General features: G+C 68.7%; 52 protein-coding genes and 1 tRNA gene (1 of these 53 only partly in view). 29 read left to right on the top strand and 24 right to left on the bottom strand.

Translation table 11 applies throughout. From position 1 onward, the window contains the following. The 6 genes from BM070_RS22100 to BM070_RS22075 all read left to right on the top strand — a co-directional run. Positions 1-218 carry the 3' portion of a branched-chain amino acid ABC transporter permease gene (locus BM070_RS22100; protein ID WP_092941974.1) on the top strand. 712 nt of this gene lie to the left of the window's left edge, so only the last 218 of its 930 coding nucleotides appear in the window; its start codon lies beyond the left edge, outside the window; the stop codon is at positions 216-218. 16 nt (positions 219-234) lie between these two features. After that, positions 235-1,311: an ABC transporter permease subunit gene (locus tag BM070_RS22095; protein ID WP_092941972.1), complete on the top strand. Its 1,077-nt coding sequence runs from the start codon at positions 235-237 to the stop codon at positions 1,309-1,311. Positions 1,312-1,335: 24 nt separating this feature from the next. Next, the gene (locus BM070_RS22090; RefSeq protein WP_092941970.1) at positions 1,336-2,118 is read left to right on the top strand and encodes an ABC transporter ATP-binding protein; all 783 of its coding nucleotides are present in this window, start codon (positions 1,336-1,338) and stop codon (positions 2,116-2,118) included. A 1-nt stretch (position 2,119) separates the two neighbouring features. Then, positions 2,120-2,848, top strand: coding sequence for an ABC transporter ATP-binding protein (locus tag BM070_RS22085; protein ID WP_092941968.1), 729 nt, complete (start codon positions 2,120-2,122; stop codon positions 2,846-2,848). Between the two features lie 242 nt (positions 2,849-3,090). After that, a complete protein-coding gene (locus tag BM070_RS22080) occupies positions 3,091-3,738 on the top strand; it encodes a DUF47 domain-containing protein (RefSeq protein WP_092941966.1) in 648 nt (215 codons plus the stop codon). 39 nt (positions 3,739-3,777) lie between these two features. Next, positions 3,778-4,788: an inorganic phosphate transporter gene (locus BM070_RS22075; protein WP_092941964.1), complete on the top strand. Its 1,011-nt coding sequence runs from the start codon at positions 3,778-3,780 to the stop codon at positions 4,786-4,788. A 120-nt stretch (positions 4,789-4,908) separates the two neighbouring features. On the opposite strand, the gene BM070_RS22070 is transcribed toward BM070_RS22075, so the two are convergent. Continuing rightward, on the bottom strand, positions 4,909-5,355 hold the full coding sequence (locus BM070_RS22070; RefSeq protein WP_092941962.1) for a TM2 domain-containing protein: 447 nt from the start codon (positions 5,353-5,355) through the stop codon (positions 4,909-4,911). A gap of 34 nt (positions 5,356-5,389) precedes the next feature. After that, positions 5,390-5,935 (bottom strand): GNAT family N-acetyltransferase, encoded by a 546-nt coding sequence (locus tag BM070_RS22065; RefSeq protein ID WP_092941960.1) that lies wholly within the window; start codon positions 5,933-5,935, stop codon positions 5,390-5,392. Positions 5,936-6,062: 127 nt separating this feature from the next. Here BM070_RS22065 and rpsP point away from each other — a divergent pair, with 127 nt between their 5' ends. From rpsP to BM070_RS22035, 6 genes are all read left to right on the top strand, one after another. Next, positions 6,063-6,317, top strand: a complete 255-nt coding sequence (gene rpsP, locus BM070_RS22060) for a 30S ribosomal protein S16 (RefSeq protein ID WP_056666976.1) — start codon at positions 6,063-6,065, stop codon at positions 6,315-6,317. Positions 6,318-6,430: 113 nt separating this feature from the next. Beyond that, on the top strand, positions 6,431-7,003 hold the full coding sequence (rimM, locus tag BM070_RS22055) for a ribosome maturation factor RimM (protein ID WP_092941958.1): 573 nt from the start codon (positions 6,431-6,433) through the stop codon (positions 7,001-7,003). A 32-nt stretch (positions 7,004-7,035) separates the two neighbouring features. After that, entirely contained in the window at positions 7,036-7,809 is a 774-nt protein-coding gene (gene trmD, locus BM070_RS22050) for a tRNA (guanosine(37)-N1)-methyltransferase TrmD (protein WP_092941956.1), read from the top strand. Positions 7,810-7,929: 120 nt separating this feature from the next. Continuing rightward, entirely contained in the window at positions 7,930-8,313 is a 384-nt protein-coding gene (gene rplS / locus BM070_RS22045; protein ID WP_092941954.1) for a 50S ribosomal protein L19, read from the top strand. Positions 8,314-8,416: 103 nt separating this feature from the next. Further along, positions 8,417-9,238: a CoA pyrophosphatase gene (locus BM070_RS22040; protein ID WP_175518581.1), complete on the top strand. Its 822-nt coding sequence runs from the start codon at positions 8,417-8,419 to the stop codon at positions 9,236-9,238. Positions 9,239-9,330: 92 nt separating this feature from the next. After that, positions 9,331-10,332 carry a CobD/CbiB family protein gene (locus BM070_RS22035; RefSeq protein WP_092941952.1) on the top strand — a complete coding sequence of 334 codons (1,002 nt, stop codon included), beginning with the start codon at positions 9,331-9,333 and terminating at the stop codon, positions 10,330-10,332. A gap of 77 nt (positions 10,333-10,409) precedes the next feature. Here BM070_RS22035 and rsgA read toward each other — a convergent pair whose 3' ends face one another. From rsgA to BM070_RS22020, 3 genes are read right to left on the bottom strand one after another with little or no spacing between them, the layout of a single operon-like run. Further along, positions 10,410-11,402 (bottom strand): ribosome small subunit-dependent GTPase A, encoded by a 993-nt coding sequence (gene rsgA, locus BM070_RS22030; RefSeq protein WP_092941950.1) that lies wholly within the window; start codon positions 11,400-11,402, stop codon positions 10,410-10,412. 30 nt (positions 11,403-11,432) lie between these two features. Continuing rightward, positions 11,433-11,777: a 4a-hydroxytetrahydrobiopterin dehydratase gene (locus tag BM070_RS22025; RefSeq protein WP_092941948.1), complete on the bottom strand. Its 345-nt coding sequence runs from the start codon at positions 11,775-11,777 to the stop codon at positions 11,433-11,435. Then, the gene (locus tag BM070_RS22020) at positions 11,774-13,099 is read right to left on the bottom strand and encodes a M48 family metallopeptidase (protein WP_092941946.1); all 1,326 of its coding nucleotides are present in this window, start codon (positions 13,097-13,099) and stop codon (positions 11,774-11,776) included. Before BM070_RS22020 ends, BM070_RS22025 begins: the two co-directional genes overlap by 4 nt. 98 nt (positions 13,100-13,197) lie before the next feature. On the opposite strand from BM070_RS22020, the gene orn reads away from it, so the two are divergent. The 3 genes from orn (at position 13,198) to BM070_RS22005 (ending at position 17,632) form a co-directional block, all read left to right on the top strand. Continuing rightward, positions 13,198-13,776 carry an oligoribonuclease gene (gene orn / locus BM070_RS22015; protein WP_092941944.1) on the top strand — a complete coding sequence of 193 codons (579 nt, stop codon included), beginning with the start codon at positions 13,198-13,200 and terminating at the stop codon, positions 13,774-13,776. A 311-nt stretch (positions 13,777-14,087) separates the two neighbouring features. Next, entirely contained in the window at positions 14,088-15,986 is a 1,899-nt protein-coding gene (locus tag BM070_RS22010; RefSeq protein WP_092941942.1) for a DEAD/DEAH box helicase, read from the top strand. Between the two features lie 182 nt (positions 15,987-16,168). Next, positions 16,169-17,632, top strand: a complete 1,464-nt coding sequence (locus tag BM070_RS22005) for a sensor domain-containing diguanylate cyclase (protein WP_092941940.1) — start codon at positions 16,169-16,171, stop codon at positions 17,630-17,632. 61 nt (positions 17,633-17,693) lie between these two features. Here BM070_RS22005 and BM070_RS22000 read toward each other — a convergent pair whose 3' ends face one another. From BM070_RS22000 to BM070_RS21960, 9 genes are all read right to left on the bottom strand, one after another. Next, a complete protein-coding gene (locus BM070_RS22000) occupies positions 17,694-18,926 on the bottom strand; it encodes a multidrug effflux MFS transporter (RefSeq protein ID WP_092941938.1) in 1,233 nt (410 codons plus the stop codon). Positions 18,927-19,013: 87 nt separating this feature from the next. Beyond that, a complete protein-coding gene (locus BM070_RS21995; protein WP_092941936.1) occupies positions 19,014-19,526 on the bottom strand; it encodes a copper chaperone PCu(A)C in 513 nt (170 codons plus the stop codon). 181 nt (positions 19,527-19,707) lie between these two features. Next, complete coding sequence (locus tag BM070_RS21990; RefSeq protein ID WP_092941934.1) at positions 19,708-19,929, bottom strand: DUF3606 domain-containing protein; 222 nt, start codon at positions 19,927-19,929, stop codon at positions 19,708-19,710. A 151-nt stretch (positions 19,930-20,080) separates the two neighbouring features. After that, entirely contained in the window at positions 20,081-21,712 is a 1,632-nt protein-coding gene (locus BM070_RS21985) for a methyl-accepting chemotaxis protein (protein WP_092941932.1), read from the bottom strand. Between the two features lie 670 nt (positions 21,713-22,382). Then, a tRNA-Lys gene (locus BM070_RS21980) sits at positions 22,383-22,458 on the bottom strand. Positions 22,459-22,577: 119 nt separating this feature from the next. Continuing rightward, a complete protein-coding gene (locus BM070_RS21975) occupies positions 22,578-23,555 on the bottom strand; it encodes a GMP reductase (RefSeq protein WP_092941930.1) in 978 nt (325 codons plus the stop codon). A gap of 213 nt (positions 23,556-23,768) precedes the next feature. Beyond that, a complete protein-coding gene (locus tag BM070_RS21970) occupies positions 23,769-24,497 on the bottom strand; it encodes a hypothetical protein (protein WP_092941928.1) in 729 nt (242 codons plus the stop codon). A gap of 112 nt (positions 24,498-24,609) precedes the next feature. Continuing rightward, positions 24,610-25,623 (bottom strand): tripartite tricarboxylate transporter substrate binding protein BugE, encoded by a 1,014-nt coding sequence (locus BM070_RS21965; RefSeq protein ID WP_092941926.1) that lies wholly within the window; start codon positions 25,621-25,623, stop codon positions 24,610-24,612. Positions 25,624-25,700: 77 nt separating this feature from the next. Next, the gene (locus BM070_RS21960; RefSeq protein WP_092941924.1) at positions 25,701-26,885 is read right to left on the bottom strand and encodes a M20 family metallopeptidase; all 1,185 of its coding nucleotides are present in this window, start codon (positions 26,883-26,885) and stop codon (positions 25,701-25,703) included. Between the two features lie 158 nt (positions 26,886-27,043). Here BM070_RS21960 and BM070_RS21955 point away from each other — a divergent pair, with 158 nt between their 5' ends. The 3 genes from BM070_RS21955 to BM070_RS21945 all read left to right on the top strand — a co-directional run bounded on the left by BM070_RS21955 (position 27,044) and on the right by BM070_RS21945 (position 31,269). After that, positions 27,044-27,913 carry a MurR/RpiR family transcriptional regulator gene (locus BM070_RS21955; protein ID WP_092941922.1) on the top strand — a complete coding sequence of 290 codons (870 nt, stop codon included), beginning with the start codon at positions 27,044-27,046 and terminating at the stop codon, positions 27,911-27,913. 120 nt (positions 27,914-28,033) lie between these two features. Beyond that, positions 28,034-30,511: a UvrD-helicase domain-containing protein gene (locus BM070_RS21950; RefSeq protein ID WP_092941920.1), complete on the top strand. Its 2,478-nt coding sequence runs from the start codon at positions 28,034-28,036 to the stop codon at positions 30,509-30,511. 158 nt (positions 30,512-30,669) lie between these two features. Then, positions 30,670-31,269: an NUDIX domain-containing protein gene (locus BM070_RS21945; RefSeq protein ID WP_092941918.1), complete on the top strand. Its 600-nt coding sequence runs from the start codon at positions 30,670-30,672 to the stop codon at positions 31,267-31,269. Positions 31,270-31,403: 134 nt separating this feature from the next. Here the strand turns inward: BM070_RS21945 and BM070_RS21940 are convergent, their stop codons facing one another. The 4 genes from BM070_RS21940 to BM070_RS21925 form a co-directional block, all read right to left on the bottom strand. Then, positions 31,404-33,365, bottom strand: coding sequence for a PhoX family protein (locus BM070_RS21940; RefSeq protein ID WP_434803209.1), 1,962 nt, complete (start codon positions 33,363-33,365; stop codon positions 31,404-31,406). A gap of 170 nt (positions 33,366-33,535) precedes the next feature. After that, positions 33,536-34,366: a BPSS1780 family membrane protein gene (locus tag BM070_RS21935; RefSeq protein WP_092941916.1), complete on the bottom strand. Its 831-nt coding sequence runs from the start codon at positions 34,364-34,366 to the stop codon at positions 33,536-33,538. A 267-nt stretch (positions 34,367-34,633) separates the two neighbouring features. Then, positions 34,634-35,593: a homoserine kinase gene (locus BM070_RS21930; protein ID WP_092941914.1), complete on the bottom strand. Its 960-nt coding sequence runs from the start codon at positions 35,591-35,593 to the stop codon at positions 34,634-34,636. A 110-nt stretch (positions 35,594-35,703) separates the two neighbouring features. Then, positions 35,704-36,078 (bottom strand): hypothetical protein, encoded by a 375-nt coding sequence (locus BM070_RS21925; protein ID WP_092941912.1) that lies wholly within the window; start codon positions 36,076-36,078, stop codon positions 35,704-35,706. A gap of 59 nt (positions 36,079-36,137) precedes the next feature. On the opposite strand from BM070_RS21925, the gene polA reads away from it, so the two are divergent. Continuing rightward, positions 36,138-38,927: a DNA polymerase I gene (gene polA / locus BM070_RS21920; RefSeq protein ID WP_092941910.1), complete on the top strand. Its 2,790-nt coding sequence runs from the start codon at positions 36,138-36,140 to the stop codon at positions 38,925-38,927. A gap of 116 nt (positions 38,928-39,043) precedes the next feature. After that, positions 39,044-39,937, top strand: coding sequence for a glutathione-dependent disulfide-bond oxidoreductase (gene yghU, locus BM070_RS21915; RefSeq protein WP_092941908.1), 894 nt, complete (start codon positions 39,044-39,046; stop codon positions 39,935-39,937). Positions 39,938-39,944: 7 nt separating this feature from the next. Here yghU and BM070_RS21910 read toward each other — a convergent pair whose 3' ends face one another. Beyond that, a complete protein-coding gene (locus tag BM070_RS21910; protein ID WP_092941906.1) occupies positions 39,945-40,898 on the bottom strand; it encodes a LysR family transcriptional regulator in 954 nt (317 codons plus the stop codon). Positions 40,899-41,030: 132 nt separating this feature from the next. Between BM070_RS21910 and BM070_RS21905 the strand changes: the two genes are divergently transcribed. From BM070_RS21905 to BM070_RS21895, 3 genes are all read left to right on the top strand, one after another. After that, a complete protein-coding gene (locus BM070_RS21905; protein WP_092941904.1) occupies positions 41,031-41,591 on the top strand; it encodes a carboxymuconolactone decarboxylase family protein in 561 nt (186 codons plus the stop codon). 91 nt (positions 41,592-41,682) lie between these two features. Then, on the top strand, positions 41,683-42,657 hold the full coding sequence (locus BM070_RS21900) for a Bug family tripartite tricarboxylate transporter substrate binding protein (RefSeq protein ID WP_092941902.1): 975 nt from the start codon (positions 41,683-41,685) through the stop codon (positions 42,655-42,657). Between the two features lie 97 nt (positions 42,658-42,754). Beyond that, complete coding sequence (locus tag BM070_RS21895; RefSeq protein ID WP_092941900.1) at positions 42,755-43,660, top strand: LysR family transcriptional regulator; 906 nt, start codon at positions 42,755-42,757, stop codon at positions 43,658-43,660. 303 nt (positions 43,661-43,963) lie between these two features. On the opposite strand, the gene BM070_RS21885 is transcribed toward BM070_RS21895, so the two are convergent. Further along, a complete protein-coding gene (locus BM070_RS21885; protein WP_245785332.1) occupies positions 43,964-45,229 on the bottom strand; it encodes an FAD-dependent oxidoreductase in 1,266 nt (421 codons plus the stop codon). Between the two features lie 318 nt (positions 45,230-45,547). Here BM070_RS21885 and BM070_RS21880 point away from each other — a divergent pair, with 318 nt between their 5' ends. Next, positions 45,548-46,435 carry an amino acid ABC transporter substrate-binding protein gene (locus BM070_RS21880; RefSeq protein ID WP_092941894.1) on the top strand — a complete coding sequence of 296 codons (888 nt, stop codon included), beginning with the start codon at positions 45,548-45,550 and terminating at the stop codon, positions 46,433-46,435. Next, positions 46,432-47,214 carry an aspartate/glutamate racemase family protein gene (locus BM070_RS21875; RefSeq protein ID WP_175518580.1) on the top strand — a complete coding sequence of 261 codons (783 nt, stop codon included), beginning with the start codon at positions 46,432-46,434 and terminating at the stop codon, positions 47,212-47,214. Before BM070_RS21880 ends, BM070_RS21875 begins: the two co-directional genes overlap by 4 nt. 43 nt (positions 47,215-47,257) lie before the next feature. On the opposite strand, the gene BM070_RS21870 is transcribed toward BM070_RS21875, so the two are convergent. Then, the gene (locus tag BM070_RS21870; RefSeq protein ID WP_092942008.1) at positions 47,258-48,172 is read right to left on the bottom strand and encodes an NAD-dependent epimerase/dehydratase family protein; all 915 of its coding nucleotides are present in this window, start codon (positions 48,170-48,172) and stop codon (positions 47,258-47,260) included. A gap of 311 nt (positions 48,173-48,483) precedes the next feature. Here BM070_RS21870 and BM070_RS21865 point away from each other — a divergent pair, with 311 nt between their 5' ends. Further along, complete coding sequence (locus BM070_RS21865) at positions 48,484-49,392, top strand: dienelactone hydrolase family protein (protein WP_092941892.1); 909 nt, start codon at positions 48,484-48,486, stop codon at positions 49,390-49,392. A gap of 119 nt (positions 49,393-49,511) precedes the next feature. After that, positions 49,512-50,300 carry a ZIP family metal transporter gene (locus tag BM070_RS21860; protein WP_092941890.1) on the top strand — a complete coding sequence of 263 codons (789 nt, stop codon included), beginning with the start codon at positions 49,512-49,514 and terminating at the stop codon, positions 50,298-50,300. Between the two features lie 137 nt (positions 50,301-50,437). On the opposite strand, the gene BM070_RS21855 is transcribed toward BM070_RS21860, so the two are convergent. Beyond that, positions 50,438-51,181: a LytR/AlgR family response regulator transcription factor gene (locus BM070_RS21855; RefSeq protein ID WP_092942006.1), complete on the bottom strand. Its 744-nt coding sequence runs from the start codon at positions 51,179-51,181 to the stop codon at positions 50,438-50,440. 83 nt (positions 51,182-51,264) lie between these two features. Continuing rightward, positions 51,265-52,335 carry a sensor histidine kinase gene (locus BM070_RS21850; RefSeq protein WP_092941888.1) on the bottom strand — a complete coding sequence of 357 codons (1,071 nt, stop codon included), beginning with the start codon at positions 52,333-52,335 and terminating at the stop codon, positions 51,265-51,267. Between the two features lie 50 nt (positions 52,336-52,385). On the opposite strand from BM070_RS21850, the gene argH reads away from it, so the two are divergent. Both argH and BM070_RS21840 read left to right on the top strand, forming a co-directional pair. Next, positions 52,386-53,855: an argininosuccinate lyase gene (argH, locus tag BM070_RS21845; RefSeq protein WP_092941886.1), complete on the top strand. Its 1,470-nt coding sequence runs from the start codon at positions 52,386-52,388 to the stop codon at positions 53,853-53,855. Positions 53,856-54,030: 175 nt separating this feature from the next. Continuing rightward, entirely contained in the window at positions 54,031-54,843 is an 813-nt protein-coding gene (locus BM070_RS21840) for an SGNH/GDSL hydrolase family protein (RefSeq protein WP_092941884.1), read from the top strand. On the opposite strand, the gene BM070_RS21835 is transcribed toward BM070_RS21840, so the two are convergent. Continuing rightward, positions 54,840-55,173 (bottom strand): integrase core domain-containing protein (locus BM070_RS21835; RefSeq protein ID WP_139222908.1); only part of this gene is annotated, 334 nt, incomplete at its 5' end. The two genes, BM070_RS21840 and BM070_RS21835, sit on opposite strands and share 4 nt — an antisense overlap.

Here is a 55,173-nt window from a genome sequence, read left to right as displayed (position 1 = left end):
CGGCTGTGTTCGGCGGCATCGGCAACCTGGCCGGCGCGGTGGTCGGCGGCATCCTGCTGGGGCTCATCGAGGCCATCGGCTCGGGCTATATCGGCACCCTGACGGGCGGCATCCTGGGCAGCAACTACGCCGACATCTTCGCCTTCATCGTGCTCATCATCATCCTCACGCTGCGCCCCTCGGGCCTGCTGGGCGAACGTGTGGCCGATCGCGCCTGACCGAGAGGGACACACCATGAAAAACACCAAAGTCCAATGGATCCTGGGCGGCATCGCACTGCTGGTGCTGCCGCTGCTGCTGCAGTTCTTCGGCAACGCTTGGGTGCGTATCGCCGATCTGGCGCTGCTCTACGTGATGCTGGCCCTGGGCCTGAACATCGTGGTCGGCTACGCCGGCCTGCTCGACCTCGGCTACGTGGCCTTCTACGCCGTGGGCGCCTATCTGTTCGCGCTGATGGCCTCGCCCCAGCTGTCCGACAACTTCGCCGGCTTCGCCGCGATGTTCCCGAACGGCCTGCACACCTCGCTCTGGATCGTCATACCGCTCGCGGCGCTCGTCGCGGCGATATGCGGGGCGATGCTCGGGGCGCCTACGCTCAAGCTGCGGGGCGACTACCTGGCCATCGTGACGCTGGGCTTCGGCGAGATCATCCGCATCTTCCTGAACAACCTGGACCACCCCATCAACCTGACCAACGGCCCCAAGGGCATCGGCCAGATCGATTCGGTCAAGATCTTCGGGCTCGACCTGGGGCGGCGGCTGGAGCTGTTCGGCTACGACATCAACTCCGTCACGCTCTACTACTACCTCTTCCTGGTGCTGGTCGTCGCGAGCGTGGTGATCTGCTATCGCCTGCAGGATTCGCGCATCGGCCGCGCCTGGATGGCCATCCGCGAAGACGAGATCGCCGCCAAGGCCATGGGCATCAACACCCGCAACATGAAGCTGCTGGCCTTCGGCATGGGCGCTTCGTTCGGCGGCGTGGCGGGCAGCATGTTCGGCGCGTTCCAGGGCTTCGTCTCGCCCGAGTCCTTCAGCCTGATGGAGTCGGTGATGATCGTCGCCATGGTGGTGCTGGGCGGCATCGGCCACATTCCCGGCGTGATCCTGGGTGCCGTGCTGCTGTCGGCGCTGCCTGAAGTGCTGCGCTACGTGGCCGGCCCGCTGCAGTCCATGACCGACGGCCGCCTCGACGCGTCCATCCTGCGCCAGCTGCTGATCGCGCTGGCCATGATCGTCATCATGCTGCTGCGTCCGCGCGGCCTCTGGCCCGCGCCCGAGCACGGCAAGAGCCTCACGCAGAAGAACTGACAACAACACCGCGGAAAGTTAGCAATGGCAGAAAATTCCAAAGATGTGGTGCTGCAGGTCTCCGGCATTTCCAAGCGCTTCGGCGGGCTGCAGGCCCTGTCCGACGTGGGCATCACCATCCAGCGTGGCCAGGTCTATGGCCTGATCGGCCCCAACGGCGCCGGCAAGACCACCTTCTTCAACGTCATCACCGGGCTCTACACGCCCGACAGCGGCAGCTTCGCGCTGGCCGGCAGGCCCTATGAACCCACGGCGGTGCATGAGGTGGCCAAGGCGGGCATCGCCCGCACGTTCCAGAACATCCGCCTCTTCGCCGACATGACGGCGCTGGAGAACGTGATGGTCGGCCGCCACATCCGCACCCGTTCGGGCCTGCTGGGCGCGGTCTTCCGCACCAAGGCCTTCAAGCGGGAAGAGCAGGCCATCCGTGCCCGTGCCCAGGCACTGCTGGACTACGTGGGCATCGGCCGCTTCGCCGACTACAAGGCGCGCACGCTGAGCTACGGCGACCAGCGCCGCCTGGAGATCGCCCGCGCCCTGGCCACCGATCCGCAGCTGATCGCGCTGGACGAACCCGCCGCCGGCATGAACGCGACCGAGAAGGTGCAGCTGCGCGAGCTGATCGACCGCATCCGCAACGACAACCGCACCATCCTGCTCATCGAGCACGACGTGAAGCTGGTGATGGGGCTGTGCGACCGCGTGACCGTGCTCGACTACGGCAAGCAGATCGCCGAAGGCCATCCCGCCGACGTGCAGAAGAACGAAAAAGTGATTGAGGCCTATCTGGGCACCGGAGGACACTGAGATGGCCGAGAAATCGAACAAAGTTTTGCTGGCCGTCAAGGGACTGAAAGTGGCCTACGGCGGCATCCAGGCCGTCAAGGGCGTGGACTTCGAGGTGCGCGAGGGCGAACTGGTCTCGCTGATCGGCTCCAACGGCGCCGGCAAGACCACCACCATGAAGGCGATCACGGGCACGCTGCCCTTCGTCGATGGCGACATCCAGTACCTGGGCGAGAGCATCAAGGGCAAGGGCGCGTGGGACCTCGTCAAGAAGGGCCTGGTCATGGTGCCGGAAGGCCGCGGCGTGTTCGCCCGCATGACCATCACCGAGAACCTGCTGATGGGCGCCTACATCCGCAACGACAAGGCCGGCATCCAGGCCGACATCGAGAAGATGTTCACCATCTTCCCGCGTCTGCGCGAACGCAAGGACCAGCTGGCCGGCACCATGTCCGGCGGCGAGCAGCAGATGCTGGCCATGGGCCGCGCGCTGATGAGCCAGCCCAAGGTGCTGCTGCTCGACGAGCCCTCCATGGGCCTGTCGCCCATCATGGTGGACAAGATCTTCGAGGTGGTGCGCGATGTGTACGCCTTGGGCGTGACCATCCTGCTGGTCGAGCAGAACGCCAGCCGCGCGCTGGCCATCGCCGACCGCGGCTACGTGATGGAGTCCGGCCAGATCGGCATGACCGGCGCCGGCCAGGACCTGCTGAGCGATCCGCGCGTGCGCGCCGCCTACCTGGGCGAGTGATCCCCTTGGCCGAGGCATCGCCCCGGCAAGCGTCTGCAAAGGGCACCTTCGGGTGCCCTTTCCATTTATGCGCCGGCCGTCGCCGCGTTGCGCCCGCGGCAAGACATGGGGTGCCGGGCGGCCTTTTGTAGGACCCTGCCGACGCCATGGGAGCCCGGTTACACTCGCGCCTTTCGCCGGATCGTCACAAAAAGTTCACGGCGACGTCATCATTTCTTGTACAGGTCTGCTCAGGAGTTCGCATGTTGTTTGGAAAGCTGTTGCCGCGCGAAGGCAATTTCTTCGAGATGTTCAATCAGCATGCGGACCGCATCGTGGAGGCAGCGCGTGCCTTTTCCCAGCTGGTCGCCAACTACAACGACCCGCACCTGCGCGACAAGTACAACCAGGACGTGGACAACGCCGAGCGCGCGGCCGACCGCGTGACGCATGAAGTCAACCGCACGCTGCACAAGACCTTCATCACGCCCATCGACCGCGAGCAGATCCACTCGCTCATCAACACGATGGACGACGTGGTCGACCTGATCCAGGATTCGGCCGAGACCATGGCGCTCTACGACGTGCGCCACATGACCGAAGAGATCACCCGCCTGACCGACCTCAGCGTCAAGTGCTGCGAGCGCCTGCGCGATGCCGTCAAGCTGCTCGAGAAGATCGCCGATCCGGCCGTGGCTGAAGCCGCGCTCAAGACCTGCGAGGAGATCGACCGCCTCGAAAGCGATGCCGACCGCGTGATGCGCAGCGCCATGAGCAAGCTCTTCCGCGAAGAGCCCGACGTGCGCGAGGTCATCAAGCTCAAGGCCATCTACGAGTTGCTGGAAACCATCACCGACAAGTGCGAAGACGTGGCCAATCTGATCGAGGGCATCATCCTCGAGAACTCCTGACGCGCAGCGGTCGTCCCCTCTAGCTCCCAACAGCTTTCCATGGCAACCGTACAAACCGCCCTCTGGGTCGTGGTCCTGCTCGTCGCGCTGGCCATCCTGTTCGACTTCATGAACGGGTTCCACGACGCGGCCAACTCCATCGCCACCGTCGTCTCCACCGGCGTGCTCAAGCCCGGCCAGGCCGTGGTCTTCGCCGCCTTCTTCAACTTCGTCGCCATCTTCATCTTCCACCTGAGCGTGGCGGCGACCATCGGCAAGGGCATCGTGCATCCGGGCGTGGTCGATACGCACGTGGTGTTCGGCGCGCTGGTCGGCGCCATCAGCTGGAACCTCATCACCTGGTACTACGGCATTCCCAGCAGCTCGTCGCACGCGCTGATCGGCGGCATCGTGGGCGCCGTGATGGCCAAGGCCGGCGCAGGCGCGCTGGTGTCCTCCGGCATCCTGAAGACGGTGGCCTTCATCTTCGTGTCGCCGCTGCTGGGCTTCCTGCTGGGCTCGCTCATGATGGTGGCCGTGGCCTGGATCTGCCGCCGCGCCCGTCCGGGCAAGGTGGACAAGTGGTTCCGCCGGCTGCAGCTGCTCTCGGCCGGCGCCTACAGCCTGGGCCATGGCGGCAACGATGCGCAGAAGACCATCGGCATCATCTGGCTGCTGCTGATCGCCACCGGCTACGCATCGGCTTCGGACACCTCGCCGCCCACCTGGGCCATCATCGCCTGCTATGCGGCCATCGGCCTGGGCACCATGTTCGGCGGCTGGCGCATCGTCAAGACCATGGGCCAGAAGATCACCAAGCTCAAGCCCGTGGGCGGCTTCTGCGCCGAGACCGGCGGGGCGATGACGCTCTTCCTGGCCACGGCACTGGGCATTCCGGTGTCCACCACCCACACCATCACCGGCGCCATCGTCGGCGTGGGCTCCACGCAGCGCGCCAGCGCCGTGCGCTGGGGCGTGGCGGGCAACATCATCTGGGCGTGGATCCTGACGATTCCGGCCAGCGCCTTCGTGGCGGCCATCGCCTACTGGGTCAGCCTGCAGCTCTATTGAGGGGGCTGATCGCCGGGCGGGGCGGGGCGGGGCGGCTGCCCCGGGTTGCTCCGTTTTTCATAGCGGCCTGCGCCCGGCCTGCAAGCGCCCGCCGCCTGAAAGCCTTGAACCCGGCTGCGGCTACTGCGAAATCTTGCGGGCTTCCTCGACCTGGTATTCGAAGTAGCGCTGGAAGCTGAACGCCAGGCTGGCCATCAGCACGGCCGTGCCCACGAGCAGCGCCAGCGCGACGGCGAAGATGGTGAACCACTGCGTGCGCCCGGGCGCCGCATCGGCCGCCGATGTGGGGTTGTGGCGGGCGTTCCACTTCTCCGGCGACATCAGCCCATAGACGATGGCGCAGAGCGCGCAGCCCGCGATGGTGAAGCCCAGCAGCGGGATCAGCACCCAGCTCAGGTGATCGTCCTGGCCCAGCGCCTGCACCCGCTGGATGCCGTACACGCCGAGAGCCGTGGGGATCGGCAGCAGCCAGCCCAGCCAGTCGCCCAGGCCGTGCAGATAGAAGCGGTGCAGCCCGAGCGGCCCGCCCGCGAAGGCCAGCCAGGCGGCGACGGTCTTGCTTTTCATGGTGCGGGGGCGGCCGGGTAGTTGGGCTTGCCGGTCAGACGGCGGCTTCGCTGCCGACGGGCTCGGGCGGGGTGGCGTCGCCATCGCCCAGCGGCTTTTCCATCAGCACCACGTCGCGCCAGGCGCCGAACTTCCAGCCCACCGAACGCATCACGCCGATCTGCGTGAAACCCGCCGAGCGGTGCACGCCGATCGAGCCCTGGTTGGCCGAATCGCCGATCACCGCCAGCAGCTTGCGCACGCCGGCGCTTTCGGCGGCGTCGCAGAGCGCGCCCAGCAGCTGGCTACCCAGGCCCATGCCGCGTGCCGCGTCGGCCACGTAGATGGAGTCCTCGGCCGAGAAGCGGTAGGCCGGGCGCGGCTTGAACCAGTTGCAGTAGGCGAAGCCCAGCACCTGGCCGTCCTGCTCCGCCACCAGGTAGGGCAGGCCGCGGCCCAGCACGTCGGCACGGCGCGCAGCCATGTCGGCTTCGGTCGGCGGGGTGGTCTCGAAGGTGCCCGTGCCGTGCAGGACGTGGTGGGCGTAGATGGCGGCAATGGCGGCGATGTCTTCGTCGCGGCTCGGGCGGATGAGGGGCATTGGCAAGATGTGGATATAATCGCGGACTTTGCAGCGTGTCGCTGGCCGGGTGGCCATGTCGCGTGTCTCAAACGCAGCAAAACTTTCTGCAGCCCTCGTAGGGGCTGCACCACCCGAAGGATTCATTATGGTCGTGATTCGGCTCTCCCGCGGCGGTTCCAAAGGCCGTCCGTTCTTCAACATCGTCGTTGCCGACAAGCGCGTTCGTCGCGACGGCCGCTTCATCGAACGCCTGGGTTTCTACAACCCCACGGCCAAGGAAAGCGAAGAAGGCCTGCGCATTGCGCAAGACCGTCTGACGTACTGGAAGAGCGTGGGCGCCCAGGCATCTCCCACCGTGGACCGCCTGATCAAGCAAGCTGCTGCCAAGCAAGCTGCCTGATCGCTGCGTATTCCGCTGCTAGGGGCGGGCTCCGTTGGTTCTGCTGACGGGCCCCGCCCTTTTTCTTTGCCTGTCTTCTTTGTCCTTTCCTCCTTTCCTGCACTGAGCCCGCCATGTCCAAGCTGCCCGTTCTAGAGCCCGCAGACCTGCCCGCCGATGCGGTGGAAGTCGGCCGCATTGCCGATGCCTGGGGGGTGAAGGGCTGGTTCAAGGTGCTGCCCTACAGCGCCTCGCCCGAGGCCCTGCTGTCGGCCAAGCACTGGTTCCTGCTGCCGGCCGAAAAGGGCGCCAAGAGCTTCTTCAGCGGCACCGTGTCGCTGGCCGTGCGCCAGTCGCGCGAGCATTCCGATTCCATCGTCGCCATGGCCGAGGGCGTGGACGACCGCGATGCGGCCGAGGCCCTGCGCGGCGCGCGCATCTTCGTGTCGCGCTCGAGCTTTCCCGCGGCGCAGGAGGGCGAGTTCTACTGGGTCGATCTCATCGGCCTGGAGGTGGTGAACCGCGAGGGCGTGGCGCTGGGCACGGTGCGCGACCTGTTGGCCACCGGGCCGCAGACCACGCTGGTGCTGGCCTACGAGCAAGAAGGCAAGACGCTCGAGCGCATGATTCCCTTCGTGTCGGCCTTTGTCGATGAGGTCAAGCTGGCCGAGCGCCGCATCCTCGTGGACTGGCAGCCGGACTACTGACGCTCCTCGCCGCGCGAGCCGCGCCGCAGACCATGCGCTTCGACGTCATCACCCTGTTTCCCGAGATGTTCGCGCCGTTCCTCGTGAGCGGCGTGACCCGGCGCGCCTATGCCGGCGGCCAGGTGGACGTGCGCCTCTGGAACCCGCGCGACCATGCCGAGGGCAACTACCGCCGCGTCGATGACCGCCCCTTCGGCGGCGGCCCGGGCATGGTGATGATGGCCGAGCCGCTGGAGCGCTGCCTGAACGCCATCCGCGCCGACCGTGCATTGGCCGCGCCCGAAGGCGCGAGCGTGCCCGTGGTGCTGTTTTCGCCCATCGGGCAGGCGCTCAACCATGCCGGCGTGGCTGGCTGGTCGGCCGGGCCGGGCGCGATCCTGCTCTGCGGGCGCTATGAAGGCATCGACCAGCGCTTCATCGACGCGCATGTCGATGTGCAGCTGAGCCTGGGCGACTTCGTGCTTTCGGGCGGCGAGATTCCGGCCATGGCGCTGATCGACGCCGTGGCCCGCCTGCAGCCCGGCGTGCTGAACGACGAGGGCAGCCACCAGCTCGACAGCTTCAACCCCGCGCTCGACGGCCTGCTGGACTGCCCCCACTACACCCGCCCCGAGGAGTGGGCCGGCCGCGCCGTGCCCGCGCCGCTGCTCTCGGGCCACCATGCGCAGATCGAGCGCTGGCGCCGCGACCAGCGACTGGCGCTCACCGCGCGCCACCGCCCGGACCTGATCGAAGCCGCCCGCGCGCAGGGCCTGCTGAGCCGCGCCGACGAAGCGGTTGTCTCCCGGCTGGGCGACTTGCTATAATCCTGGGCTCTTCGATCCTCTGGCCGGCCGCTGCTTCCACATGCCGTGTGCAGCATTTGAGGCGCCAATCCGGGCGCCCATGCCAATTTCTGGCGCGGACATGATCGGTAGGAAGTAACCATGAATCTGATCCAGACCCTCGAGCAGGAAGAAATCGCCCGCTTGAACAAGACCATCCCCGAATTCGCACCTGGCGACACCGTGATCGTCAACGTGAACGTGGTGGAAGGTACCCGCAAGCGCGTTCAGGCCTACGAAGGCGTGGTGATCGCCAAGCGCAACCGTGGCCTCAACAGCGGCTTCACCGTGCGCAAGATCTCCAGCGGCGAAGGCGTGGAACGTACGTTCCAGACCTACAGCCCGCTGATCGCCAGCATCGAAGTCAAGCGCCGCGGCGATGTGCGCCGTGCCAAGCTGTACTACCTGCGTGACCGCAGCGGCAAGTCGGCACGTATCAAGGAAAAGCTGCCTTCGCGCGTCAACAAGGCCGCAGCAGCCGCTTGATGCGCCTCCAGGCCTGGCATCTTCCGTCCAGGCCTGCGCCAGAATCCTGGCCTCCCGCCGCTACCGCGCAAGCCGTAGCGGCTTTTTCTTGGGTGCCCGCCGCATGACCTTGCCGCCTTCCGCCGTGCCTCCCGTTCCGGCGCCCGCCGATGGCGCACCTTCCGCGCCCACCTCGGCCATCGCGCCCGCCGTGCCCATTGCGCCTTCCGCGCAGCCGCCCGTGGTGCCAGTCTCTTCCGTCATCCCGCCCGCGGCCCGTCTGCCGACGTTCGACCCGCGCACGGTGCCCGTCTCCGGCGTGGATGCGCACCTGCCGGCCGTGCCGCGCGCCGCGCAGACGCCCGAGGCGCTGCGCCAGCGCTTCGCGCATGCGCCGCACTGGGAGCCCGAGGTGGTGCTTGAGCGCGCCTTCACCGACCGCGCGCCCTCGCACGCCGCCGTGCTGGTGCCCATCGTGCTGCGCGAGCGGCCCACGGTGCTGCTCACCGAGCGCACGGCGCACCTGTCGCAGCATTCCGGCCAGGTCGCTTTTCCCGGCGGGCGGGCCGATCCCGAAGATGCCGACCCCGCTGCCACGGCCCTGCGCGAGGCCTGGGAAGAGGTCGGCCTCGAAGCCCGCTTCGTCGAGGTGCTCGGCTCCCTGCCCACCTATGTGACGGGCAGCGCCTTCATCATCACGCCGGTGGTCGCGCTGGTGCAGCCCGATTGCGTGCTGCGGCCCAACCCTTATGAAGTGGCCGACGTGTTCGAGGTGCCGCTCGACTTCTTGCTCGACCCCGCGCACCACCGCCGCCAGCGCATGGCCTGGCAGGGGCTGGAGCGCGAATGGTTCGCCATGCCCTATGCCGACGGCGCGAAGGAGCGCTACATCTGGGGCGCTACCGCCGGCATGCTGCGCAATTTCTACCGCTTCCTCCTGGCCTGACGCGGCGCTCGGCAGCCGGGCTGCGGCCTGCCGTGGCCGCTCACGCGGGCCCGGAGCGGTGCGGAAAAGGGGCCTCGCTATCATTGGCCTCCATGAGCTTCTTCGCCATCTTGTTCGCCTTGCTGATCGAGCAGGCCCGCCCGTTGGCGCGCACCCATCCCGCCCATGCGGGCGTGCGCGCCTGGGCGCTGTCGGTGCGGCGCAATTTCGACGCCGGCAGCGCCGCGCAGGGCTGGGCCGCCTGGAGCCTCGCGGTGCTGGTGCCCACCTTCCTCGCGCTGCTGGTGCATTGGCTGCTGCTGCACTGGATCGGCTGGCCGGTGGCCATGGTCTGGAACGTGGCGGTGCTCTACCTCACGCTGGGCTTTCGCCAGTTCAGCCACCACTTCACCGGCATCCGCGACGCGCTGGAAGAGGGCGACGAGAACCGGGCGCGGGCGCAGCTGGCCGCGTGGCAGCAGGTCGATGCGCGCGATCTGCCGCGCAGCGAGATCGTGCGCCACGTCATCGAGTATTCGGTGATCGCCGCGCACCGCCATGTCTTCGGCGTGCTGGCCTGTTTCTCGCTGCTGGCGGCGCTGGGCCTGGGGCCGGCCGGCGCGGTGCTCTACCGCATGGCCGAATTCGTGGCGCGCCACTGGAAGGAGCAGGCCCTGCGCATCTCCGACCACCCACCCAGCGCGGCGCTGCTGCATGCCGCCGACCGGGCCTGGACGGCGATCGACTGGCTGCCCGCGCGCCTCACGGCCCTGAGCTTCGCCGTGGTGGGCAGCTTCGAGGAGGCCATCGACGGCTGGCGCTTCCACGCACAGCGCTTTCCCAACGACAACGACGGCGTGGTGCTGGCGGCCACGGCCGGCGCCATCAACGTGCGGCTGGGCGGCGAGGCCCTGCGCACGCGCATCGACCCGCAGGTTGCCGCGATCGACCCGGCGGTGATCGACGCCGTAGAGGCCGATGCCGACAGCGACAGCACGCCCGGCCGAACGCCCGAGATCGGGCATCTGCGCAGCGTGGTGGGCCTGGTCTGGCGTTCGGTGGTGGTGTGGATGCTGCTGCTGGCGCTGCTGACCTTCGCGCGCCTGCTGGGCTGATTGCTATTGTTTTTATAGCTGCCAGCGCTTGTTCTTCAAGCGCTGCAGCCCGTTTTGGCCCTGATCCGGGCCGGAACTCACCAGCGCCGCGTCTCGCTCAGTTCCGCGAACAGGTTGGCGTAGATCTGGTAGCGGCTGGCGCTGATGGTGCCCGGGCCGGTGCGTGATTCGCCCTGCAGGCCGTCCACATGCTCCATCACCGCGCAGCCCGGCTCGTGCAGGTGGGTGCAGTTGTAGAAGCGGCAGTGCTCCGCATGCAGGCCGATGTCGGGCATCAGGCGCGGCAGATCGGCCGGGCCGATGTGGTGCAGGCCGAATTCCTGAAAGCCGGGCGAATCGATGAGCGCGGTGGTGCGCTCCTGCGGGTCCACCCAGTAGAGCGTCGTGCTCGTGGTGGTGTGCTTGCCGGAGTTGAGCGCCTGCGAGATCTCGCCGGTCAGCACCGTCGCGCCGGGCACCAGCAGGTTGATGAGCGTGCTCTTGCCCGAACCCGAGGGGCCGAGCACCAGCGTGGTCTTGCCGCGCAGCAGCTCCAGCAGCGCCTGGCGGTCCACCTCGGCCGATTCGGAGAGCGAGAGCGGCAGCACGCGGTAATGGTGGCTGGCGGTGTGGCCGCCCTCGCTGCCGTCGCCGCCCATGTGGCGGTAGGGCAGCAGGCGCTCCCAGGCGCGGGCGAAGGGCTCGACCAGATCGCTCTTGTTGAGTGCGATCAGCGGCTGGATGCGCTCGGCCTCGGCCGCGATCAGCGCGCGCGCCAGCTGGCTTTCGGAGAACACCGGCTCGGCCGCGATCAGGATCAGCACCTGGTCGAGGTTGGCCGCGAAGGACTTGGTGCGGATCTCGTCCTGCCGGTAGAAGAGGTTGCGGCGCTCCTGCACGCGCTCGATCGTGCCTTCCTCGCCCTGGCCGGGCGGCGGCGCCTGCCAGAGCACGCGGTCGCCCACCACGGCCTGGCTCTTCTTGCCGCGCGGGTGGCAGATGCGGCGGCTGCCGTCGGGCGATTCGACCAGGCAGTGGCGGCCGTGGCTGGCTACCACCAGGCCTTCGTACAGGGCGCTGCGCTCAGCCATGGCAGCGCAGCGGCGAGGAGGCGGAGCGCGTCATGCGGCCAGCAGGGCGTCGAAACGCGCCGCGCAGTCGATGTCGGTGGCCGAGATGCCGCCCACGTCGTGCGTGTTCAGGCGCACCACGCAGCGGTTGTAGTGCACCGACAGGTCGGGGTGGTGGTCCTGCGCGTGGGCGATGAAGGCCACCGCGTTCACGAAGGCCATGGTCTCGTGGTAGTTGGCGAAGCGGTAGGTCTTCTCGATGGCCACGGCGGCGCCGTCGCCGCTCAGCGCCCAGCCGTTCAGCTCGGCCAGCCGGGTGACGACTTCGGTGGCCGTCAGCGCCCGGCGGGGCTCCTGGGACCAGTCTTTGCGGGGGAACATGGATGGAGTGCTCATGACGGCATCGGGCTCGGGGTGGGCATGCGGGCCAGGCGTTCGCTGGCCGGCGGATGCGAGTAGTAGAACTTCACGTACACCGGATCGGGCGTGAGCGTGGAGGCGTTGTCTTCGTAGAGCTTGAGCAGCGCGGCGGCCAGGTCGCTGCCGCTGGCCTGCGCCATGGCATAGGCGTCGGCCTCGAATTCATGGCGGCGCGAGATCTGCGCAAAGAGCGGCGAGATGAACACCGTGAAGACGGGCGCGGCGAGCAGGAAGAGCAGCAGCGCCAGCGCGTCGTTGGGCGCGGCGGGCGCCAGGCCCGGCAGCATCAGGTTGGGCACCACGCCCAGGCCCGTGTAGAACCAGAACTGCGTGCTCAGCCAGCCCAGCAGCGCGAAGCCCGCCAGGCTCAGCGCGAACAGGCTCACGATGCGCTTGACGATGTGGCGGTGCTTGAAGTGGCCCAGCTCGTGGGCCAGCACGGCCTCGACCTCGCCGGAGCTCAGCTGGCGCAGCAGCGTGTCGTAGAACACCACGCGCTTGGCCGCGCCGAAGCCGGTGAAGTAGGCGTTGGCATGGGCGCTGCGGCGGCTGCCGTCCATCACGAACAGGCCTTTGGCGGCGAAGCCGCAGCGCTGCATCAGCGCCGTCACGCGGGCCTTGAGCGATTCGTCCTGCAGCGGCTGGAACTTGTTGAAGAGCGGCGCGATGAAGAGCGGGTAGATCACCATCAGCAGCAGGTTGAAGCCCATCCAGACGGCCCAGGCCCAGAGCCACCACACCGGGCCGGCCGAGCCCATCAGCCACAGGATGAGCGCGGCGATGGGCAGCCCCACGATCGCGCCCATCAGCGTGGACTTGAGCAGGTCGCCCAGCCACAGGCGCGGCGTCATCTTGTTGAAGCCGAAGCGCTGCTCGATGACGAAGGTCTTGTAGAGCGTGGTCGGCAGGTCGATCAGTCCGCCGATCAGCGCGAAGGCGCCCAGCAGCGCCAGCTGCTGCAGCATGCCGCCGCCCAGCCATTCCAGCAGGGCGCGGTTGAGCATGTCCAGGCCGCCCAGCAGGGTCCAGCCCAGCGTGACGGCGGCCGAGATCGCCATCTCCAGCAGGCCGAAGCGGGTCTTGGCGATGGTGTAGTCGGCCGCTTTCTGATGGGCGGCCAGCGGGATGCGGCCAGCGAAGGCGGCAGGCACGGCGCTGCGGTGGCGCGCCACGTGGCGGACCTGGCGCGTGGCCAGCCAGAAGCGCAGCGCCAGGCCGGCCAGCAGCAGGGCGGCGAACGCCAGCGTCAGCAGCACCGACGGTGTCCAGAAGGGGGGAGTGGAAGCAGAGTGAGGCATGAGCGCTGGAGTGTAGGGCTTTGCCATGGCGCCAGATGCCCGCGTGGGAATGCCTGCGCCGGTGCGGGGCGCCCTGCCCATCGGCGACAATCGCGGGCATGTCTGAAACCGCTGCCACCCCTGTGCCTGCCTTGCCCAAGTCCGACCAGAACCTGGTCTGGCTCGATTGCGAAATGACGGGCCTGAACCCCGAAACCGACCGCCTGCTGGAGATCGCCGTCGTGGTGACCGGCCCGAACCTGGAGCCCCGCGTGGAGGGCCCGGTGTTCGCCATCCACCAGTCCGATGAACTGCTCAACGGCATGGATGCCTGGAACAAGGGCACGCATGGCCGCAGCGGCCTGATCGACAAGGTGCGGGCTTCGGCCATCACCGAGGCCGAGGCCGAGCAGCAGATCATAGAGTTCCTGGCGCGCTACGTGCCCAAGGGCTCGGCGCCCATGTGCGGCAACAGCATCGGCCAGGACCGGCGCTTCCTGGTGCGCTACATGCCCCGGCTCGAAGCCTTCTTCCACTACCGCAACATCGACGTGAGCACGCTCAAGGAACTGGCCAAGCGCTGGAAGCCCGAGGCCTATTCGTCCTTCAAGAAGGCGCAGCGGCACACGGCGCTCGCCGACGTGCACGAGTCCATCGACGAGATGGCCCACTACCGCACGCATCTGCTGGCGGTGTGACGCTCCGGCGCCCGCTGCCCCGCACAAAGATGGGGCAGGGCGCAAAAGAGGCATTGCGGGAAAACCCCAGGCATGCCATAATCGCCGGCTTGCGTGACACATTAGCCCTTTGCGGCTCACGCAGATTGCGCATCTCCCTTCACACACCGGGCCTGCAAGCCGCTTGAAACCCACGTTTCAGCGGCACTTCGCACAAATGCCCACCCGCGCTGCTCCCCGCAGCTCTGGTTTCGTTTGATGGTTGATGTTTTTTAACCATTGACGAAGCCTCCGCAGGCCACGCCTGCGGCTGTCTTCGTGTGAGAAAAAATATGACTGACACTCTCCAAGTGCAGGGCGAATTCGCGCCTGCAGATACCTCCATTGCCGCTGCAGACGCAGTCCTGGCTTCCGAATCCGTGGCCGTGCAGGCCGACGACGTCGAAGTGACGGCCGAACCCAATGGCTTCGTCCAGCTGGGCCTGGCTGCCGAACTGGTGCAGGCCGTGGCCGACCTGGGCTACACCCAGCCCACCCAAGTGCAGGCTCGCGCCATTCCCCTGGCGATGAGCCCGAGCGACGCTTCGGCCCGCTTCATCGACCTGATGGTCTCCAGCCAGACCGGCAGCGGCAAGACCGCAGCCTTCCTGCTGCCCGTGCTGCACACGCTGATCGGCGAACAGGCCGCTGCAGACGCCGCCGCCCGCGCCGAATTCGACCGTGCCGTGGCCGAAGCCACCGCCCGTGGCGAACCGGCCCCGAAGCGCGCCAAGCGCAAGGACCCCACCAACGCCCGCAACTTCAAGCCCGCCGTGCCCGGCGCGCTGATCCTGTGCCCGACGCGCGAACTGGCGCAGCAGGTGGCGCACGACGCCATCGAGCTGGTCAAGCACTGCCGTGGCCTGCGCGTGGCCAACGTGGTGGGTGGCATTCCCTACCAGCTGCAGATCGCCAAGCTGCAGAACGCCAACCTCGTGGTCGCCACGCCGGGCCGTCTGCTGGACCTGCAACGCTCCATGCAGATCAAGCTCGACCAGGTGAAATTCCTGGTGGTCGATGAAGCCGACCGCATGCTCGACCTGGGCTTTGCCGACGACCTGGCCGACATCAACCAGATGACCAGCCAGCGCCAGCAGACCATGATGTTCAGCGCCACGTTCGCGCCGCGCATCCAGCAGCTGGCCATGCGCGTGATGCACGACGGCGGTTCGCACGTGCAGAAGGTGCAGATCGACAGCCCGCAGGAAAAGCACGCCAACATCAAGCAGACCCTGTTCTGGGCCGACAATGCCCAGCACAAGCGCAAGCTGCTGGACCACTGGCTGCGTGACACCTCCATCAACCAGGCCATCGTGTTCGCCAGCACCCAGGTGGAGTGCGACGGCCTGGCCAACGACCTGCAGCAAGAAGGCTTCTCGGCCGTGGCGCTGCACGGCGCCCTGAGCCAGGGCCTGCGCAACCGCCGCCTGATGGCGCTGCGCAGCGGCCAGGTGCAGGTGCTGGTGGCCACCGACGTGGCCGCTCGCGGCATCGACGTGCCGACCATCACGCACGTCTTCAACTACGGCCTGCCCATGAAGGCAGAGGACTACACCCACCGCATCGGCCGTACCGGCCGTGCAGGCCGCCAAGGCCTGGCCGTGACGTTCGCCGAGTTCCGTGACCGCCGCAAGATCTTCGACATCGAAGGCTACAGCAAGCAGCAGTTCAAGGCGGAAGTCATCCCCGGCCTGGAGCCGCAGCAGCGCGCGCCGCAAGCCCGCCCTGAATTCGGTGGCCGTGGCGGCCGCGAAGGCGGCGGCTTCCGTGGCGGCGATCGCCGTCCTTCGGGTGGCGGTGCTGGCCGTGGCGGCTTCGGTGGTGGCTTCGGCGGCGACCGTGACCGCGGTGGCGACCGTTTCGGCCGCGGCGCTCCGGCTGCCCGTGACGGTGGCGGCTACCAAGGTGGCGGCCATTTCGCTCCCCGTGGCGACGACCAGCGCGGCTTCGGCGGCGGTGCTCCCCGCCGCGACGGCGAAGGCTACGGCCGCAAGCCAGGCTTCGGTGAACCCGCACGCGGCGGCTTCGGCGACCAGCCGCGCGGCAACTTCGGTGGCGGCCGTCCTGACGGCGCTGGCCGCGGTGGCGACTTCGCTGCACGCAAGCCGGCGTTCTCCAAGCCCGGCACGGGCGGTGGCAAGCCCTTCGTGCCGCACGATGCACGCAAGCGCCCGGCCCGTCCGGCCCGCTGAGGCCTGATCGCCAGGCACCCATTCACCCTCGTCGGTGAATGAGTGAAAGAAAAAGCCAGCCCTTGAGGCTGGCTTTTTCTTTGGGGCGTGCTCAGAGGGTGTGGACGGCGCGGTCAATAATTCGACATGGGTGGATCGCAATGCGGCTGTCACGCCCTCGTCATGACCATGGAGTGCCCAGGATGTCTTTTTCTCCCTCGCCGGAAAACGATTTCGAGCATATGTTCGACATCGCGCCCGTTTCGCTCTGGCTGGAGGACTTCAGTGAGCTGAAGTCCTTGCTGGACACCTGGCGCAGCGAGGGCGTGGTCGATGTCGAGGCGCATGTGCGTGCCGACCCGTCCCGCATGCAGGCCTATGGCGCGGCGATCAAGGTGCTGCGGGTGAACCAGCGCACGCTGGAGTTGTTCGCTGCGCCCGACCAGGCCACGCTGCTGGCCTCGCTGGGCAGCATCTTCCGGGGCGACATGCACCAGCAGGCCATCCAGGAATTGCGCCAGCTCTGGTCCGGCGCGCTGGAGTTCTCGAACCAGACCGTGAATTACGCGCTCGATGGCCGGCGGCTCGACGTCCACATCCGCGGCCGCATCCTGACCGGCCATGAAGACCGCTGGGACCGCGTCCTCATCTCGCTGGAAGACAACACCCAGCAGATCGAGAGCCGCACGCGCCTGCAGCGCAGCGAGGAATACGCGCGGGGGCTCTTCGAGCATTCGCCGGTGTCGCTCTGGGTCGAGGACTTCAGCGCGGTCAAGCGGCTGCTCGACGACGTGCGCCGCCAGGGCATCCGCGACTTCAAGACCTTCCTGAAGGTGCACCCCGAATTCGTGGGCCGGTGCATGCAGGAGATCCGGGTCATCGACGTGAACCAGCAGACGCTGGAGATGTTCGGCGCTGACAGCAAGCAAACCCTTTTCAAGCAGATCGCCAAGGTCTTCCGCGGCGAGATGCACGAGTCCTTCGCCGAGCAGCTGCTCGACCTCTGGGAGGGGCGGCTCTTCCAGCAGCGCGAGGTCGTGAACTACAGCCTCTCCGGCGAGGCCGTCCACATCCACATGCAGTTCTCCATCCTAGAGGAGCGCCAGGACGACTGGTCCATGGTGCTGCTGTCCCTGGTGGATATCACCGCCCGCAAGAAGGCCGAGGCCTATCTGGAATACCTGGGCAAGCACGACGTGCTCACCCAGCTGCGCAACCGGGCCTTCTATGTGGAAGAGCTGAACCGGCTCACGCGCAAGGGGCCCTTCCCCGTGGGCGTGGTGGTGATCGACATGAACGGGCTTAAGTTCATCAACGACGAGTCGGGCCACGCGGCCGGCGATGCCATGCTGCGGCGCGTGGGCGAGGTGCTGGGCAAGGCGGTGGATGTGCCGGCCTGCGCGGCCCGCATCGGCGGTGACGAGTTCTCGTTGCTGATGCCGGGCGTGGACGAGCGCGGCGTCCAGGCGGCGGTGGATCGCATCCAGTCTTTGCTGGACCTCAACAACCAGTTCTATCCGGGCTCGGAGCTGAGCCTGTCGATGGGCGTGGCCATCGCCGCTTCGGGCGACCAGATCGAGGCCGCGGTCAACCGCGCCGACCAGGCGATGTACCTGGCGAAGACGCGCTACTACGCCGAGCACGGCCTGGAGCGCCGGCGGGGCTGAAAGCCATCGCTGCGGTTGTGGCCTGGCAGAAGGCTCTGTCAGCCGGGGCTGCTGCGCGGCGTCAGGCGGCCGTCGCCACGCGGCCGATGTCGGGCCAGCGGTGGTGCAGGTACACCCAGGCCACCAGTCCGACGCAGGTCATGCCTGCCGATGCGCAGGCCAGCAGCACGGTCGAATGCATCACCAGCGGCGCGACCACGCCGGCCACCACCCCGTTGGCGGTGGAGCCCACGAAGGCCTGCAGCGACGAGGCCATGCCGCGCCGCTCGGGGTAGAGATCGAGCACCAGCAAGGTGACGACCGGCACCATCAGTGCCCAGCCGAAGGCGAACACCGCGATCGGCAGCAGCGCCCAGGAGACATGCGCCGTGAACAGGGCGTTGGCCGCCAGATTGAGCGCCGCCATGGTGAACATGATCAGGAAGCCGTGGCGGATCTGCCGCTTGGGCGGAATGCGGCCCGCCAGCCGGCCGCTGAGCCAGGCGCCGCCCATGATCCCGGAGATGGTCAGGATGAAGAACCAGAAGAAATGCGTGGGCGCCAGATGCAGGTGGTCGCCCAGGAAGGCGGGCGCCGCCAGCACGTAGAGGAACATGCCGTTGAACGGCACCCCGCTCGCCAGCGCCAGCAGCAGGAAGCGCGGGCTCGAACCCAGTTGCCAATAGCCCTGCAGCAGGTGCCGTGCATTGAAGGGCTGGCGCTGGCTGGCATGCAGCGTTTCGGGCAGCAGGCGGAAGTTGGCGATCCATAGCAGCAGGCCCACGCCGGTCAGGAACCAGAACACGCTGTGCCAGCCCAGGTGCACGAACAGCCAGCCGCCCACGATGGGCGCGATGGCCGGCGCCACCCCGAAATAGATGGTGACCTGGCTCATCACCTGCTGGGCCTGCGCCGGCGGGAACATGTCGCGGATCACCGCGCGCGACACCACGATGCCGGCCCCGGCCGACAGCCCCTGCAGCGCCCGGAACAGCACCAGCTGGCCGATGTTCTGCGAGAGCGCGCAGCCCGCCGACGCGAGCGTGAACACGGCGATGCCCCAGAGCACCACGGGCCGGCGGCCGAAGCTGTCCGACAGCGCGCCGTGGAACAGCGTCATGAAGGCGAAGCCGAACAGGTAGGCCGACAGCGTCTGCTGCATCTCCACCGGTGTGGCGCCCACGGCCGCGGCGATGCCCGAGAACGCCGGGATGTAGGTATCGATCGAGAACGGCCCCAGCATGCCGAGCAGGGCCAGCAGGGCGGCCAGGGCCCAGCGCGGCGCGCGCCAGAGTTCGTGGGCTTGTGGGTTCATGGGTGGCGGCAGGGCAAGGCAGGCGAGGCGGGAATGGCGAGGGGAGGGCGGTCAGCCGATCGATCGATGTAACGATCGATCAATCAATCAGTGCTTGTGCATGCCGCCGCCGTGCTCGCCTGGCCCGGCCATGCTGCCGCCTGCGGGAGCGGCTGCGCTTGCCATGCTGCGCGCCGGGGCCTGCACCTGCACGGTCTCGCGCTGGCCGTCCTTGCCCTGGAACACCAGCGTCAGCGGCACGACGTCGCCAGCCTTCACCTGGGCCGGCAGGTCCATCAGCATCACGTGGTAGCCACCTGGCTGCAGGTCCACGCTCTTGCCGGCGTGCAGGTCTAGACCCTCCACGGCGCGCATCTTCATCACGTTGTCCACCATCTTCATTTCATGGACTTCGGCGATCGGCGCGGCGGGCGTGCTCACGGACACCAGGCGCACATCCTTGTCGGCCTTCAGCCGCATGAACGCGCCGGTGGCCTTTTGCTGCGGCACCGTGGCGCGCACCCAGGCGTCCTGCACGGTGACCTGCTGGGCTTGTGCGGCGCCGATGCAGGAGGCGATCAGGGCGGCGCCGAGGGTGATGCGGGAGAGGAAGTGCGGCATAGGCTGGGCTGAAGGTGCTTGACGGCGGGGCGGCGGTGCCTGCGGCCAGGATGGGCGGAAGGCAGGAAGCCCCGGCACGCAGAGGTGGCGAGGCTTCGGCGCTCCATGAGGAGCGGAAGGCGCTCGGCAACGATTATGGCGGCCGAGCGGCGCGAGCGTGTGCCGCCCGGCGCTGATTTCGTCAGGAGTTGCCTGCGCCCGCCTGTTCGATGCGGTCGTCGTTGGTGGTGCTGCGCGTGCCCTTGAGGTGCATTTCCACGTCGGAGGCCTTGTCGCCCGCTGCGGCCACGGCATCCTGGATCTGCTGCTCGCTCACGCTCAACTTCTGGGCCCAGTGGGCCACCGACTCCGGGTCGCCCACGGCGATGCGGTCGGGGGAGGCTGCGGTGTTGTCTGCGTTCATGATGTTCTTTCCTGGCCTTGCGGCGAATGGGTGGAGGTGGAACATCGAAGCTAGCGTGCAGCCGGGAGGGCGGCCTGTAGGTCGAACACCTTCTTGGGGGCTGCGTGCCGCAGGCCTTGAACGGATGGTCCAGGCGTCGCGGCGAATGCGCTCAGGTCGCCAGCAGGTTCATCCTGCCGCGCGGCGAGTGCTTCAGCGTTCTGCTTTCCGCCTGGCCTGCGGGCAGGGCGTGCGTCTGCGTATCCAGCCGGAACACGGCCACCGCCGCCACGAGGCTCTCGGCCTGCTGGCGCAGTGAATTGGCTGCGGCGGCGCTTTCCTCCACCAGCGCAGCGTTCTGTTGCGTGACCTGATCCATCTGGGTCACGGCCTCTCCCACCTGGCTCACCCCCGCGCTCTGCTCGCGGCTGGCCGTGCTGATCTCCGACACCACCTCGTTCACCCGGCGGATGGAGTCCACCACCTCCGTCATGGTCACGCCGGCCTGATCCACCAGCGCCGAGCCGCTGCGGACCTGGGTCACGCTGTCGGTGATCAGTTCCTTGATCTCCTTGGCGGCTCCGGCACTGCGCTGTGCCAGGTTGCGCACTTCGCTGGCCACCACCGCGAAGCCGCGGCCTTGTTCGCCGGCTCGGGCCGCTTCCACCGCCGCGTTCAGGGCCAGGATGTTGGTCTGGAAGGCGATGCCATCGATCACGCCGATGATCTCGGCGATCTTGCCGCTGCTCTGGTCGATGCCGCGCATGGTGCTCACGACCTGGGACACGACCGCCCCGCCACGGGCCGCCACTTCCGAGGCCGTACGCGCCAGCTGGCTGGCCTGCTGGGCGTTGTCGGCGTTCTGGCGCACGGTGGCACCCAGCTGATCCATGGACGCCGCGGTCTCTTCCAGCGCGCTGGCCTGGTGCTCCGTGCGTGCGGAGAGGTCGTTGTTGCCCTGGGCGATCTCGGCGGATGCCGTGGCCACGCTTTCGGAGCCTTGCCGCACGGTGGACACCACCTGCGTGAGCGCGTGCTGCATGTCGCCGAGGGCGCTCAGCAGCGGGCTGAATTCGTCTTGAGCCGTATCGGCCACCGGCATGGTGAGGTCGCCATCGCGCACCCGCTCGGCCACTGCGCGGGACTGTGCGATGCGGCGTTGCAGCACGCGGGCGATGTACCAGGAAAACGCGATCAGGCCCACGGCGATCGCGACCACCAGCCAAGACAGCTGGGTGCGGGTCTTGATGGCTTCCTGGCGAATGTCTTTCAGCTCTGCATGCAGCAGGTCCGTCTGGTGCTGGCGCTCCTTCGCCAGCCAGGCCAGCAGGCGGTTGCGCATGGGGATGGTTTCGGCCACCAGCACGTCGAACGCCTCATCCTTGCGGCCCTGGACGATCAGCTGGAGGTTTCGGTCAGCGATGGGCTTGAACTCCTGCTCCAGCTTCTGCCAGACGTTCACGAATTCTTCCCGCGCCTTGGGGTCCTTCACCTCTGCCAGGAAAGCCGCATCGTTATCCGCGATGCGCTTGTACTTGGTGTCGATATCGGCCAGGGTCGTCTTCAGGTCCTCGGGCGTGCGCACCAGGATGGCATGGCGGATCTGCAGGGAGATCTGGGTGATGCTCAGCTCCGTGCTCGCAATGCGGGTGAGCTGGGGAACACGGGCGCTGCCCGTCTCGTCGGCCAGTTCTCCCACGCGATTGAGTTGCGTCCAGGCCATCACGGCCGCTGCCGCGAGCGCGATGATCAACAGGAACGATACGGCGTGCAAACGCCGTGCGATGCCGGAAAAAGCAGTCATGGTGACTCTCCACAGTAAAAGGCCGAATCCCGACAGAATGCATCGGAAATTGAAATAAATGATATGGATATCATTCTTTCATGGCGAGCTTCTATCATATTTTCACTGGAGAGTCACTCCATTAGCACTTACGCGTAGTCTCCGGTGTCTCGGATCCGGCGCGACCGGCCTCGTCCTCTCCGGTCGCTGGCCGGCGTCGCTTCGTGGGCGGTATGGACTTCGTTTGCCACGCCGAGGCTGGGGCTCTTGCGCGGCCTGTTTGGGCGTGGATTCGGCTCGATGAAGGTTTTCCGAATCTGAGCGGCGATGGGGTGCAGGGTGCTGGCGTGTGGGCGGCGGTTTCCGCCCGTGCGCAGGCCGTACGGCAGATCGGCCGCATGGGCCTTAGATGGTGTTGCGCGACGGCGGGTGGCGGACGGACTCGGGCTGATCCGTGTCGGCGAGACTGCAGGCGCCAAGGACGATTTCAGTGCACCGGACATTCCGGTCGTCGGAAACGGTGTCGAAACCTCGATCCGAGCTGGGGGGGGCGGGAGACGCTGCTGGTTTGGCCTGAACGCACCAGCGTGCCGTGTGAGGGTCGTCACATCAACGTCTCGTACCGGCGGACAATGAAAAAAGCCGAAGTCACTGATGTGACTTCGGCTTTTTTTGCCTTGCGGCTTGTAAGTGGTGGGTCCTGAGTGACTCGAACACTCGACCTACGGATTAAGAGTCCGCTGCTCTACCAACTGAGCTAAGAACCCACTTTTTAATTCGTGTCTGCGTTGCTGCAGAGCCTCGAATTATGCACGAATTTTTTCGGTTGGCGCAAGTGCAGCGAAAAAATTTTGAAAAAAGAGGGCGTGCAGGCCCTCCCGGGGCTTCACATCAGCAGGTGTTCGCCCGCGTTGTCGCCGCCCAGGATCACGTAGTTCACCTTGCGCACGTCCATCAGCTTGGTGCCGCCGGCATAGCTGATGGAGCTCTGCACGTCCTGCTCCATCTCGATCAGGGTGCTGGCGAGCGTGCCCTTGATGGGTTCGAGGATGCGCTTGCCTTCGACGTGCTTGTATTCGCCCTTGTTGAAGTCGCTGGCCGAGCCGTAGTACTCCTTGAAGCGTTCGCCATCGACTTCCACGGTCTTGCCGGGCGATTCCTCGTGGCCGGCGAAGAGCGAGCCGATCATGACCATGGTGGCGCCGAAGCGGATGCTCTTGGCGATGTCGCCGTGGCTGCGGATGCCGCCGTCGGCGATGATGGGCTTGGTGGCCACGCGGGCGCACCACTTGAGCGCCGAGAGCTGCCAGCCGCCCGTGCCGAAGCCGGTCTTGAGCTTGGTGATGCACACCTTGCCCGGGCCCACGCCGACCTTGGTGGCGTCGGCGCCCCAGTTCTCCAGGTCGATCACGGCTTCGGGCGTGGCCACGTTGCCGGCGATGACGAAGGAGCCCGGCAGCTTTTCCTTCAGGTAGCCGATCATGTTCTTCACGCTGTCGGCATGGCCGTGGGCGATGTCGATGGTGATGTATTCGGGCACCAGGCCTTCGGCGGCCAGGGTGTCCACGGTGGCGTAGTCGGGCTGCTTCACGCCCAGCGAGATGGAGGCGAAGGTGCCGGCCGCGTGCATGTCGCGCACGAACTGCACGTTGTCCAGATCGAAGCGGTGCATGACGTAGAAGTAGCCGTTGTCGGCCAGCCAGCGGCAGATCTTTTCATCCACCACGGTCTTCATGTTGGCGGGCACCACGGGCAGGCGGAAGGTGCGCTGGCCCAGCGTGACGCTGGCGTCGCACTCGGACCGGCTTTCCACGCGGCACTTGCGCGGCAGCAGAAGAACGTTGTCGTAGTCGAAGATTTCCATGAGATTCCAAGCTCCTGTGAAAGGTCGTGCAGGAAGAATTTCCTGCCCGATGGGGCGCTTGGCTTGGAGACCGGTCTGGAGGGCGCGCCGTGCGGCGTCGCCGAGCCCTGCTGTGCGCAGGCACCAAAAAAAACCGGACGCCAAAAAACTTGGGCCCGGTGATTGATTCTACCCCTGCGGCGCAAACCCTGCCCGCGGGGCGGCAGGCCCGCGTCAGGGCGCGGTGCAGCGCGAGCGGGCGGCCGCCACGATGCGCCCGCTCGCGTCTTCGAGCCAGCCGACCACGTTCATGCGGTCGGGGTTGGCGCCGTCGGGAATGCGCATGGGGCGGGTTTCCTTCCAGAGCAGGTCGCGAGCGCTTTGAGGCAGCTGGTTGCCCTGGCTCCAGGTGTCCTGCAACACGTTGCGCACCAGGTTGCGGGCGACCGGCGATCCTTCGGTGCCGGCCGGCAGCGTCTCGGTCAGCAGCAGGGTGTAGCGGTAGGCGGGCTGCTGCGCCTTGCCGCGCGGCAGGCTGATGCCTGCGGCCCGGTAGTCGTTCACCGCCGGCCCGACCATCACCCGCAGGCGGCCGGGGGCGGCAGCCGCAGCGGCGGGGCCGATGTCGCTGACGTAGGTGTCGGTGGCCTGCGCCACCGGGCGGTGCAGCTGCTCCAGCCGTTCCTGCGATTCGCGCAGGGCCGCTGTGGCCAGCGGGGCGTCGTCGCCCAGCCGGCTGCCGGGCACGATCCAGTCCAGCACCACGGCCGAGGTCGCGGGCTCCACGGCCGGGGGCTGGGTCCAGCAGTCGCCGCAGTCGGCGTTGATGAAGCGCTCGACCAGCGCCACGGGCTGGGCCTGCCCGTCGCTGGAGCAGAGAGATTGCGAATGCGCCAGCAGCGGTGCGCCGGCGATGAGGGCGGTGGCGAATGCGGCAGCGGAGAGGCGTCGTGGTGTGGGCATGGCGGGCTGGGCAGTGGGAAAGGGGCTCGGGGATGGGCGTGCCGCGCCATGTTCCCACAAGCCCATCGCCCGTGCTGCGCGCCCGCCGGCCGGCCGCTGCGGCGCTGTCAGCTCACTCGGGCTTGATATTGGCCTTGCGCACCACGGCGCCGTAGGTGGCGAGGCGGTCGGACATCATCTTCTCGAAGCCGGCGGGCGACATCTCTTCGGGCGGGATCACGCCGCGCGCCTTGAGGTTTTCGATCATGGCCGGCTCGGTCGCCGCCTTGCGGATGGCCCGGTGCAGGGTCTTGACGACCTCCGCCGGCGTGCCGGCGGGCGCGGCGATGCCGGTCCACGAGGTCTGGTTGAGCGCGGGCAGGCCCAGTTCGGCGAAGGTGGGCACGTCGGGCAGCTGGGCGACGCGCGTGTCGGAGGCCACGGCCAGCGCGCGCAGCTTGCCGGCCTGGATGTGCTGCAGGAAGACCAGCAGGTTGTCGAGTGCGAACTGCACTTCGCCGCCCAGGATGGCCGTCACGTAGGGCGAGCCGCCGCGGTAGGGGATGTGCACGCCCTTGGCGCCCACGGCCTGCAGGAAGGCCTCGGCATTGATCTGGCCCATGCTGCCGGCGCCGGCCGTGGCGAAGTTGACCTGGCCGGGGTTGGCCTTGAGGTAGGCCACGAACTCGGCGAAGGTCTTGGCGGGCACGCTCGGGTGCACCACCAGCACGTTGGGCTGGCGGCCCAGGATGGCGATGTTCTCGAAGTCCTTGATGGGGTCGTAGCCCAGCTTGGGCTGCACCAGCGGGTTGGCCAGGTGGCTGCTCTGCGAGGACACGACCAGCGTGTAGCCGTCGGCCGGGGCGCGCGCGACCGGCTGCGTGCCGATGGAGCCGCCCGCGCCGGGCTTGTTGTCCACCACCATGGGCACGCCCAGGATGCGGCCCAGCGCTTCGGTGTACTGGCGGGCCATCATGTCCACGGAGCCGCCGGGCGGGAAGGGCACGACCAGGGTGATCGGCCGGCTGGGGTACTTGGCCGCGCCCGTGGCGAAGGCGGGCAGGGCGGCGGCGCCGGCCAGGCCCAGGCCGGTGGCGAGGATCTGGCGGCGGGAGGCGAAAGAGGACATGCGGTTCATGAAAGGCATCTGCAGAAGGTCAACGAACAAGGAAACGAAAGCGAAAAACGGAAACGGGAAAGTGAAGTGGGGCGGGCGCGATCGGATCAGCCCAGCGCCAGCAGCGTGAGCGCCAGCGCCTGGGCGCGCGGCACGAAGGTGGCCAGGTCGCAGAACTCGCGCTCGCTGTGCGCGTAGCCGCCCACGGGGCCCAGGGCGCAGAGCGACGGAATGCCCATCTGCGAGGTGATGCCGCTGTCGGCCGCGCCGCCGGTGGGCTCGCCATCGACCGCGAAGCCGACCTGCGCCGCGCAGCGCTGGTAGGTCTGCAGCAGCGCATCGGGCGTGCGGGCCATGGGCAGGGTGCCGGTCTGGGCGAGGATGCGGCCGCTGGTGCGCGGCAGCGATTCCTCTTCGATCACGGCCTGGATGCGCGCCAGCACGGCCTGCAGGTCGTTCTCTGCCGTGTAGCGCAGATCGACGTGCGCGGTGGCGAGCGGAGCCACCACGTTGGAGGCCATGCCGCCCTGCACTACGCCCACGTTCACGGTGATGCCGGGCTCGCAGCCATTGAGCGCATGCAGCGCCAGGATCTTGCGGGCCAGCGCGTCGATGGCGCTCGCGCCCTGCGTGGGGTTGACGCCGGCATGCGCCGCCACGCCCTGCACCTCGAAGTGCAGGTGGTAGGAGCCCTTGCGCTCGTTGACCACGTTGCCGCTGATGCGGCCGGGTTCGGCGTTGAGCACCGCGCGGGCGCCCTGCACATGCTCGCGGATCACGGTGCGGCAGGTGGGCGAGCCCACTTCCTCGTCGCAGGTGAAGAGCAGATGCACGGGCGTGGCGTTGGCCTTGAAGCGCGCCAGCGCCTCGGCCACGAAGACGTTCATCACCAGGCCCGACTTCATGTCGGCCACGCCCGGGCCGTAGGCCTTGCCGCCTTCCACGCGCCAGGGCCGCTGCGCCGCCGTGCCCAGCGGGAAGACGGTGTCCATGTGGCCCATGAGCTGGTAGTGGCCGGTGGCGGCGGCGTCGCTGCCCGGCACCTTGGCCAGGATGCATTCGCCCCAGCCCGGCTGGGGCAGGGTCTGCACGGCGATGCCGGCGGCCTCCAGCCGGCCGCGCAGCAGGGCCGCGACCTGGCGCACGCCCTCTTCGTGGCCGCTGCCGCTGTCGATGTTCACGACCTGGGCCAGCAGGTCCGCCATGGCCTGTTCCTGCGAGGCGAGCCAGTCGAGCAGGGGCTGGGCGGAGGCGGCGGCGTCCGCGACGTCATGGGAAGGGTTGGAGTGCATGGCCTGGGCGTGAAGATGATGGTTGAAATGAAAATTTCACGAATCATATTTGTTTGCAATGTACGTTGCAATTCGCGCTGGCTGGCGGCGGGGCCCGCATGCACAATCGGCGCACCCGGGCACCCGCTCGCGTTTGGCCTTCTCCCTTCCTGCCCAAGATGCTCCTGACCGAACGGCTCGCTGCCCGCGCTGCCTCCCTGACCGCCAGCGAGCGAGCGCTGGCCGACGACCTGCTGCGGCACTATCCCGACGGGCTGCTGGATTCCGCCAGCGCCATCGCGGCGCGCACCGGCACCAGCGCCTCCACCGTGGTGCGGATGTTCGCCAAGCTGGGCTACGACAGCCTGGCCGAGGTGCGGCGGGAGGCGCGTTCCGAAGTCACCTCGCGCCTGCAGACCGCCGCGCAGCGCGCCCCGGCCACGCTGGGCGCGAGCCGCAGCCTGGCCGAATGCGTGGACGACGCCCTGCTGCACGACCAGCACAACCTGGCCGCCACGCGCAGCGGGCTGGACATGCCCGCCTTCGAGGCCATTGCCCGCCTGCTGGGCAGCGGCAAGGGCCGCGTCTTCGTGCTGGCCGAGAAGAACAGCGCGCCCGTGGCCAGCTACCTGGCCACGCACCTGCACCTGTGCCGCCCCGGCGTGCAGGACCTGGGCGCGGGCGCCTCGTTCGTGGTGGATCGGCTCTTGTGGGTGCAGCCGCAGGATGTGCTGCTGGTCTTCACCATCCGCCGCTATTCGGCCGGCAGCCTGCGGGCGGCGCAGCATTTCCGCGCGCAGGGCGCCACCGTGGTGGCCCTCACCGACAGCCCGGTCGCGCCCATCGTGCAGCACGCGCAGCACGCCCTGGTGGCGCGCACGGCCAATGCGTCGCCTTTCGATTCGTACACCGCGGCCTTCTTCCTGTGCAACGCGCTGGTGTCCGCCGTGGCCCAGCTGCGCCATGGCGCGGTGCAGGAGGCGCTGGAGCGGCGCGACGCGCTCTGGCAGAAATTCGAATCCGACGCGCTCGACGGCCTGCTGGGCTGATGGCGGCGTGTTTAGCTCCAGGGCCCCGCGGCGCGCATGGAGGCTGCGTCCTCTGCTATCGAAAGCATAGAGCTTGACCTTGGGGCCCGGCGGGCGCGGCCGGGTTCCTACAATGGCGGGATGCCTTCTCAAGACCTGTTTTCCGGCGCGCACGATGCGCCTTTCGGCGCTGGCGAGCCCGGCCCTGCGCCGCGCGTCGATCCCGCCACCTCGCCCCTGCTGCAGAACCTGAACGACGAGCAGCTCGCCGCCGTCACGCTGCCGGCGGGCCACGCGCTCATCCTCGCGGGCGCCGGATCGGGCAAGACCCGCGTGCTGACCACGCGCATCGCCTGGCTGCTGCAGAACGGCTACGCCACGCCCGGCGGCATCCTGGCCGTGACCTTCACCAACAAGGCGGCCAAGGAAATGGTCGCCCGCCTGGGTGCGATGCTGCCGGTGAGCGTGCGCGGCATGTGGATCGGCACCTTCCACGGCCTGTGCAACCGCCTGCTGCGCGCGCACTACAAGCTGGCGGGGCTGCCGCAGTCGTTCCAGATCCTGGACACGCAGGACCAGCTCTCGGCCGTCAAGCGCCTGTGCAAGCAGTTCAACATCGACGAGGAGCGCTTTCCGCCCAAGCAGATGGCCTATTTCATCAGCGGCTGCAAGGAAGAGGGGCTGCGCCCCGGCGACGTGGATGCGCGCGATGCCGACAGCCGCAAGAAGGTGGAGATCTACCAGCTCTACGAAGAGCAGTGCCAGCGCGAAGGCGTGGTCGATTTCGGCGAGCTGATGCTGCGCAGCTTCGAGCTGCTGCGCGACAACGACCCGGTGCGCCAGCACTACCAGCGGCGCTTCGCGCACATCCTGGTGGACGAATTCCAGGACACCAACAAGCTCCAGTACGCCTGGCTCAAGCAGCTGGCCGGCGACCAGGTGGGCGGGCGCCTGCAGACTTACGGCAGCGTGATCGCCGTGGGCGACGACGACCAGAGCATCTACGCCTTCCGCGGCGCGCGCGTGGGCAACATGGCCGACTTCGTGCGCGAGTTCGGCGTCGAGCGCCAGATCAAGCTGGAGCAGAACTACCGCAGCTACAGCAACATCCTCGACTCCGCCAACGCCCTCATCAGCCACAACAGCAAGCGGCTGGGCAAGAACCTGCGCACCACGCAGGGCCCGGGCGAGCCGGTGCGCGTGTACGAGTCCACCACCGACCTGGCCGAGGCGCAGTGGATGGTCGATGAGATCAAGCAGCTGGTGAGGAGCGACGGCTTCGAGCGCAAGGAAATCGCCGTGCTCTACCGCAGCAATGCGCAGAGCCGGGTGATCGAATCGGCGCTCTTCAATGCCTCGGTGCCCTACCGCGTCTATGGCGGCCTGCGCTTCTTCGAGCGTGCCGAAATCAAGCACGCGCTGGCCTACCTGCGCCTTCTGGAGAACCCGCACGACGACACGAGCTTCCTGCGGGTGGTGAACTTCCCGCCGCGTGGCATCGGCGCGCGCACCATCGAAGTGCTGCAGGACGCGTCCCGGCAGGCCGGCTGCTCGCTGCACGACGCGGTGAGCGCCGTGCCCGGCAAGGCGGGCGCCAATCTGGGCGCCTTCGTCGCGCTGGTCGATGTGATGCGCGAGCAGACGCAGGGCCAGAACCTGCGCGGCATCATCGGCCAGATGCTGGAGGCCAGCGGCCTGGTGGAGCACTACCGCAACGAAAAGGAAGGCGCCGACCGGCTGGAGAACCTGGACGAACTCGTCAACGCCGCCGAGAGCTTCGTCACCCAGGAAGGCTTCGGCCGCGACGCCGTGGCCCTGCCGGTGGACGAGCACGGCGGCCGCGCCGCGCCCGGCCTCTCGCAGAGCCCGGCCAGCCAGGGCTTGGACCCGGCTCTGCCGCAGACCGACGAGCCGCTGCCGCCGGTGGCCGGCATCGTCGATGCCGACACGGGCGAAACCTTGTCGCCGCTGGCCGCCTTCCTGACCCACGCCGCGCTGGAGGCCGGCGACAACCAGGCCCAGGCCGGGCAGGACGCGGTGCAGCTCATGACCGTGCACGCCAGCAAGGGGCTGGAGTTCGACGGTGTCTTCATCGGCGGCATGGAAGAGGGCCTGTTCCCGCACGAGAACTCCATGAACGACCGCGAGGGCCTGGAGGAAGAACGCCGCCTGATGTACGTGGCCATCACCCGCGCGCGCAAGCGCCTCTACCTGAGCCATTCGCAGACCCGGCTGCTGCACGGCCAGACCCGCTACAACATCAAGAGCCGCTTCTTCGACGAACTGCCTGAAGGGGCCCTGAAATGGATCACGCCCAAGCAGCAGGGCTTTGGTACCTATGCTCCTAATAGCGGAGCAGGCGGCGCTTATAAATCAAGCGCTGGCGGCGGTTTTGGCTTCAAGTCCGAGACCTTCGCCAGCCCGCCCGTGCCGGTGCAGAAGACGCCTCCCGCCCACGGCCTGCGCGTGGGCCTGGCCGTGTTCCACACCAAGTTCGGCGAAGGCAAGGTGCTGGCGCTGGAGGGCTCGGGCGACGATGCCCGCGCCCAGGTCAACTTCCCGCGCCACGGCACCAAGTGGCTGGCGCTCTCCGTGGCCAAGCTGACGGTGGTGGATTGAGCGGAGGCTGAGTGAGGCCTGTCACGGGCCCGGTGCGTCCGGGCCCTGGCCGCCGCTTTCCGCCCCTCATGGCCTCTCGCTGCTTCTCGCCGTCCGCCGGTCCGCCGTTGCCGAGGCGGGGCCGGCCGCCATCGCCGAAACCTTCCCAGGAGATCCCGTTGAGCATTGCCCACCGTATCCGCATCGAAGACGTCACGACCCTGTCGGACGACTGGTACGTGCTGAAGAAGACCACCTTCTCCTTCCAGCGCAGCGACGGCCGCTGGCAGCGCCAGTCGCGCGAGACCTATGACCGGGGCGACGGCGCCACGATCCTGCTCTACGACCTGCAGCGCCGCACCGTCGTCCTCACCCGGCAGCTGCGCTATCCCGCATTCGTCAACGGCCATGACGACCTGCTGATCGAAACGCCTGCGGGGCTGCTCGACGACGCTGCGCCCGAGGTCCGCATCCGCGCCGAAGTGGAAGAGGAAACGGGCTTCCGCGTGCACGAGGTGCGCAAGGTCTTCGACGCCTTCATGAGCCCCGGCTCGGTGACGGAGCGCCTGCACTTCTTCGTGGGCGAATACCAGCCGGGCGACCGGCAATCCGAAGGCGGCGGCATCGAGGAAGAGGGCGAAGACATCGCCGTGCTGGAGGTCGGCATCGCCGAAGCGCTGGCGATGGTCGAGGCGGGAACGATACGGGACGGCAAGACCATCATGCTGCTGCAGTACGCCGCCCTGCATCTCTTTCCCGATCTGCCGAAGGCGCGATAGAGCACCGGGGCTGCAGGGCTCGCGGCGCGGGATGGCACGGGCGGGATGCCCCCAAAGAAAAACGAGGCCCCGGGCCTCGTTTCTTCTGGGTGCCTGGCCCGGCCCTGCGAAGGGCGCCGGCCAGGGAGGGCGCTTCAGCCTTTCCTGGGCTTGTCGAGCGTCATCTGCGTCTGCACGGCCGTCAGGTAGCCGACCGACGCGCCGAAGCGGTCCTTGTAGTTGGCGCGCACCAGCGGGTCGAGCTTCGGCTTGACCACGTCGTGCAGCGGGCTCTCCCAGTCGCCGGCGTGCTGGAAGTTGCTCATCACGTAGGTCCAGCCGTTGATCTCGTCCACCGCCTGCAGGCCGGTGGATTCGGCGCCTGCCGGCACCGACAGCACGCGGCTGAGCTGCTGGGTATCGACGTTGTAGGCCCAGAGGAAGTTGTTCACGTGCATGCCGCTGTCTTCGCCGATGAAGAGGGTGCGCAGCTTTTCCGCGAACTTGATGTTGTCGGGGTTGGCGATCTTGTCGGCGTGGGCCAGGTTGCCCAGGGCGTCGGCCTTGGCCAGGTCTTCGCCGATCAGCGCGGCGGGCGCCTCCATGCGCACGGACACCCATTCGCTGTGGATGGGGTTGCCGGCCGTGTCCTTCTGGTCGCCCATCAGGATGTGCTCGTACACGGCGCCGGCCTTCGGGCCTTCGACCTGGATGTCGCCCTGGTTGGCGGCGTTGCCCTTGAGCATGCTGCTCTGCACGTAGGACATGGCGGAATAGGCCCGCTTGTCCTTGACGTTGACGGTGGTGCCTTCCATCTTGGTGAAGCCCATCGAGCCGCCCTTGAGCGCGGCATAGCGGTGGGTTTCCAGGAAGGCGGCGGCCTTGTCCATGCCGGGCTGGAGCTTGACCCAGTTCTTCTTGCCGTTGAAGAAGATCTGCGTGTAGCTGCTGTCGGCGGGGTCGCTGGTCTTCACGTCCATGATGTCGGCGGGCTTGATGCCGCCGTCCACCAGGGCCTTGATCTCGGCGCTGGTGGCATGGCCCAGGCGGATCCAGCGGATGTTGCCGGCGCCGGGGCCGGTGCCGGAGGTCTGCGTCCACTGGCCCACGTACAGCGTGCCGGCGGAAAGATCCTTCGCCTTGTCGGCCACGAACATGAACAGGCCGCCGTTGGTGGCGTCGTCGCCCATCAGCGCGGTGCGCTGGTCGGGCATGACCTGCACCAGCTCGTGCGAGATGCGGCCCATGCAGTAGTGCTTCTTGATGCTGCCCGTGCCGTCGGGGTGCACGGTGACTTCGGGCATGTGGCCGTAGTCGTAGGGGTTGGCCTTCGTGGCGTCGCCGAACAGGTTCTTGCTGAAGCTTTGCAACTGGGCGTTGGTGGCCAGCATGGCGTCGGGCTCGTACTCTTCGCTGGACAGGTGGGTGTTCCAGGGCGAGAGGCTGGCGCCGCAGGTGATCCACAGGCCCTTCACGGCCGAGGTGTCCACGTTGTGGTACTTCACCAGGCTCAGCTTGCCGGTGGCCGGGTCCTGGTCCAGCGTCAGCACGGCGATGGGCGAGGGCAGCTGGCCGTACATCGAGGCCTGGGCCTGGTTGCGGGTGGTGTATTCGAACTGCACCACGGCGAACACCGGGTGGCCCTTCACGCCCTGGACGCGGGCCTTGTCCAGCTTCAGCAGCGAGGTGCCGTCCGGGCAGTCGGAGAAGAACTGGCGTTCCTTGCCGGGCACCGAGGCGTCGATGATCGGCCGGTTGTGGATGTCGAAATAGCCGCCGGCCAGGATGGTGCCGCCGGCCGTGCTGGGCACCTGGTCGCCGGTCATGAAGAAAGGCTGGTAGGCCAGCTGGTAGCTCTGGCTGGAGTCATCGCTGAACTGCACGTTCAGCGTGGAGCCCACCGTGGTGGTCGCCATGGCGGCGGGGGTGGCGAGCGAGGGGGCGGCCATCGAGCCGAAGCTCGCCGCGCGGTAGCTGGCGCCGGTGCTGCCCTTGGCAGCGGCGGCTTGAGCGACGAAGGCGGCAGCGGCGCCGGCGCCCAGCGGCAGCATGGGCACGCCGGCCAGGAATTGCAGGGCTTTGCGGCGCGAAGGCAGGGAGGGGGATGGCATGTTCATTCCAGTGGGGCGGCAGCGATGGCCCGGACCACCCGCATCTGCGTGCGGGGCGAGCTTCCAGGCAGGGGAGCGGCGCCGGAGGGTTCCGGGCCGCCTTCGCCGTGGATGCTAGGAATGAACGATGACAGGAAGGTGACGCGGCTGCCAGACAAATGTGGCAGCGCGATGAATCATTCCACCGGCGTGTGGGTGGAATAGCTGTCGCTGGAGGCCTCCGGCAGGCGCTCCGGCGGCTCGAAGCAGTCGCGGAACGAGAACACCACCGAGGTGAAGAACATGGCCGCCAGCAGCATGGCGGTGCCCACCATGATGCCGGCCATGATGCCCGTGCCCAGCCCCATCACCGCCAGCAGGGCGGCGACCACGCTGGCGGCGATGCCCGCGCCCAGGAAGACGCCCGTCCAGGCCAGGCCATAGACGGTGAAGGCCCAGAAGTTGCGCGTGCAGGCCACGATGCTGAAGAAGAGGGCCTTGACCGGCGGCACGCCGTGCCAGTGCACCAGGCCGGGCGCATGCCAGAACAGCAGCGACAGCGGGATGTAGAGGATGAGGGCCAGCCACATGGCGGCCTGGAACTGGGGCTGCTCAGCGATTTCGCGCGTCATGGGATCGCCGCCCAGATAGACGCGGGCGAACTGCCCGTCGTCCAGCAGCGCGGACAGGGCCATCACCGCCAGGAAGCCGATGGCGTAGAGCACGCCCAGGGTGAGCATGGAGCGCAGGCGTTGGCGGCCGGTGCGGAAGGCCACCAGCAGCAGCGCGGGCGTGGGGTAGCGGCCCTGCGTGGCGTCGCCCGCGGCCACCATCATGGCCAGCGTGGCGGCCGGCAGCAGCGCCAGCGCCACGGCCGGGCCGATCAGCGGCACCAGGGTGGCGATCGACATGGCGGCCATGGTCACGAAGAACAGCGAGGCCAGCGCCATGGGTTGGCGCCAGAAGACGCGGATGCCGAGGCGGACCCATTCCAGGCCGGCGCGGGCGGGGACGATATGCAGTTTCATGGCGTGGCGGTGTGCGTGGATCGCGGGCAGGGCCGGGGCCGCGAGGCCCGGGCCGGGTGCTTGAACAGAATCAGGAAAAAGGGATCGGTGAGCGGTTGCGCGCCGGCGGGCGGACGCGTTTTCGCCATTGTCAGGCCCCGGCGCGGGCGGAGGCCGCAAAGCCTTGCATCTCCGGGCCCGTAAGGGGTTTCCGGCGCTTCTGGGCGCCCAATGCGTTGCGCGGACGCCGCACCGGGCCGGCGCCGCAGGGTCTTTCGCGCCGCTGCGTCAGACCGCGCTGGCGAGCACCGGGTGCGCCACGCGCTCGCGCAGCACCCGTTCGAAATGCGTCGGGTCGTGCGGCTTGAGCATGGCGGCCTCGCGCGGCAGGTAGAAGTCCCAGAGCCGCGAGATCCAGAAGCGCAGGGCGCCGGCGCGCAGCATGGCGGGCAGCAGCGTGCGTTCCTCGGCCGTGAGCGGGCGCTCGGCCTGGTAGGCGGCGAGCAGGGCCGCGGCGCGTTCGGGGTGGTGCGTGCCCGTGGCGAGGTCGATGCACCAGTCGTTCAGGCACACGGACAGGTCGAACAGGAAGGTATCGACGCCCGCGAAGTAGAAGTCGAAGCAGCCGGTGAGCGTCTCGCCCTCGAACATGGCGTTGTCGCGGAACAGGTCGGCATGCACCGGGCCCCGGGGCAGGGCGGCGTAGGCGGACGATGCGGCGATGTGGTTCTGGTAGGCCAGTTCGGCCTGCAGCAGCGCGGCCTGGGCTGCATCCAGGTGGGGCAGCACGACCGGCACGGTCTCGTTCCACCAGGGCAGGCCGCGCAGGTTGGGCTGGCGGCGGTCGTAGTCGCGCCCGGCCAGGTGCATGCGGGCCAGCATGGTGCCCAGGGCCGCGCAGTGCACGGCCTGGGGCGCCAGCTGGCTCTTGCCGCGCAGCTTGTTGACCACGGCGGCCGGCTTGCCGGCCACGCGGTGCAGGATGTCGCCGTCGGAATCCGCCTGCGGATCGGGCACCGGAATGCCGGCATGCGCCAGATGCTTCATCAGGTGCAGGTAGAAGGGCAGCTGTGCGGCCGACAGGCGCTCGAACAGCGTCAGCACGTATTCGCCCTGGTCGGTGGTGGCGAAGTAGTTGGTGTTCTCGATCCCGCCCTCGATGCCGCGCAGCTCGATGAGCGAGCCGAGATTCAGGCGGCGCAGCAGATCGCTGGCCTCGGGTAGGGAGACTTCGGTGAAGACGGCCATCGGTCAGGACAACAACAAAGGGGAAAAGGGGCGGGGAAGAAGCTAAAAAGCGGAGCCAATGGCCCCGCTCTGGTGTGCCGGCTCCGGCGTGGCCGCAGCCGCGGCGCCGATCAGAACTTGCCGAGGTTCCAGACGCGCGGGCCGGTGATGGTCTCGGAGCCGTTGCGGCCGCCGGGGCTGGAGCGGGCGCCGTCGGACGGCTGCACTTCGTATTCGGGCATGGAGCCGGTCTTGGGCTGCACGGTGATGCTGCGCGTCTGGCCGCCGATGCGCAGCTCGTTCACGCGGCTGCCTTCGTCTTCCACCACGATGCGCTCGGTACGCTGGTTGTAGCGGTTGCCGGCCTGGCCGCGTTCGTCCACCGGTTCGCGCTGGACGGCGCCGCCCGTGGCGGGAGCAGCCGCAGGGGCTGGAGCCTGGGACTGAGCCAGGGCCGAGGCGCTGGCGAGGGCCAGCAGGAGCAGGGAGGTGTGAGCGGCGCGCATCGCCGGATTGTAGGCCTTGCGCCCGGCGCGGGTCGGGCCGTGGCGGGCACAATCCGTCCATGAGCAAATCCAAGACCCTGGTGCTGGTGGACGGCTCCAGCTATCTCTACCGCGCCTTTCACGCCATGCCCGACCTGCGGGCCGTACCCGGCGACCCGACCAGCCCCGCCACGGGCGCCATCCGCGGCATGATCAACATGCTGCAGGCCTTGAAGCGCGAGGTGCCGGCCGGCTACGCCGCCTGCGTGTTCGACGCCAGCGGCCCGACCTTCCGCGACGCGCTCTACCCCGAATACAAGGCCCAGCGCGCGCCCATGCCCGACGACCTGCGCGCGCAGATCGAACCCATCCATGAAGTGGTGCGCCTGCTGGGCTGGCCCGTGGTGTGCGTGCCGGGCGTGGAGGCTGACGACGTGATCGGCACCCTGGCCTCCTGCGCGGCGCGCCAGGGCTTCGAGGTGATCGTCTCCAGCGGCGACAAGGACCTGTCGCAGCTGGTGAACGAGCGCATCACCATCATCGACACCATGAGCGGCAAGCGCCGCGACGTGGCGGGCGTGACGTCCGAATTCGGCGTGCCGCCCTCGCTGATGGTCGACTACCAGACCCTGGTGGGCGATGCGGTGGACAACGTGCCCGGCGTGCCCAAGGTGGGCCCCAAGACGGCCGCCAAGTGGCTCAATGAATACGGCTCGCTCGATGCGCTCATCGCCCGCGCCGACGAGATCAAGGGCGTGGCCGGCCAGAACCTGCGCGGCGCGCTGGACTGGCTGCCCAAGGGCCGCGAGCTGGTGACCATCAAGACCGACTGTGACCTGGTCGGCCATGTCGAGGGGCTGCCTGCTATTGATTCGATAGCTGTAGGCCCAGAAGAGACGGGCGCACTGCGCGATTTCTACGAGAAATACGGCTTCAAGGGCCTGGCCCGCGCGCTGGAAGCCGCCGCGCCTGCCGCCGCTGCCGGCGCCACCACCGAGCCTGGCGCCAGCGGCGACCTGTTCGCCTCGTCCGAGGCCACGGCCGTGGCCGAAGCCGCCCAGGGCCGCGAGGTGGCCTACGAGGCCGTGCTGACCTGGGAGGCCTTCGACCGCTGGCTCGCCACCGTCCAGGCAGCAGAGCTGGTGGCGCTGGACACCGAGACCACCTCGCTCGACGAGCTGCGTGCCGAGATCGTCGGCATCAGCTTCAGCGTGGAGCCGGGCGCCGCCGCCTACATCCCGCTGCGCCACGAAGGCCCCGATGCGCCCGAGCAGCTGCCCATCGACGAAGTGCTGGCGCGCCTCAAGCCCTGGCTGGAAGACGCCTCGCGCCCCAAGCTGGGCCAGCACGTCAAGTACGACCGGCACGTGTTCGCCAACCACGGCATCGACGTGCGCGGCTACGCGCACGACACCATGCTGCAGAGCTACGTGCTGGAAGTGCACAAGCCCCATGGCCTCGCCAGCCTGGCCGAACGCCACCTGGGCCGCAGCGGCATCAGCTACGAAGACCTGTGCGGCAAGGGCGTGCACCAGATCCCGTTCGCGCAGGTGGCTGTGGACAAGGCCACGGCCTATTCCTGCGAAGACTCCGACCAGACGCTGGACGTGCACCGCGTGCTCTGGCCGCTGCTGCAGGGCCAGGCCGGCCTGCTCGACATCTACGCGCTGGAGATGGCCAGCAGCGAGGCGCTGTTCCGCATCGAACGCAACGGCGTGCTGATCGACGCCCCCACGCTCGCCGGCCAAAGCCACGAGCTGGGCCAGCGCATCCTGCAGCTGGAGCAGGAGGCCTACGAGATCGCGGGCCAGCCCTTCAACTTGGGGTCACCCAAGCAGCTGGGCGAGATCTTCTTCGACAAGCTCGGCCTGCCCGTGGTCAAGAAGACCGCCACTGGCGCACGCAGCACCGACGAAGAGGTGCTGGAGAAGCTGGCCGAGGACTACCCGCTGCCCGCCAAGATCCTGGAGCACCGCAGCCTCTCCAAGTTGAAGGGCACCTACACCGACAAGCTCAGCCAGCTCGCCAACCCGCGCACCGGGCGCGTGCACACGCACTACGCGCAGGCCGTGGCGGTGACGGGGCGGCTGTCCAGCAACGACCCCAACCTGCAGAACATCCCGATCCGCACGGCCGAAGGCCGCCGCGTGCGCGAAGCCTTCGTCGCGCCGCCGGGGCGCCTGATCGCCAGCGCCGACTACAGCCAGATCGAGCTGCGCATCATGGCCCACCTCTCGGGCGACGAGTCGCTGCTGAACGCCTTCACCCAAGGGCTGGACGTGCACCGCGCCACGGCGGCCGAGGTGTTCGGCGTCGAGGTCGATCAGGTCAGCAGCCAGCAGCGCCGCTATGCCAAGGTCATCAACTTCGGCCTGATCTACGGCATGAGCAGCTTCGGCCTGGCCAAGAACCTCGGCATCGAGACGAAGTCCGCCGCCGCCTACATCGACCGCTACTTCCAGCGCTACCCCGGCGTGAAGCAGTACATGGACGACACCAAGGCCGCAGCCAAGGCCCAGGGCTACGTGGAAACCGTCTTCGGCCGGCGCCTGTACCTGCCCGAGATCAATTCGCCCAACGGCCCGCGCCGCAGCGCCGCCGAGCGCGCCGCCATCAACGCGCCCATGCAGGGCACGGCGGCCGACCTCATCAAGAAGGCCATGGTCGAGGTGCAGCGGGTGCTGGACGAACAACGGCCCGACGTGCTGATGATCATGCAGGTGCACGATGAACTGGTGTTCGAGCTGCCCGCCGAGCACGAAGCCTGGGTGCGCACCGAAGTGCCGCGCATCATGGCCGAGGTGGCCGAGCTGAAGGTGCCGCTGCTGGCCGAAGTGGGCGTGGGGCCGAACTGGGACAAGGCACATTGACCAGAGGGGCTGCAGGGGCCTTGGCCCTCGCCCTGCAGCCCGAAAGCCCCGTCGCTAAACTCATCCGGCAAACGCTGGCGGCCCGCCAGCCTCCGTCCCCTCTGCCTGGAATCCCCATGTCCGACACCACCCCCTACACCCCTCCCGCCATCTGGCAATGGCACAAGGAAAACGGCGGCCAGTTCGCCAGCATCAACCGGCCCGTCGCCGGGGCCACGCACGATAAAGAGCTGCCGGTGGGCAAGCACCCGCTGCAGCTCTATTCGATGGGCACGCCCAATGGCGTGAAGGTGACGGTGATGCTGGAAGAGCTGCTGGCGCTGGGCCACAGCGGGGCGGAGTACGACGCCTGGCTGATCCGCATCGGCGATGGGGACCAGTTCGGCAGCGGGTTCGTGGGCATCAACCCCAACTCCAAGATTCCCGCGCTGCAGGACCGCACCGACCCGGCCCACCCCGTGCGCGTGTTCGAGTCCGGCGCCATCCTGATGTACCTGGCCGAGAAGTTCGGCGCCTTCCTGCCCAAGGACGGCGCGGCGCGGGCGGAGTGCCTGTCGTGGCTGTTCTGGCAGATGGGCAGCGCGCCCTTCCTGGGCGGAGGCTTCGGCCATTTCTATGCCTATGCGCCGGTCAAGATCGAATACGCCATCGACCGCTACGCGATGGAAGCCAAGCGCCAGCTGGATGTGCTGAACCAGCGCCTGGCCGTGACGGAGTACGTGGCGGGCGACGAATACACGGTGGCCGACATGGCGATCTGGCCCTGGTATGGCCTGATGGTCAAGGGCGAGGCCTACGACGCGGGCGAATTCCTGCAGGTGCAGGAATACACCCATGTGCTGCGCTGGGCCGATCAGGTGGGCCAGCGCCCCGCCGTGCAGCGCGGGCGCATGGTCAACCGGGTGCGGGGCGACCTCGCCAGCCAGCTGCTGGAGCGGCACGACGCCAGCGATTTCGACACCCGCACGCAGGACAAGCTGGCCGCCAGCGCATCGAACACGGGCGCCTGACCGGCTTTCAGCCGGCCTTGTTGCGCCTGGGCGAGGGCGGCAGCAGCCATTCGGGGTGCTGGGCCATCAGGGCGCGGCTCACGGCCGCCACCTCCTGCATGGCGGCGGCGGCGATCGCGCTGGGCTGGCCCAGCCGGCGCGTGACGACGCCCACCGAGCGCAGCGGGCCGTCGGTGATCTCCGAGATCTGCACCCCGCGCATGCCGCCCAGGATAGGCAGCACGCCCAGATAGGGCAGCACGGCCACGCCCACTTCCTTCTTCACCAGGCCCGCCACGGTGGCGACCTGGTCCACCTGCATGCGCGGGCGGTATTCGATGCCGCGCTGCAGGTAGGCCGCGCTCATGTAGCGCATGGCGGTGCTGGCATCGGTCAGCGTGATGAGGGGCAGGGCCAGCAGCTCTTCGAGCCGGATGCGCGCGGCCACCTGACGGCGCCACTTGCCGCTGGACAGCAGCACGAAGCGGTCGCGCAGCAGCTCCTCGTAATGCAGGTCGGGGTGCGAGGGCGCGACCGAGGCCAGCGCGAAGTCGGCCTGATGGTCCAGCAGGCGCTGGATGCAGGCGCTGTTGGCGCAGTCGTGCACCGCCAGCTGCGGCGCGCGGAACTGCCGCTCCAGCGCGGCGCAGACCTCGGGCAGCACCGCATAGGCCAGCGACGGCCAGGCGGCGATGGCGAGCTGCTGCGCCTCGCGCTCGGCCGAGGACTGCATGCGCTGCAGGCCCGCGTCCAGTTCGCCCACCACCGAGCGCGCCAGCACCGCCATGCGCGCGCCGCCCGGCGTCAGCCGCACGCTGCGCGTGGTGCGTTCGAAGAGCGGCAGGCCCAGCTCGGCTTCGAGGTCCTGGATCGCCTTGCTGAGCGAGGGCTGGGTGATGAAGAGCTTTTCGGCGGTCTTGCTGAAGTTCAGCGATTCCGACAGCGCCAGGAACATGCGCAGCTGCTTGGGTGAGATATTCATTCCCTGGCCTGATAAATCGATAGATGCAAAGAATTTCAAAAATATATCGCAGCGGCCTAGGATGAGTCCACGAACCGCCGGCGCCCGCCCGCCCCGCCAGGGCGCGGCGCCCCATGCAACTGGAGTGAACCCGTGGCCCGAATCCCCTATGCCGACTGCACCGCCGATGGCGTGCGCCCCCTGGCCGAGCGCATCGCCGCCGAGCGCGGCAGCGTCCTGCATCTCTACCAGATGCTGCTGCACAGCCCGCCCTTCGCCGAGGGCTGGCTGAACTACCTCACGGCCGTGCGCCACAAGAGCTCGCTGCCCGGCTCGCTGCGCGAACTCATCATCATGCGCGTGGCCCAGCTGAACAACGCGCCCTACGAGGCCGACCAGCATGCGCCCATCGCCCTGCGCGAAGGCATCACCCAGGCCCAGCTCGACGCGCTGGCCGACTGGCAGGCCTGCGGGCTTTTCAGCGCCGAGCAGCGCGCCGTGCTGGCCTACACCGACGCCATGACGCGCCAGGTGCAGGTGCCCGACGCGGTGTTCGCGGCCGTCGCCGCGCTCTACGAATCGCCCCAGGTGGTCGAGATCACGGCCACCGTGGCGGCCTACAACATGGTTTCGCGCTTCCTCGAAGCCCTGCAGATCCACAGCGACGACGCGCACAAGGACGCAACTCACGGTGCAGCCCCCGGCGCGCACTGACAGACAGGTATCGAGCAACAAGGCCTGACCGCGCACGAATGCGGCAGCGATGCCCAGAGAAGAACGAACCACAACGGAGACAAGCACCATGATGACCACCCGCACCTTCCTCGCCGCCGCCGCGCTGGCGCTGGCCCTGCCCGCCGCCGTGCAGGCGCAGCCCGATGCCTGGCCCAGCCGCGCGATCACCTTCGTCGTGCCCTATCCGCCCGGCGGGCCCACCGACCTGATGGCGCGCCTCATCGCCACGCCGCTGGCCCAGCGGCTCAAAGTGCCGGTCATCGTGGACAACAAGGCGGGCGCGGGCGGCAACATCGGCACCGGCCAGGTCGCCAAGGGCAAGCCCGACGGCTACACGCTGCTGCTGGCGGCCAGCGGCAACCTGGCGGCCAACCAGTTCCTCTATGCCAAGCTGGGCTTCGATCCGCTCAAGGACCTGGCGCCGGTGATGCAGATCTCGCGCTTCCCGCTGGTGCTGGAGGTGTCGGACAAGAGCCCCATCCGCAGCTTCCAGGAGTACGTGGCCTTCGCCAAGGACCCGGCCAACCGCGCCACCTTCGGCTCGGCCAGCAACGGCTCGCCCCAGCACCTGGGCGCCGAGCTGTTCAAGGCCCAGGCCAAGATCGACATCTCGCACGTGCCCTACAAGGGCGCCGGCCCCGCGCTGGTCGATCTGATGGGCGGGCAGATCACCAGCATGTTCGACATCCTGGGCAGCTCGCTGCCGCACATCAAGTCGGGCAAGCTGCGGCCGCTGGCCGTCACCACCAAGGCGCGCACGCCGCTGCTGCCGGGCGTGCCCGCGATCAGCGAGCTGGGCTACCCCGACTTCGACTACTACGCCTGGCACGGCATCTCGGTGGCGGCCGGCACGCCCCGGCCCATCATCAACCGCCTCAACGCCGAGCTGAACGCCATCTTCGCGGACCCGGCCTTCAAGGCCCGGTGGCAGGAGATCGGCTCCGAAGTGGTGGCCGGCACGCCCGAGCAGTTCGACCGCGTGATCCAGTCGGAGGCGCGCCGGATGCAGGCGCTCATCAAGAACCTGAACATCCAGCTGGATTGAGCGAGCGGGCCGGGCGCGGCCTGCCGTGCCTGCCGCGCCCCGCCGCGCATACCATCGGTGCATCCGGTCTCCGCCGCCTGCCGGCATCGCCCCCTCCATGCGCCTGCGCCACATCGAAGTCTTCAACGCCGTCATGCTCACCGGCAGCGTGAGCGCCGCGGCGCGGCTCATCAACGTCACGCAGCCGGCGGTCAGCCGCATCCTCTCGCACGCCGAACTGCAGCTGGGCTTCGCGCTCTTCCATCGCCACAAGGGCCGGCTGGTGCCCACGCGCGAGGCGCAGACGCTCTATCCGCACATCGAGCGGCTCTTCAACCAGCTTGACGAGGTGCAGCGCCTGGCGGGCAGCCTGCGCGGCCAGCAGCGCGAGGGCGAGCTGCACATCCTCAGCGTGCTGGCGCTGAGCCATGAGGTGATGCCCCGCGCGCTGCGGGCCTTCCGCGAGCTGCATCCCGGCGTGCGGGTGACCATCGAATCGCTGCATTCGCCGCAGATCGTTTCCGCGCTGGTGCTGCAGGAGGCCGACGTGGGCTTCGTCTTCTCGGCGCTGTCCCACCCCTCGCTGGAGCAGGAAACGCTGGCCGAAGGCCACATGGTCTGCGCCGCGCCGCGCGGCCTGCTCGACGCCGCTCTCGTGGCCGCGGGTTCCGTGCAGTTGGCCGATCTGGCGCAGGTGCCGGTGGTGCGGCTGGGGCTCAACGACCCGCTGGGCACCTTGCTGAACCATGCCTGCCGCGAGGCGGAGGTCGGGCTGCAGTCCACGATCACGGTGCAGACCTACCACGCGGCGCTGGCCCTGGCCCACCATGGCCTGGGCGTGGCGCTGGTGGATGCCTGCACCGCCGCCTCCGCCGACCGGGCGCGCGTGGACGTGCTGGAGCTGCAGCCGCACATCGCCGTGCCCGTGAAGGCGCTGCGCATGCCGAACCGGCCGGCGTCGCTGCTGGCCGATGCGATGGTGCGCTGCATGCGCGACGCCATCCTGGCGACGCTCGGTCGCTGAGCCGCCCCGGCGAGGCGCAGTCGAAGGCTGCCTTAGAACGTGTTTACGATCTCCCAGGGGTCGCGCAGCTATGTCGGCGGGATGGGATGCAAGGCGCGGTGCGCAGTGGATAGCACGGCTATCCACAAGCGCCGCAACGCCGCAGACCGCCCGCCGACGTAGCTGCCCTTCGGGTTGGAGCGCAATCGGGCGATTGGATGCCCCGGCTGCTTGCATGGGCACGAGTCCATGCGGCGCATCCGAGGCATCCACTCATCCCGATTGCGTTCCAACGCGATCCCCTGCGAGATCGTAAACACGTTCTTACTGCCCCATCGCCTGCGCGAGCTGCCCGGCCGTGCCGAACGACAGCGTGAAGCCCAGCGCGCCATGCCCGGTGTTCAGCCACAGATTGCCCGGGCCGCCCGGCTGGCGGCCCACGATGGGCAGGCCGGTGGGCGTGGCGGGGCGCATGCCGGTCCAGGGGCGGAGCTGGAGCGCGTCGCGGTTCAGCTCCCGGCCCAGCACGGCCGCCACGGTGGCGCGCAGGCGTTCGATGCGGTCCGCGGGGATGCTCCGGTCGTCGCCCACCAGCTCGGCCATGCCGGCCACGCGCAGGCGGTCGCCCAGCCGGGCGAAGACGACCTTGCGGGCCGCGTCGGTCACGTTCACCCGGGGCGCCCAGGCCGCGCCTGGGGGCGCATCCACCGTGATGCTGTAGCCCTTGAGCGGATAGACCGGCAGGTAGAGGCCCAGGCGCGCGGCCCAGTCGGCACTCGCGCTGCCCAGCGCCAGCACGAACTGGTCGGCGGGCAGCGATGTTTCCTTCTCCGGTATGCCGGAGCGCACGCGCACGGCGGAGAGGGCGCCATCCGCGCTGCGCGTGAAGCCCGCCACCTGCGCGCCCAGCAGAAAGCGCACGCCGCGTACGGCCAGCAGGGCGTGCAGGCCGTCGCAGACCTTCTGGCAGTCGGCGGCGCATTCGCCCGGCGTGTGGATGGCGCCGGCGATGTGCTCCGCATCGTGGGCGAGGGCGGGTTCCAGCTCCACGCAACGGGCGGCGGAAACCGATTCCTGCTCGCAGCCCCAGGCGCTTTGCAGCGCCATCTGCCGCTCGCCGGCGGCCAGCGCTTGGCGCGAGCGGTACACCACCAGCTTGCCGGTGCGCGTGAAGTCGCAGTCCAGGCCCTCGCGTTCGCGCAGCTGCTCGAAGGCCTGGCGACTGCGCGCCGCCAGCTCCAGCAGCGTGCCGGTGGTGCGCCTGGAGGTCTCCGCATTGCAGGCCGCGAGAAAGGCCGCGCCCCAGCGCCACTGGCGCAGGCTCCACTGCGGGCGCAGCTTGAGCGGCGAATCCGGCGAGAGCAGCAGCTTGGGCAGCTGGCCCCAGACCGAGGCGTCGGCCAGCGGCTGCACGTAGCTGTAGCTCAGCTGCGCGCCGTTGCCGCCGCTGGCGCCGCCGCCCACGGGCCCCTGGTCGATCACCGTGACCTGCCAGCCCCGCCGCTCCAGCGCATAGGCCGTGGCCAGGCCGACGATGCCGGCGCCCATCACACATGCATGCTTGCCCATTCCGATTCCGGTTCGTTCCATCGGCGGGGACTGTAGGAGCGCACGCGCCGCTTGAACAATGCCGATCGGATCGCAGCCCATGCCGGCAGGTTATGCACCGGATCGAAGCAGCCTGCACGAGGTGCGCGGGCGTGGCTCTTGCTTTGCTGAGGGATGGCCCGTGCCCCGCCATAACTTTCAGGCATGGCATGGCGCGCGGAAGGCATTGTTCAAGTCGCCTCCGCCTTCCTACAGTGCCTGAACCGCCGCATCGTGCGGGGGCCGTGCCGGCCTTTGATTTCCTTTCCTTTCCTTTCCTTTCCTTTCCACCCGCTCACCCCCTTCGACAAGGAACCACCCATGAAGACCACCCTCTGCTCCGCCGCGCTGCTGGCTTGCGGCCTGCTGGCCGGCGCCGCCGCGCAGGCCGACACCCTGAAGAAGATCGCGGACAGCGGAAAGATCACGCTGGCCTACCGCGAATCGTCGGTGCCCTTCAGCTACCTGGCCGGCGCCGGCGAGCCCATCGGGTTCGCGGTGGACATCTCCAACGCGGTGGTGGACGCGGTGAAGAAGAAGCTGAACCGGCCCGACATCAAGGTCGAGCTGCAGGCCGTCACCTCGCAGAACCGCATTCCGTTGGTGACCAACGGCACGGTGGACCTGGAATGCGGCTCCACCACCAACAACAGCGCGCGCGGCAAGGACGTGCAGTTCGCCATCAACTATTTCTATACCGGCACGCGCCTGCTGGTGAAGAAGGCCTCGGGCATCAAGAACTACGCCGACCTGGCGAAGAAGACCGTGGCCAGCACCACCGGCACCACGAACGCGCAGGTGATCCGCAAGTACAACCGCGACAACAACCTCGACATGGACCTGGTGCTGGGCAAGGACCACAACGACTCCATGCTGCTGGTGGACTCGGGCCGCGCCCAGGCCTTCGCCATGGACGACATCCTGCTCTTCGGCCTGAAGGCCAATGCGGCCAACCCGGCCGAATGGGACGTGGTGGGCGATGCGCTGCAGGTCGAGCCCTACGGCTGCATGATGCGCAAGGACGACCCGCAGTTCCAGGCGCTGGTCAACGGCGTGATCGGCGACATGATGAAGTCCGGCGCGTTCGAGAAGCTCTACAACAAGTGGTTCCTCTCGCCCATCGCCCCCAAGGGCCAGTCGCTGGGCCTGCCGATGTCCAAGGAACTGCGCGACAACCTCACGGCGCAGAGCGACAAGCCGGCCGTATGACGCCCGCGGCTGCGCTGCCGCACGCTGCGCTGCAGGCCCGGCCGCGCATGGTCGGCATCCTGGGCGGCATGGGGCCCGCGGCCGGCGCCGACTTCGTGCGCCTCTTCGTCGAAGCCTGCAGGGCGCGCATGCAGGCGCTGGGCATGGCCGTCTGCGACCAGGCCTATCCGGAACACTGGCTGGCCCAGCTGCCGGTGCCCGACCGCACGGCGGCGCTGGATGATCCCCGCCCCGGCGCGTACCAGCCGGGCGATGCCCTGCTGCAGGCCACGGGCCGCCTGGCCGCGCTGGGCGTGCAGGCCGTGGCCATGGCCTGCAACACCGCCCACGCCTGGCATGGCCTGCTGCAGGAGCGGTTTCCGCAACTCACCGTGCTGCACATGCCGCGCGAGGTGGCGGCGCTGCTGCGCCCCCAGGGCCGGCGGCGCGTGGGCCTGCTGGCGACCCAGGGCACCTACCGCAGCGGCCTCTACCGGCTGGCGCTGGAGCAGGCCGGCATCGACTGCCGGGAGCCGGATGCGGCCGGCCGGGAGCGGCTCATGCAGGGCATCTACGACGGTGTGAAGGCGGGCGACATGGCGCTGGCGCGCCGGTGCTTCGGCGAGGTGGCGCAGGCGCTGCGCGATGCAGCCGATGCCGATGTGATCGTGATGGGCTGCACGGAAATCCCGCTGGCGCTCGACGAGGCGGCCGCCGGCGCGCCGCTGCTGGATGCGGCCCAGGTGCTGGCCGATGCGCTGGCGCGCGAGGCGTACCGGGCCTATCGCCCCCAGGCTTGACGGGCTGCAGGCCCGGTCCGGGTGGCCGTGCCTGGCTCGTGCCTCAGGCGTTGTTCCAGGCCCGCGCGACCAGATCGCGGTAATGCACGCCGGGGCGGCCCAGCAGCGCATGCAGCGTGGCGGCATCGGCCGTGTTGTCGCTGCCCAGCATGGCCAGGCTTTCGCTGCACCAGGGCGATGACGGCACCAGGTCGCCCAGCAGGGCGCTCAGGCGCGTCAGCGGTTCGGGCAGCGGCAGCACGTGGGCGGGGCCGCGGCCGCTCTGGGCGCGCAGGCTGGCGATGAGGTCGCCCATGGGCAGCGATTCGGGGCCGGCGCATTCGATCACGCCCTGGCGGTCGGCCTCGCGGCCCAGCAGGGCGGCCACGGCATCGGCCAGGTCCTGCACGGCCACGGGCTGCACGCGGGCCTTGAGCACCGGCCGTGGCAGCAGCACCACCGGCAGGCGGGCCAGATTCATGAAGAGGGCGCTGCTGGCGCCGCCCCGGCCGAACACCACGCTGGGCCGCACCACGCAGGCCGACAGCGCCGTGCCGCCGGCCGGCGGCATGCGGGTGGACAGGGCCAGCAGATGCTCGTCGGCGGCGCGCTTGGTGCGGGCGTAGCGCGTGTCGCTGCCGGCCACGCCCAGTGCGGAGATCTGCACCACCCGGCGCACGCCGGCCTGCAGGCAGGCGTCGAAGAGGGCGCGGGGCGCGTCGCGGTGCAGCGCGTCGATGGGCCGGCGCGGGCTGTCGCGCAGCACGCCCACGGCGTTGACCACGGCATCGATGCCCTTGAGGCGCGGCAGCCAGTCGCCGGGGGAGAGGTCCTGGGCGAAGTCCATGGCGCACTGGTCGGCCCCGATGGCATGGCGCTGGGGCGAAAGGCCCGCCACCACGCGGTGGCCGTCGTCGCGCAGCCGGCGTGCCACATGGCGGCCGACGAAGCCGGTCGAGCCGGTGAGAAGAATGTTCAACATGCGGGGCCTTTGCCTTTCCTGGACGAGCGCCTTGCCGGGGCGGCGGGCCCGACGGGCACGGCCGGCCGCTGCAAGCGCCTTTGAGGTTAATCGGCATCTGCGGGGCGGAAAGTAGGCGCAGGCCGAAACAAAGGGGGTTTTGTCCGGCAAGCGCGGTCGAGCGGCAAGCCCTAGACTGCAGCGCGGGCGCGACGCCCGTTCAGCCTCGGGGGCGCAAGGCCCCGTTCCCCTTCCATGGCATGGCGCCTGCGGCATTGCCCAGCCCGCAGGCAGCGGCCATCCACCGACACAGCACCAGGAGCGATCTCATGCAGCAGGACGATCTGAAGAAGGATTTCGACGCGCTTTTGCCCGGCCAGTCCACCGAGGCCGGCGCCAGCCGGCGCACCGCGCTGCGCGTGGCGCTGGGGGCGGGCTTCGGCGTGGGCTATGCGGCGGCGGCCATGCCGGTGATGGCGCAGACGGCCATCCAGACGCCGGCCGACGGGCTGGAGGCGGGCAAGGTCGAGATCGAGGTGGACGGCTTCAAGGTGCCGGCCTACCGCGCCGCGCCCGCCGGCCGGCACAACCTGCCGGTGGTGCTGGTGATCCAGGAGATCTTCGGCGTGCATGAATACATCGCCGACACCTGCCGGCGCCTGGCCCGTGCGGGCTACCTGGCCATCGCGCCGGAGCTCTATGCCCGCCAGGGCGATCCGTCGAAGTACACCGAGATCGCCAAGCTGCAGAGCGAGCTGGTCTCCAAGGTGCCCGACGCGCAGGTGATGGCCGACCTGGACGCCACCGTGCAATGGGCCGGCCGCCACGGCGGCAACCTGAAGAAGGTGGCGATCACCGGCTTCTGCTGGGGCGGGCGCATCGTCTGGCTGTATGCCGCGCAGGGCCCGGTCAAGGCCGGCGTGGCGTGGTACGGGCGGCTGGTGGGGCAGTCGGGCGCGCTCACGCCGCGGCACCCGGTGGATGTCGCCTCCAGCCTCAAGGCGCCGGTGCTGGGCCTCTATGGCGGGCAGGACAGCGGCATCCCTCTTGACACGATTGCTAAGATGCAAAACGCACTGCGGGACGGTTCCGCGGCGGCGAAGGCTTCGGAGTTCGTGGTGTACCGCGAGGCTCCCCATGCCTTCCATGCCGACTACCGTCCCAGCTATCGCAAGGACGCGGCCGAGGACGGCTGGAAGCGCATGCTCGCCTGGTTCAAGACCCACGGCGTGGCCTGACGCTCCGGCCCCCAGCCTGGCGCCGCACGAAGCCCTTCGGGGCTTTTTTTGCGCCTGCAAGAGGGCGCTTTTGGCATTGATATCGGCCTTCAAGGCTTATAGAGAAAGAACTGGCAGCTATGACATTAATAGCAATCATTTTGGCCACGCTGGCCGCAGGCATCGGCAGCGTGTGGGTGGCAGCCTGGCTCATGCGGGCCGGCATGGGCACGAACGGCCGCGTGGGGCCGCAGCATCTGCTGAGCCTGGCGGCCGGCGCTCTGCTGGCCACCGCCTTCATGCACCTGCTGCCCGAGGCGTTCGAGAGCGAAGCGGGCGCTCACGATCTCTTCGCCACGCTGCTGGTGGGGCTGGTGTTCTTCTTCCTGCTGGACAAGGCCGAGCTCTGGCACCACGGGCACGAGCACGGCCATGGACACGGCCACAGCCATGGCCACGCCCACGCCGGGGAAAAGCGCGCGGGCGGCTGGGCGGTGCTGACGGGCGACAGCCTGCATTGCTTCGGCGACGGCATCCTGATCGCGTCGGCCTTCATGGCCGACCTGCGGCTGGGGCTGGTCGCGGCCCTGTCGGTGCTGGTGCACGAGGTGCCCCACCACATGGGCGACCTGGTGGTGCTGCGCCAGAGCAGCGCCAACCGCCGCGCCGCGCTGGTGAAGGTGTCGCTGGCCGGCGCGGTCACCAGCCTGGGCGGGGTGCTGGGCTACTACCTGGTGGGCCGCTTCGAGGACTGGCTGCCGTACTTCCTGGTCATCGCCTCCAGCAGCTTCGTCTATGTGGCGCTGGCCGACCTGATCCCGCAGCTGCAGAAGCAGACCGGCGCCCGCCAGACGCTGGCCCAGATCGCCTGGCTGGTGGCCGGCGTGGTGGTGGTGACGGTGGTGAGCGGCATCGCGCACGCGCACTGAGCTTGAGCGCCGCGGCAGGCCGGCGGGCGGCTCCGTGCCACCTGCCGGTCTGCTATTGAAAACATAGCTGATAGCCCAGGTGTGATGGGCGCTGGTGGCCTAAAACGTTCGGATTCTGCCCAGTGCCGGGGGCGACCTCAGCCCGCCAGCACCTCGCGCACGGCAGCCACCTGCCGGCGAGAGACGGCCACCAGCTCGGCCAGCCCGTGCAGGCGCAGCGCCCAGCCTTCGCCTTCCTCCGCGTCGTAGTGCTTTTCCAGTGCGCGCATGGCGCGGCGGGCGACCAGGGTGCTGCGGTGCACGCGCAGGAATTGATCCGGATAGCGCGCCTCCAGCTCGGCGAGCGAGGCATCGAGGATGTAGCTGCGGCTGCCCGTGCGCACGGTCACGTATTTCTGTTCCGACTTCAGATAGAGCACATCGGCCAGCGGCACCCGCTCGGTGCGGCCTCGGTCCTGGATCACCAGGGCCTGCCCGCTGGGCGGCTGCGCAGCCGTCGCGCTGCCCTGGCGGGCCTGGCGCTGCACCTTGGCCAGCGCCTGCTGCAGCCGCTCCAGGCGCACCGGCTTGGTCAGATAGTCCACCGCGTCCAGCTCGAAGGCGCTGACCGCGTGGTCGGCATGGGCGGTCACGAACACGATGGCCGGCGGCTGCGGGCTCATGCGCAGGCTGTGGGCCAGGCTCAGGCCGTCCTGCCCGGGCATGCGGATGTCCAGCAGCACCGCATCCACCGGCCGGGCCTCGGCGCTGGATCGCACCAGGGCCAGCGCCTCGGCGGCATGCGCGGCCTCCGAGATCGCGTGGCGCTCCTCGCAGTCGCCCAGCAGGGTGCGCAGGCGGCTGCGGGCCAGGGCTTCGTCATCGACGATGAGGATGTGCAGGGAGGAGGGCATGGGCGTCGGTCCGTCGGGCAATGGCGCAGGGGTGCCGGTCGTGGCGTCTTTCTTATTGCGGGCTCTCGGTCTCAGCCGTGCGGCGGCAGGCTGATGCGCACCTGGTAATGGCCCCCATTGTGCGGGCCGGCGCTGAAATCGCACTGCACGTCGTGCAGCAGCCGGAGGCGGTCGCGCACGTTGGCCAGCGCGATGCCGTGGCCGCGCGGGGCCGGCACCGGGCTGGCCGCGGGCAGGCTGTTGGTGATGACCACCAGCACCCGGCTGCCGCGCAGCTCGGTGCGGATGTGGATGCTGCCGCCTTCCGGATCGGGCTCCACGCCGTGCTTGACGGCGTTCTCCACCAGCGGCTGCAGCAGCAGGCTGGGCAGCGGGGCGCCGTCGGCGCGCGCGTCCAGCGACCAGTGCACCTGCAGCCGGTCGCCGAAGCGGACCTGCTCGATGTCCAGGTAGCGGCGGGCGAGGGCGATCTCCTCGGCCAGGGTCACGGCCTCGCCCTGGTCCAGCAAGGCGTGGCGGAAGAGGTCGCTCAGGTCTTCGAGCAGCGTCTCGGCCCTCGCGGGTTCGGCCCGCACCAGGGCGATGGCGCTGTTGAGGGTGTTGAAGAGAAAGTGCGGCCGGATGCGCGACTGCAGCTCGGAAAGGCGCGCGGCGGTGGCCGCCGGCGTGCGGCCCCGGGCGCGCAGCACCAGCGCCGCCACCAGCGCGGCCGAGAGCAGCGCGCCGCTGGCCGCGCTGGCCAGCCAGGGCGGCTCCTGCGCCGCGCCCACCAGCGCCAGCGTGCCGCAGGCGTAGAGCCCCGAGACCGCGCCCAGCAGCACGCCCGCCGCGTATTGCAGGCCCACATGCAGCTGCTCCAGCAGCCGCTTGAGGCTGCAGGCCGTGACCAGCCAGGCCAGCGTGGCCGGCAGCGCGCCGCCCGTCAGCAGGGACAGGCGCACCAGCCATTCCAGCGGCGTCATGGCACCGAACATGGCGCCCACGCCCAGCACCGCTTCGACGAACAGCACGGCGCGCAGGATCACGCCCACATGGCAGGCGTCGAACACCAGCGCACGGCCCAGAGGGGCGCGCGGAGCGTTGGCTGGGGGGCGCTTGGCCGGCGGTGCGGGCGGGGTCGATAAAATTTGCGTCTCCTGCATTGCGGCATCCGGGCGTTCCGGGTGTCCGAACCACCGGATTATTGCCCTCCATGTCTTCCAGCCCTGCCTCCAGCCCAGCGTCCGCCCCGTCCCACAACCAGCTCGACACCAAGGCCCAGGCCTGGTCGGCGCTGTTCTCCGAGCCCATGAGCGACCTGGTCAAGCGCTACACGTCGAGCGTGTTCTTCGACAAGCGCCTCTGGCAGGCCGACATCGCCGGCAGCCTGGCCCATGCCGGCATGCTGGCCGCGCAGGGCATCATCAGCGCTCAAGACCACGCATCCATCGAGCGCGGCATGGCGCAGATCACGCAGGAGATCGAATCCGGCGCCTTCGAATGGAAGCTCGACCTCGAAGACGTCCACCTGAACATCGAGGCGCGCCTGACCCAGCTGGTGGGCGACGCCGGCAAGCGTCTGCACACCGGCCGCAGCCGCAACGACCAGGTCGCCACCGACGTGCGCCTCTGGCTGCGCGGCGAGATCGACCTGATCGCCGATCTGCTCAAGGAGCTGCAGGGTTCGCTGGTCGATGTGGCCGAGCGCAACGTGGACGTGATCCTGCCCGGCTTCACCCACCTGCAGGTGGCCCAGCCGGTGAGCTTTGCCCACCACATGCTGGCCTATGTGGAAATGTTCGCCCGCGACGCCGATCGCATGCAGGACGTGCGCCGCCGCGTGAACGTGCTGCCGCTGGGCAGCGCGGCTCTCGCCGGCACCACCTACCCGCTGGACCGCGAGCGCGTGGCCCGCACCCTGGGCATGGACGGCGTCTGCCAGAACAGCCTGGACGCCGTGAGCGACCGCGACTTCGCCATCGAATTCACCGCCGCCGCGAGCCTCTGCATGGTGCACGTGAGCCGCCTGAGCGAAGAGCTCATCATCTGGATGAGCCAGAACTTCGGCTTCATCAGGATCGCCGACCGCTTCACCACCGGCTCGTCGATCATGCCGCAGAAGAAGAACCCCGACGTGCCCGAGCTGGCGCGCGGCAAGACCGGCCGCGTGGTCGGCCACCTGATGGGCCTCATCACGCTGATGAAGGGCCAGCCCCTGGCCTACAACAAGGACAACCAGGAAGACAAGGAACCCCTGTTCGACACCGTCGATACGCTCAAGGACACGCTGCGCATCTTCGCCGAGATGGTGGGCGGCCAGCTGGACCCGGCCACGGGCCGCAAGGAAGGCGGCATCACCGTCAACCCCGAAGCCATGGAGCAGGCCGCCAAGAAGGGCTACGCCACCGCCACCGACCTGGCCGACTACCTCGTCAAGAAGGGCCTGCCCTTCCGCGACGCGCACGAGACCGTGGCCCATGCCGTGAAGGCGGCCACCTCGCACGGCGTGGATCTTTCGGAGCTGCCCCTGGCCGTGCTGCAGGGCTTCCACCCGGCGATCGAGAAGGACGTGTTCGACGCGCTGAGCCTGCGCGGCTCGCTCAACGCCCGCAACACCCTGGGCGGCACCGCGCCGGCCCAGGTGCGCGCGCAGCTGGCGCGCCACCGCGCACGGCTGGGCTGATCCGCGCCGGGGTGGCCGCACGCGCACCGCAGCGGTGAGCGCAGGGCAGAGCGGGGCGGAAGGGCGCTTGCAACGATGTCGGCATAGTTGTAAAAAGTGTATCTGCGCGGGAATCTTCCCGCCTTGCACCACCTCGCATTGCCTCCCACGCCGCCTGCCGCCAGGAAAACCTCTCATGTCCTTCGTCCGCCCCTTCTGCGCCCGCTGCGCCGTCGCCCTGAGCCTTGCGGCGCTGGCCGGCCTGGCGGCGGCTGCCGCGCCGGCGGCGCCGGCCGGCCTGGCGCAGGAAGCGCTCCCGCCCGCCTATGCGCGCTGGCAGTCCAGCCTGGACGCCTTCGCCGCCGCCGACCGCGAGCGCGCGCCCGAGCCGGGCGGCGTGCTGTTCGTGGGCAGTTCCACCATCCGCCTGTGGACCGACCTGCGCCAGGACTTCCGCGACCTGCCCGTGGTCATCAACCGGGGCTTCGGCGGCTCCACCATGGCCGACTGCAACGGCCTGGCGCGCCGGCTGGTGGTGCAGTACCGCCCGCGCCACGTGGTCGTCTATGCGGGCGACAACGACCTGGCCGAAGGCCGCAGCCCGGCCCAGGTGCTGGAGAGCTTCCGCGCCTTCGTGGCCGCGGTGCGCACCGCGCTGCCGGACACGCGCATCAGCTACGTCTCGATCAAGCCCAGCCCGCTGCGCAGCGCGCTGCTGCCGCAGGTGCGCGAGGCCAACGCCCTGCTGGCCGCCTATGTGCGCGGCGTGCCCAACAGCGACTACATCGACATCTTCACGCCCATGCTGGGTGCCGACGGCCAACCGCGCGCCGAGCTGTACGGGCCCGACCGGCTGCACATGAACGAAGCCGGCTACGACCTGTGGCAGGGGGTGATCGCACCGCACCTGCAGGCTGGCCGCCCTGAGGCGGCTGCCGTGCAGCAGCAGGCCGCAGCGGCTGCCTCGGCCGCCACGGCCCTGGTGGCACGGCCCGCCAGCGGGCGCTAGCTGTGAACCGTCAAGAGGTTATTTGCAGATTTGAGCCTGGACATCGGAGCGATGTGACCAATGCCGCTGTGTGGCCTGTGCCAGTTGTAGTGGTGCTGCCAGCTCGCCAGGGCAGTGATCCGCTCGGCTGAGTTCTGGTACGTCCAGCCGTAAGCCCACTCTCGCAACGCCGACTGGATGAACCGCTCGGCTTTGCCATTGGTCTGCGGCCGGTATGGCCTGGTGAACTTGTGCTGCACTCCCAAGGCTTTGCAGGCAGCCGCAAACTCCTTGGACCGGAAGGCCGCTCCGTTGTCCGTCAGCAACCGTTTGACGTGCACGCCCAGCCCC

This window comes from Paracidovorax wautersii, from assembly GCF_900113035.1.
Classification (GTDB): Bacteria; Pseudomonadota; Gammaproteobacteria; order Burkholderiales; family Burkholderiaceae_C; genus Paracidovorax; species Paracidovorax wautersii.
This window is presented reverse-complemented; position numbering and strand designations above follow the sequence as displayed.

What these genes read in the sequence shown, in the direction of transcription:
- BM070_RS22095 (WP_092941972.1), top strand. Translation starts at nt 235, where the DNA reads ATGAAAAACACCAAAGTCCAATGGATCCTGGGCGGCATCGCACTGCTG.
- BM070_RS22090 (WP_092941970.1), top strand. Translation starts at nt 1,336, where the DNA reads ATGGCAGAAAATTCCAAAGATGTGGTGCTGCAGGTCTCCGGCATTTCC.
- BM070_RS22085 (WP_092941968.1), top strand. Translation starts at nt 2,120, where the DNA reads ATGGCCGAGAAATCGAACAAAGTTTTGCTGGCCGTCAAGGGACTGAAA.
- BM070_RS22080 (WP_092941966.1), top strand. Translation starts at nt 3,091, where the DNA reads ATGTTGTTTGGAAAGCTGTTGCCGCGCGAAGGCAATTTCTTCGAGATG.
- BM070_RS22075 (WP_092941964.1), top strand. Translation starts at nt 3,778, where the DNA reads ATGGCAACCGTACAAACCGCCCTCTGGGTCGTGGTCCTGCTCGTCGCG.
- BM070_RS22070 (WP_092941962.1), bottom strand. Translation starts at nt 5,355, where the DNA reads ATGAAAAGCAAGACCGTCGCCGCCTGGCTGGCCTTCGCGGGCGGGCCG.
- BM070_RS22065 (WP_092941960.1), bottom strand. Translation starts at nt 5,935, where the DNA reads ATGCCCCTCATCCGCCCGAGCCGCGACGAAGACATCGCCGCCATTGCC.
- rpsP (WP_056666976.1), top strand. Translation starts at nt 6,063, where the DNA reads ATGGTCGTGATTCGGCTCTCCCGCGGCGGTTCCAAAGGCCGTCCGTTC.
- rimM (WP_092941958.1), top strand. Translation starts at nt 6,431, where the DNA reads ATGTCCAAGCTGCCCGTTCTAGAGCCCGCAGACCTGCCCGCCGATGCG.
- trmD (WP_092941956.1), top strand. Translation starts at nt 7,036, where the DNA reads ATGCGCTTCGACGTCATCACCCTGTTTCCCGAGATGTTCGCGCCGTTC.
- rplS (WP_092941954.1), top strand. Translation starts at nt 7,930, where the DNA reads ATGAATCTGATCCAGACCCTCGAGCAGGAAGAAATCGCCCGCTTGAAC.
- BM070_RS22040 (WP_175518581.1), top strand. Translation starts at nt 8,417, where the DNA reads ATGACCTTGCCGCCTTCCGCCGTGCCTCCCGTTCCGGCGCCCGCCGAT.
- BM070_RS22035 (WP_092941952.1), top strand. Translation starts at nt 9,331, where the DNA reads ATGAGCTTCTTCGCCATCTTGTTCGCCTTGCTGATCGAGCAGGCCCGC.
- rsgA (WP_092941950.1), bottom strand. Translation starts at nt 11,402, where the DNA reads ATGGCTGAGCGCAGCGCCCTGTACGAAGGCCTGGTGGTAGCCAGCCAC.
- BM070_RS22025 (WP_092941948.1), bottom strand. Translation starts at nt 11,777, where the DNA reads ATGAGCACTCCATCCATGTTCCCCCGCAAAGACTGGTCCCAGGAGCCC.
- BM070_RS22020 (WP_092941946.1), bottom strand. Translation starts at nt 13,099, where the DNA reads ATGCCTCACTCTGCTTCCACTCCCCCCTTCTGGACACCGTCGGTGCTG.
- orn (WP_092941944.1), top strand. Translation starts at nt 13,198, where the DNA reads ATGTCTGAAACCGCTGCCACCCCTGTGCCTGCCTTGCCCAAGTCCGAC.
- BM070_RS22010 (WP_092941942.1), top strand. Translation starts at nt 14,088, where the DNA reads ATGACTGACACTCTCCAAGTGCAGGGCGAATTCGCGCCTGCAGATACC.
- BM070_RS22005 (WP_092941940.1), top strand. Translation starts at nt 16,169, where the DNA reads ATGTCTTTTTCTCCCTCGCCGGAAAACGATTTCGAGCATATGTTCGAC.
- BM070_RS22000 (WP_092941938.1), bottom strand. Translation starts at nt 18,926, where the DNA reads ATGAACCCACAAGCCCACGAACTCTGGCGCGCGCCGCGCTGGGCCCTG.
- BM070_RS21995 (WP_092941936.1), bottom strand. Translation starts at nt 19,526, where the DNA reads ATGCCGCACTTCCTCTCCCGCATCACCCTCGGCGCCGCCCTGATCGCC.
- BM070_RS21990 (WP_092941934.1), bottom strand. Translation starts at nt 19,929, where the DNA reads ATGAACGCAGACAACACCGCAGCCTCCCCCGACCGCATCGCCGTGGGC.
- BM070_RS21985 (WP_092941932.1), bottom strand. Translation starts at nt 21,712, where the DNA reads ATGACTGCTTTTTCCGGCATCGCACGGCGTTTGCACGCCGTATCGTTC.
- BM070_RS21975 (WP_092941930.1), bottom strand. Translation starts at nt 23,555, where the DNA reads ATGGAAATCTTCGACTACGACAACGTTCTTCTGCTGCCGCGCAAGTGC.
- BM070_RS21970 (WP_092941928.1), bottom strand. Translation starts at nt 24,497, where the DNA reads ATGCCCACACCACGACGCCTCTCCGCTGCCGCATTCGCCACCGCCCTC.
- BM070_RS21965 (WP_092941926.1), bottom strand. Translation starts at nt 25,623, where the DNA reads ATGCCTTTCATGAACCGCATGTCCTCTTTCGCCTCCCGCCGCCAGATC.
- BM070_RS21960 (WP_092941924.1), bottom strand. Translation starts at nt 26,885, where the DNA reads ATGCACTCCAACCCTTCCCATGACGTCGCGGACGCCGCCGCCTCCGCC.
- BM070_RS21955 (WP_092941922.1), top strand. Translation starts at nt 27,044, where the DNA reads ATGCTCCTGACCGAACGGCTCGCTGCCCGCGCTGCCTCCCTGACCGCC.
- BM070_RS21950 (WP_092941920.1), top strand. Translation starts at nt 28,034, where the DNA reads ATGCCTTCTCAAGACCTGTTTTCCGGCGCGCACGATGCGCCTTTCGGC.
- BM070_RS21940 (WP_434803209.1), bottom strand. Translation starts at nt 33,365, where the DNA reads ATGAACATGCCATCCCCCTCCCTGCCTTCGCGCCGCAAAGCCCTGCAA.
- BM070_RS21935 (WP_092941916.1), bottom strand. Translation starts at nt 34,366, where the DNA reads ATGAAACTGCATATCGTCCCCGCCCGCGCCGGCCTGGAATGGGTCCGC.
- BM070_RS21930 (WP_092941914.1), bottom strand. Translation starts at nt 35,593, where the DNA reads ATGGCCGTCTTCACCGAAGTCTCCCTACCCGAGGCCAGCGATCTGCTG.
- BM070_RS21925 (WP_092941912.1), bottom strand. Translation starts at nt 36,078, where the DNA reads ATGCGCGCCGCTCACACCTCCCTGCTCCTGCTGGCCCTCGCCAGCGCC.
- polA (WP_092941910.1), top strand. Translation starts at nt 36,138, where the DNA reads ATGAGCAAATCCAAGACCCTGGTGCTGGTGGACGGCTCCAGCTATCTC.
- yghU (WP_092941908.1), top strand. Translation starts at nt 39,044, where the DNA reads ATGTCCGACACCACCCCCTACACCCCTCCCGCCATCTGGCAATGGCAC.
- BM070_RS21910 (WP_092941906.1), bottom strand. Translation starts at nt 40,898, where the DNA reads ATGAATATCTCACCCAAGCAGCTGCGCATGTTCCTGGCGCTGTCGGAA.
- BM070_RS21900 (WP_092941902.1), top strand. Translation starts at nt 41,683, where the DNA reads ATGACCACCCGCACCTTCCTCGCCGCCGCCGCGCTGGCGCTGGCCCTG.
- BM070_RS21895 (WP_092941900.1), top strand. Translation starts at nt 42,755, where the DNA reads ATGCGCCTGCGCCACATCGAAGTCTTCAACGCCGTCATGCTCACCGGC.
- BM070_RS21885 (WP_245785332.1), bottom strand. Translation starts at nt 45,229, where the DNA reads ATGGAACGAACCGGAATCGGAATGGGCAAGCATGCATGTGTGATGGGC.
- BM070_RS21880 (WP_092941894.1), top strand. Translation starts at nt 45,548, where the DNA reads ATGAAGACCACCCTCTGCTCCGCCGCGCTGCTGGCTTGCGGCCTGCTG.
- BM070_RS21875 (WP_175518580.1), top strand. Translation starts at nt 46,432, where the DNA reads ATGACGCCCGCGGCTGCGCTGCCGCACGCTGCGCTGCAGGCCCGGCCG.
- BM070_RS21865 (WP_092941892.1), top strand. Translation starts at nt 48,484, where the DNA reads ATGCAGCAGGACGATCTGAAGAAGGATTTCGACGCGCTTTTGCCCGGC.
- BM070_RS21860 (WP_092941890.1), top strand. Translation starts at nt 49,512, where the DNA reads ATGACATTAATAGCAATCATTTTGGCCACGCTGGCCGCAGGCATCGGC.
- BM070_RS21850 (WP_092941888.1), bottom strand. Translation starts at nt 52,335, where the DNA reads ATGCAGGAGACGCAAATTTTATCGACCCCGCCCGCACCGCCGGCCAAG.
- argH (WP_092941886.1), top strand. Translation starts at nt 52,386, where the DNA reads ATGTCTTCCAGCCCTGCCTCCAGCCCAGCGTCCGCCCCGTCCCACAAC.
- BM070_RS21840 (WP_092941884.1), top strand. Translation starts at nt 54,031, where the DNA reads ATGTCCTTCGTCCGCCCCTTCTGCGCCCGCTGCGCCGTCGCCCTGAGC.